This window comes from Streptoalloteichus hindustanus (genome assembly GCF_900129375.1).
GTDB lineage: Bacteria > Actinomycetota > Actinomycetes > Mycobacteriales > Pseudonocardiaceae > Streptoalloteichus > Streptoalloteichus hindustanus.
The window spans coordinates 1-57,293 of sequence record NZ_FQVN01000006.1 but is presented as its reverse complement, the minus strand read 5'-3'; the positions used below and the strand labels follow the sequence as shown (position 1 = coordinate 57,293).

53 protein-coding genes, 1 tRNA gene and 1 pseudogene (1 of these 55 running past the window's edge) are annotated in these 57,293 nt (G+C 71.8%); 18 read left to right on the top strand and 37 right to left on the bottom strand.

Annotation, left to right across the window (positions count from 1 at the left end; all coding sequences use genetic code 11):
- A protein-coding gene (locus tag BUE43_RS19035; RefSeq protein ID WP_073485128.1) for a cysteine hydrolase family protein crosses the window boundary here: on the top strand, positions 1–166 show its end. It extends 401 nt beyond the left edge of the window; only the last 166 of its 567 coding nucleotides appear in the window; its start codon lies off the left edge, out of view; it ends in the stop codon at positions 164–166.
- Between the two features lie 26 nt (positions 167–192).
- The gene (locus tag BUE43_RS19030; protein ID WP_073485126.1) at positions 193–705 is read left to right on the top strand and encodes a DinB family protein; all 513 of its coding nucleotides are present in this window, start codon (positions 193–195) and stop codon (positions 703–705) included.
- 96 nt (positions 706–801) lie between these two features.
- Here BUE43_RS19030 and BUE43_RS19025 read toward each other — a convergent pair whose 3' ends face one another.
- The 3 genes from BUE43_RS19025 to BUE43_RS19015 all read right to left on the bottom strand — a co-directional run bounded on the left by BUE43_RS19025 (position 802) and on the right by BUE43_RS19015 (position 4,601).
- Positions 802–2,823, bottom strand: a complete 2,022-nt coding sequence (locus BUE43_RS19025) for a protein meaA (RefSeq protein WP_073485124.1) — start codon at positions 2,821–2,823, stop codon at positions 802–804.
- 247 nt (positions 2,824–3,070) lie between these two features.
- Positions 3,071–4,351 carry a UDP-N-acetylglucosamine 1-carboxyvinyltransferase gene (murA, locus tag BUE43_RS19020; RefSeq protein ID WP_073485122.1) on the bottom strand — a complete coding sequence of 427 codons (1,281 nt, stop codon included), beginning with the start codon at positions 4,349–4,351 and terminating at the stop codon, positions 3,071–3,073.
- Between the two features lie 43 nt (positions 4,352–4,394).
- On the bottom strand, positions 4,395–4,601 hold the full coding sequence (locus BUE43_RS19015) for a hypothetical protein (RefSeq protein WP_073485120.1): 207 nt from the start codon (positions 4,599–4,601) through the stop codon (positions 4,395–4,397).
- Between the two features lie 83 nt (positions 4,602–4,684).
- On the opposite strand from BUE43_RS19015, the gene BUE43_RS19010 reads away from it, so the two are divergent.
- Complete coding sequence (locus tag BUE43_RS19010) at positions 4,685–5,257, top strand: cob(I)yrinic acid a,c-diamide adenosyltransferase (protein ID WP_073485118.1); 573 nt, start codon at positions 4,685–4,687, stop codon at positions 5,255–5,257.
- A 252-nt stretch (positions 5,258–5,509) separates the two neighbouring features.
- On the opposite strand, the gene BUE43_RS19005 is transcribed toward BUE43_RS19010, so the two are convergent.
- On the bottom strand, positions 5,510–5,941 hold the full coding sequence (locus BUE43_RS19005; protein ID WP_073485116.1) for a DUF2550 domain-containing protein: 432 nt from the start codon (positions 5,939–5,941) through the stop codon (positions 5,510–5,512).
- A 22-nt stretch (positions 5,942–5,963) separates the two neighbouring features.
- Positions 5,964–6,329, bottom strand: coding sequence for a F0F1 ATP synthase subunit epsilon (locus BUE43_RS19000; protein ID WP_073486025.1), 366 nt, complete (start codon positions 6,327–6,329; stop codon positions 5,964–5,966).
- 121 nt (positions 6,330–6,450) lie between these two features.
- Between BUE43_RS19000 and BUE43_RS18995 the strand changes: the two genes are divergently transcribed.
- Together BUE43_RS18995 and BUE43_RS18990 are read left to right on the top strand one after the other, a co-directional pair.
- On the top strand, positions 6,451–6,978 hold the full coding sequence (locus tag BUE43_RS18995; protein ID WP_327083463.1) for a SigE family RNA polymerase sigma factor: 528 nt from the start codon (positions 6,451–6,453) through the stop codon (positions 6,976–6,978).
- Positions 6,979–6,982: 4 nt separating this feature from the next.
- Positions 6,983–8,344: a hypothetical protein gene (locus BUE43_RS18990; RefSeq protein WP_073485114.1), complete on the top strand. Its 1,362-nt coding sequence runs from the start codon at positions 6,983–6,985 to the stop codon at positions 8,342–8,344.
- Positions 8,345–8,434: 90 nt separating this feature from the next.
- On the opposite strand, the gene atpD is transcribed toward BUE43_RS18990, so the two are convergent.
- From atpD to rpmE, 17 genes are all read right to left on the bottom strand, one after another.
- Positions 8,435–9,862: a F0F1 ATP synthase subunit beta gene (gene atpD / locus BUE43_RS18985; protein ID WP_073485112.1), complete on the bottom strand. Its 1,428-nt coding sequence runs from the start codon at positions 9,860–9,862 to the stop codon at positions 8,435–8,437.
- Position 9,863: 1 nt separating this feature from the next.
- Positions 9,864–10,796 carry a F0F1 ATP synthase subunit gamma gene (locus tag BUE43_RS18980; protein WP_073485109.1) on the bottom strand — a complete coding sequence of 311 codons (933 nt, stop codon included), beginning with the start codon at positions 10,794–10,796 and terminating at the stop codon, positions 9,864–9,866.
- 8 nt (positions 10,797–10,804) lie between these two features.
- Positions 10,805–12,451, bottom strand: coding sequence for a F0F1 ATP synthase subunit alpha (gene atpA / locus BUE43_RS18975; RefSeq protein ID WP_073485107.1), 1,647 nt, complete (start codon positions 12,449–12,451; stop codon positions 10,805–10,807).
- A 59-nt stretch (positions 12,452–12,510) separates the two neighbouring features.
- Entirely contained in the window at positions 12,511–13,344 is an 834-nt protein-coding gene (locus BUE43_RS18970; protein WP_073485105.1) for a F0F1 ATP synthase subunit delta, read from the bottom strand.
- Between the two features lie 22 nt (positions 13,345–13,366).
- A complete protein-coding gene (locus BUE43_RS18965) occupies positions 13,367–13,909 on the bottom strand; it encodes a F0F1 ATP synthase subunit B (RefSeq protein WP_073486020.1) in 543 nt (180 codons plus the stop codon).
- 34 nt (positions 13,910–13,943) lie between these two features.
- A complete protein-coding gene (locus BUE43_RS18960; RefSeq protein ID WP_073485103.1) occupies positions 13,944–14,165 on the bottom strand; it encodes an ATP synthase F0 subunit C in 222 nt (73 codons plus the stop codon).
- An 87-nt stretch (positions 14,166–14,252) separates the two neighbouring features.
- Positions 14,253–15,047 (bottom strand): F0F1 ATP synthase subunit A, encoded by a 795-nt coding sequence (atpB, locus tag BUE43_RS18955; protein WP_234995798.1) that lies wholly within the window; start codon positions 15,045–15,047, stop codon positions 14,253–14,255.
- Positions 15,048–15,093: 46 nt separating this feature from the next.
- Complete coding sequence (locus BUE43_RS18950) at positions 15,094–15,303, bottom strand: AtpZ/AtpI family protein (protein ID WP_073485101.1); 210 nt, start codon at positions 15,301–15,303, stop codon at positions 15,094–15,096.
- 62 nt (positions 15,304–15,365) lie between these two features.
- Positions 15,366–15,821 (bottom strand): Cg1360 family ATP-synthase-associated protein, encoded by a 456-nt coding sequence (locus BUE43_RS18945; RefSeq protein ID WP_073485099.1) that lies wholly within the window; start codon positions 15,819–15,821, stop codon positions 15,366–15,368.
- 56 nt (positions 15,822–15,877) lie between these two features.
- Positions 15,878–17,044 carry a glycosyltransferase family 4 protein gene (locus BUE43_RS18940; protein ID WP_143174256.1) on the bottom strand — a complete coding sequence of 389 codons (1,167 nt, stop codon included), beginning with the start codon at positions 17,042–17,044 and terminating at the stop codon, positions 15,878–15,880.
- Between the two features lie 17 nt (positions 17,045–17,061).
- A complete protein-coding gene (locus tag BUE43_RS18935; protein ID WP_073485097.1) occupies positions 17,062–18,345 on the bottom strand; it encodes a serine hydroxymethyltransferase in 1,284 nt (427 codons plus the stop codon).
- Positions 18,346–18,478: 133 nt separating this feature from the next.
- Positions 18,479–18,898, bottom strand: coding sequence for a Uma2 family endonuclease (locus BUE43_RS18930; RefSeq protein WP_143174255.1), 420 nt, complete (start codon positions 18,896–18,898; stop codon positions 18,479–18,481).
- Between the two features lie 155 nt (positions 18,899–19,053).
- Entirely contained in the window at positions 19,054–19,653 is a 600-nt protein-coding gene (locus BUE43_RS18925; protein WP_073485095.1) for a Uma2 family endonuclease, read from the bottom strand.
- Positions 19,654–19,730: 77 nt separating this feature from the next.
- Positions 19,731–20,381 carry an L-threonylcarbamoyladenylate synthase gene (locus BUE43_RS18920; RefSeq protein WP_073485093.1) on the bottom strand — a complete coding sequence of 217 codons (651 nt, stop codon included), beginning with the start codon at positions 20,379–20,381 and terminating at the stop codon, positions 19,731–19,733.
- Positions 20,382–20,485: 104 nt separating this feature from the next.
- Complete coding sequence (gene prmC / locus BUE43_RS18915; RefSeq protein ID WP_073485091.1) at positions 20,486–21,349, bottom strand: peptide chain release factor N(5)-glutamine methyltransferase; 864 nt, start codon at positions 21,347–21,349, stop codon at positions 20,486–20,488.
- Between the two features lie 9 nt (positions 21,350–21,358).
- The gene (gene prfA / locus BUE43_RS18910) at positions 21,359–22,444 is read right to left on the bottom strand and encodes a peptide chain release factor 1 (RefSeq protein ID WP_073485089.1); all 1,086 of its coding nucleotides are present in this window, start codon (positions 22,442–22,444) and stop codon (positions 21,359–21,361) included.
- Positions 22,445–22,623: 179 nt separating this feature from the next.
- Complete coding sequence (gene rpmE, locus BUE43_RS18905) at positions 22,624–22,836, bottom strand: 50S ribosomal protein L31 (RefSeq protein ID WP_073485087.1); 213 nt, start codon at positions 22,834–22,836, stop codon at positions 22,624–22,626.
- 155 nt (positions 22,837–22,991) lie between these two features.
- Here rpmE and BUE43_RS33545 point away from each other — a divergent pair, with 155 nt between their 5' ends.
- Together BUE43_RS33545 and BUE43_RS33540 are read left to right on the top strand one after the other, a co-directional pair.
- Positions 22,992–23,414, top strand: a complete 423-nt coding sequence (locus BUE43_RS33545) for a hypothetical protein (protein ID WP_073485085.1) — start codon at positions 22,992–22,994, stop codon at positions 23,412–23,414.
- Positions 23,415–23,551: 137 nt separating this feature from the next.
- Positions 23,552–23,902, top strand: a complete 351-nt coding sequence (locus BUE43_RS33540; protein ID WP_143174253.1) for a hypothetical protein — start codon at positions 23,552–23,554, stop codon at positions 23,900–23,902.
- Between the two features lie 137 nt (positions 23,903–24,039).
- Here the strand turns inward: BUE43_RS33540 and rho are convergent, their stop codons facing one another.
- From rho to argS, 6 genes are all read right to left on the bottom strand, one after another.
- Complete coding sequence (rho, locus tag BUE43_RS18890; RefSeq protein WP_083959832.1) at positions 24,040–26,034, bottom strand: transcription termination factor Rho; 1,995 nt, start codon at positions 26,032–26,034, stop codon at positions 24,040–24,042.
- Positions 26,035–27,118: 1,084 nt separating this feature from the next.
- Positions 27,119–28,045 carry a homoserine kinase gene (gene thrB, locus BUE43_RS18885; protein ID WP_234995797.1) on the bottom strand — a complete coding sequence of 309 codons (927 nt, stop codon included), beginning with the start codon at positions 28,043–28,045 and terminating at the stop codon, positions 27,119–27,121.
- On the bottom strand, positions 28,042–29,076 hold the full coding sequence (gene thrC, locus BUE43_RS18880; protein ID WP_073486010.1) for a threonine synthase: 1,035 nt from the start codon (positions 29,074–29,076) through the stop codon (positions 28,042–28,044). The genes thrB and thrC overlap by 4 nt, the downstream gene beginning before the upstream one ends.
- Positions 29,077–29,162: 86 nt before the next feature.
- Positions 29,163–30,476 (bottom strand): homoserine dehydrogenase, encoded by a 1,314-nt coding sequence (locus BUE43_RS18875; RefSeq protein WP_073485081.1) that lies wholly within the window; start codon positions 30,474–30,476, stop codon positions 29,163–29,165.
- Positions 30,473–31,906: a diaminopimelate decarboxylase gene (lysA, locus tag BUE43_RS18870; protein ID WP_073485078.1), complete on the bottom strand. Its 1,434-nt coding sequence runs from the start codon at positions 31,904–31,906 to the stop codon at positions 30,473–30,475. Before lysA ends, BUE43_RS18875 begins: the two co-directional genes overlap by 4 nt.
- Positions 31,907–31,915: 9 nt before the next feature.
- On the bottom strand, positions 31,916–33,583 hold the full coding sequence (argS, locus tag BUE43_RS18865; protein ID WP_073485076.1) for an arginine--tRNA ligase: 1,668 nt from the start codon (positions 33,581–33,583) through the stop codon (positions 31,916–31,918).
- Between the two features lie 386 nt (positions 33,584–33,969).
- Here argS and BUE43_RS18860 point away from each other — a divergent pair, with 386 nt between their 5' ends.
- From BUE43_RS18860 to BUE43_RS18850, 3 genes are all read left to right on the top strand, one after another.
- Positions 33,970–34,758 carry a DUF3105 domain-containing protein gene (locus BUE43_RS18860; RefSeq protein ID WP_073485073.1) on the top strand — a complete coding sequence of 263 codons (789 nt, stop codon included), beginning with the start codon at positions 33,970–33,972 and terminating at the stop codon, positions 34,756–34,758.
- Positions 34,755–35,546, top strand: a complete 792-nt coding sequence (locus BUE43_RS18855; protein WP_083959830.1) for a DUF305 domain-containing protein — start codon at positions 34,755–34,757, stop codon at positions 35,544–35,546. The genes BUE43_RS18860 and BUE43_RS18855 overlap by 4 nt, the downstream gene beginning before the upstream one ends.
- Before the next feature lie 167 nt (positions 35,547–35,713).
- Positions 35,714–37,690: an acyl-CoA dehydrogenase family protein gene (locus BUE43_RS18850; protein ID WP_073485071.1), complete on the top strand. Its 1,977-nt coding sequence runs from the start codon at positions 35,714–35,716 to the stop codon at positions 37,688–37,690.
- Positions 37,691–38,049: 359 nt separating this feature from the next.
- Here BUE43_RS18850 and BUE43_RS18845 read toward each other — a convergent pair whose 3' ends face one another.
- Positions 38,050–39,207 (bottom strand): ROK family transcriptional regulator, encoded by a 1,158-nt coding sequence (locus tag BUE43_RS18845; RefSeq protein WP_073485069.1) that lies wholly within the window; start codon positions 39,205–39,207, stop codon positions 38,050–38,052.
- 222 nt (positions 39,208–39,429) lie between these two features.
- On the opposite strand from BUE43_RS18845, the gene BUE43_RS18840 reads away from it, so the two are divergent.
- Positions 39,430–40,707, top strand: a complete 1,278-nt coding sequence (locus BUE43_RS18840) for an APC family permease (RefSeq protein ID WP_234995827.1) — start codon at positions 39,430–39,432, stop codon at positions 40,705–40,707.
- Position 40,708: 1 nt separating this feature from the next.
- Here BUE43_RS18840 and BUE43_RS18835 read toward each other — a convergent pair whose 3' ends face one another.
- The gene (locus BUE43_RS18835; RefSeq protein ID WP_073485064.1) at positions 40,709–41,632 is read right to left on the bottom strand and encodes a cation diffusion facilitator family transporter; all 924 of its coding nucleotides are present in this window, start codon (positions 41,630–41,632) and stop codon (positions 40,709–40,711) included.
- A 77-nt stretch (positions 41,633–41,709) separates the two neighbouring features.
- Positions 41,710–43,449, bottom strand: coding sequence for an SDR family oxidoreductase (locus BUE43_RS18830; protein ID WP_073485062.1), 1,740 nt, complete (start codon positions 43,447–43,449; stop codon positions 41,710–41,712).
- 106 nt (positions 43,450–43,555) lie between these two features.
- On the opposite strand from BUE43_RS18830, the gene BUE43_RS18825 reads away from it, so the two are divergent.
- Positions 43,556–43,630 (top strand) — tRNA-Arg (locus BUE43_RS18825).
- 187 nt (positions 43,631–43,817) lie between these two features.
- Here BUE43_RS18825 and BUE43_RS18820 read toward each other — a convergent pair.
- Together BUE43_RS18820 and BUE43_RS18815 are read right to left on the bottom strand one after the other, a co-directional pair.
- Entirely contained in the window at positions 43,818–44,015 is a 198-nt protein-coding gene (locus BUE43_RS18820; RefSeq protein WP_073485060.1) for a site-specific integrase, read from the bottom strand.
- Between the two features lie 1,686 nt (positions 44,016–45,701).
- The gene (locus BUE43_RS18815; protein WP_073485058.1) at positions 45,702–46,502 is read right to left on the bottom strand and encodes a helix-turn-helix domain-containing protein; all 801 of its coding nucleotides are present in this window, start codon (positions 46,500–46,502) and stop codon (positions 45,702–45,704) included.
- A 1,745-nt stretch (positions 46,503–48,247) separates the two neighbouring features.
- Here BUE43_RS18815 and BUE43_RS18810 point away from each other — a divergent pair.
- Positions 48,248–49,087 carry a hypothetical protein gene (locus BUE43_RS18810; protein ID WP_073485055.1) on the top strand — a complete coding sequence of 280 codons (840 nt, stop codon included), beginning with the start codon at positions 48,248–48,250 and terminating at the stop codon, positions 49,085–49,087.
- A gap of 176 nt (positions 49,088–49,263) precedes the next feature.
- On the opposite strand, the gene BUE43_RS35645 is transcribed toward BUE43_RS18810, so the two are convergent.
- Entirely contained in the window at positions 49,264–49,857 is a 594-nt protein-coding gene (locus BUE43_RS35645) for a TetR/AcrR family transcriptional regulator (RefSeq protein ID WP_073485053.1), read from the bottom strand.
- Positions 49,858–49,920: 63 nt separating this feature from the next.
- Between BUE43_RS35645 and BUE43_RS18800 the strand changes: the two genes are divergently transcribed.
- Entirely contained in the window at positions 49,921–50,580 is a 660-nt protein-coding gene (locus BUE43_RS18800) for a molybdopterin-dependent oxidoreductase (RefSeq protein ID WP_073485050.1), read from the top strand.
- Between the two features lie 156 nt (positions 50,581–50,736).
- Here BUE43_RS18800 and BUE43_RS18795 read toward each other — a convergent pair whose 3' ends face one another.
- Positions 50,737–51,417, bottom strand: coding sequence for a TetR/AcrR family transcriptional regulator (locus BUE43_RS18795; RefSeq protein ID WP_200797592.1), 681 nt, complete (start codon positions 51,415–51,417; stop codon positions 50,737–50,739).
- Between the two features lie 118 nt (positions 51,418–51,535).
- Between BUE43_RS18795 and BUE43_RS18790 the strand changes: the two genes are divergently transcribed.
- The 3 genes from BUE43_RS18790 (at position 51,536) to soxR (ending at position 54,075) form a co-directional block, all read left to right on the top strand.
- Positions 51,536–52,504 carry a zinc-binding dehydrogenase gene (locus BUE43_RS18790; RefSeq protein WP_073485047.1) on the top strand — a complete coding sequence of 323 codons (969 nt, stop codon included), beginning with the start codon at positions 51,536–51,538 and terminating at the stop codon, positions 52,502–52,504.
- Between the two features lie 25 nt (positions 52,505–52,529).
- A complete protein-coding gene (locus BUE43_RS18785; RefSeq protein ID WP_200797591.1) occupies positions 52,530–53,441 on the top strand; it encodes an LLM class flavin-dependent oxidoreductase in 912 nt (303 codons plus the stop codon).
- 172 nt (positions 53,442–53,613) lie between these two features.
- On the top strand, positions 53,614–54,075 hold the full coding sequence (soxR, locus tag BUE43_RS18780; RefSeq protein ID WP_073485045.1) for a redox-sensitive transcriptional activator SoxR: 462 nt from the start codon (positions 53,614–53,616) through the stop codon (positions 54,073–54,075).
- 388 nt (positions 54,076–54,463) lie between these two features.
- Here soxR and BUE43_RS18775 read toward each other — a convergent pair whose 3' ends face one another.
- On the bottom strand, positions 54,464–55,369 hold the full coding sequence (locus BUE43_RS18775) for an LLM class flavin-dependent oxidoreductase (RefSeq protein ID WP_200797590.1): 906 nt from the start codon (positions 55,367–55,369) through the stop codon (positions 54,464–54,466).
- Positions 55,370–55,452: 83 nt separating this feature from the next.
- Positions 55,453–56,160, bottom strand: a complete 708-nt coding sequence (locus tag BUE43_RS18770) for a TetR/AcrR family transcriptional regulator (RefSeq protein WP_073485043.1) — start codon at positions 56,158–56,160, stop codon at positions 55,453–55,455.
- A gap of 243 nt (positions 56,161–56,403) precedes the next feature.
- Here BUE43_RS18770 and BUE43_RS18765 point away from each other — a divergent pair.
- Positions 56,404–57,293: pseudogene (locus BUE43_RS18765) on the top strand (Fe-S oxidoreductase); the annotation flags it as partial.

Genomic DNA, 57,293 nt, shown 5'->3' with positions numbered 1-57,293 from the left:
CGTCGCGCTCGACGCCACCCACACCTTCGACGAGCAGGCGCCGGACGGCACGGTCGTGACCGCCGAGGAGTTCACCAGGGCGACCGCGACGAACCTGCACGGCCACTTCGCCGAGGTCACGACCACCGCCGCCGTGCTGGCCGCGCTCCAGGGCGCCGGTTCCTGACAGGGGCGCCGCCGATACTGGCGGCCATGACGGCTGACCGCCCCGCCCCGCCCTTCGAGGCCGACGAACGCGTGATGCTGGAGAGCTGGCTGGACTTCCACCGCGCCACGCTCGCGCTCAAGTGCGCCGGCCTCGACGAGGAACAGTTGCGGACCGCGTCCACTCCGCCCTCCCCGATCTCGCTGCTCGGCCTCGTCCGGCACATGGCGGAGGTGGAGCGGAACTGGTTCCGCCGGGTGCTGGCCGGTGAGCCGGCCGGCCAGATCTACCCGGACGACGGCGTCGACCGGAGCGGCTTCACCGGCGGCGCGGAGGCCGGCGCCGCCGAGGTGTTCGCCACCTGGGAGGCGGAGATCGCCCACGCCAGGGCCGTCGCCGCCGACCGCGACCTGACCGACACCGGGTGGCACGGGGACGGCGAGTCCGCCACCCCGGTCAGCCTGCGGTGGATCTACGTCCACATGATCGAGGAGTACGCCAGGCACAACGGCCACGCCGACCTGGTCCGGGAGCGGATCGACGGGGCCACCGGCGTCTGACCCACCACGCGGACCGCCCGTGGGTCCCCCCCAATGTTCGGCGCTGTTCGGCGCTGCTCGACGCTGTTCGGCGCCGCGCGGGGGACCCACGACGGGTCAGCGCGACAGGCCGTGGGCCTCGCGGACGACGTCGACGATCTCGGCCATGATCTCGGTCAGCGCGTAGTCCTTGGGCGTGAACACCCTGGCCACCCCGCGCTCGCGCAGCCGGACGGCGTCCTCCGGCGGGATGATGCCGCCGACGATCACCGGGACGTCCGCCGCGCCCGCCGCGCGCAGGCCGTCGACCACCGCCGGCACCACCTCCAGGTGCGACCCGGACAGCACCGACAGGCCCACGACGTGCACGCCCTCCTGCACCGCCGCCGCCACGATCTGCGCCGGGGTCAGCCGGATGCCCTGGTACACCACCTCGAACCCGACGTCGCGGGCGCGCACCGCCACCTGCTCGGCCCCGTTGGAGTGACCGTCGAGCCCGGGCTTGCCCACCAGCATCCGCAGCCGCTCGCCCAGCTCGTCGCCGGTCGCCCGCACCTTCTCCCGCACGCGGCCCAGCTCCGCCCCGGCCTCCCCGGCGGCGGCCGCCGCCGACACCCCGGTGGGCGCCCGGTACTCGCCGAACACCTCGCGCAGCGCGCCCGCCCACTCCCCGGTCGTCACCCCGGCCCTGGCGCAGGCCAACGTCGCCTCCATCAGGTTGGCGTCGGTCTTCGCCGCGTCCCGCAGCTCCCGCAGGGCGGCGTCGGCGGCGGCCGCGTCCCGCCCGTCCCGCCACCGCCGGACCGCCTCGACGGCCTGCCGCTCCACCGCCGGGTCCACGGTCTCGACCGCGTTGGCGCCCTCGGCCTGCAACGGGCTCGGCTCGGTGCTGGTGAACTGGTTGACGCCGACGACGACGTCCTCGCCCGCCTCCATCCGCCGGCGCCGCTCGGCCAGCGAGGCGACGAGCCGGGACTTCATGTACCCGCTCTCCACGGCGGCCACCGCGCCGCCCATGGCCTGCACCCGGTCGATCTCGGCCCGCGCCCCGGCCAGGATCTCGTCGACCTTCGCCCGGACCACGGGGGAGCCGTCGAAGAGGTCCTCGTACTCCAGCAGGTCCGTCTCGTAGGCCAGCACCTGCTGCATCCGCAGCGCCCACTGCTGGTCCCACGGCCGGGGCAGGCCGAGCGCCTCGTTCCAGGCCGGGAGCTGGATCGCCCGCGCGCGGGCGTTGCGGGACAACGACACCGCGAGCATCTCCAGCACGATGCGCTGGACGTTGTTCTCCGGCTGGGCCTCGGTCAGCCCCAGCGAGTTGACCTGCACCCCGTAGCGGAAGCGCCGGTGCTTCGGGTTCGCGATCCCGTACCGGTCGCGGGTGATCTCGTCCCAGAGCGCGGCGAAGGCCCGCATCTTGCACATCTCCTCGACGAACCGCACCCCGGCGTTGACGAAGAAGGAGATGCGCGCGACCACCTCGCCGCGCCGGTCCTCCGGCACCTGCCCCGAGCCGAACACCGCGTCCAGCACCGCGATCGCCGTGCACATCGCGTAGGCGACCTCCTGCGTCGGGGTCGCCCCCGCCTCCTGCAGGTGGTACGAGCAGATGTTGATCGGGTTCCACCGCGGGACGTGACGCACCGTCCAGGCGACCATGTCGGTGATCAGCCGCAGGCTCGGCCCCGGCGGGAAGACGTAGGTCCCCCGGGACAGGTACTCCTTGATGATGTCGTTCTGGGTGGTGCCGGCCAGCCCGGCCAGGGCCTCGGCCCGCCCGACCCCGCGCTCCGCGGCCTGCTCCTCCGCGACGGTCACGTAGAGCGCGAGCAGCCACATGGCCGTCGCGTTGATCGTCATCGAGGTGTTGGCCCCGTCCAGCGGGATGCCCTCGAAGAGGCGGCGCACGTCGCCGAGGTGGCCGACCGGCACCCCGACCTTGCCCACTTCGCCGCGGGCCAGCTCGTGGTCGGAGTCGTAGCCGGTCTGCGTCGGCAGGTCGAAGGCCACCGAGAGACCGGTCTGGCCCTTGGCCAGGTTCCGGCGGTACAGGGCGTTCGACGCGGCCGCGGAGGAGTGGCCGGCGTACGTCCGCATCACCCACGGACGGTCGCGCTCGCGGTCGGAGGGGTACGGCATGGCGACCTCCCGCTCACACTCCGGATGTGTGCGGCCAGCGTACTGACGAGTAACCTCACCGGAGCATGCTGTTGCTCACACTCGACAGGGTGCCGCCCAGAGGTGTGAACAGCGGACAGCCGGCCCGCCCACCAGGACGGACCGGCTGGCCCACTTCCCCGCTCCTGACGCGTTCGGCCAGGTCAGACCGGAGCGAACGCGGTACCTGGAACGCGGTGCTCAGAACGCGGTACTGGGAACGCCGTGCTCACCGGGCCGGTGGCGCGGCCACCCGCTGGACGTCAGCGCCCAACCGGTTCAGGTTCTCCACGAAGCACGGGTAGCCCCGGTCGATGTGGAAGACGTCCCACACCTCCGTCACGCCCTCGGCGCACAGCCCGGCCAGCACCAGGCCAGCGCCGGCCCGGATGTCCGAGGCCCACACCGGCGCGCTGGACAGCCGCTCCACCCCGCGGATCACCGCGTGGTGGCCGTCGGTCCGCGCGTCCGCGCCCAGCCGGACCATCTCCTCGATGAACCGGAACCGCGCCTCGAACACGTTCTCGGTGATCATCGAGACGCCGTCGGACACCGCGGCCAGCGCCACCGCGAACGGCTGCAGGTCGGTGGCGAAGCCCGGGTAGGGCAGCGTGACGAAGTCGACCGACCGCGGCCGGCCGCTCATCCGCACCCGGAAGCCCTGCTCGCCGGGCGCGTCCAGCAGGGTGACGTCCGCGCCGGCCAGCCGCAGCTTCTCCAGCACCAGGTCCAGGTGGTGCGGGTCGACGCCGCGCACCGTGATGTCGCCCCTGGTCATCGCCCCGGCCATCGCCCAGGTCGCGCCGACGATCCGGTCGCCGATCACCCGGTGCTGGGTGGGCCGCAGCGACGTGACGCCGTGCACCGTGAGCGTCGACGTGCCGGCGCCCTCGATCTTGGCGCCCATCTGCTGGAGCATCGTGCACAGGTCGACGATCTCCGGCTCGCGCGCGGCGTTGTCGATGACCGTCGTCCCGTCGGCCAGCACCGCGGCCATCAGGATGTTCTCGGTCGCGCCCACGCTGGGGAAGTCCAGCCAGATCTGCGCGCCGTGCAGCCCCTCGGCCTCGGCCACCACGCACCCGTGCTCGATCTCGCTGCGCGCCCCGAGCTGGCGCAGGCCGTTCTGGTGCATGTCCAGCGGGCGGGAGCCGATGGCGTCGCCGCCGGGCAGCGCCACCACCGCCCGCCGCAGCCGACCCACCAGCGGCCCCAGCACGCACACCGAGGCCCGCAGCTTGCTCATGGAGGCGAAGTCCGCGCGGTGGCTGAGCTCCGCGGGAGTGGTGATGGCGACCACGTCGTGCTCGACGGTCACCTCGCAGCCCAGATTCCGCAGGACGTCGGCCATCAGCGGCACGTCCAGGATCTCGGGGCAGTTGGTGAGTGTGGTCGTACCCTCGGCCAACAGCGCGGCGGCCATCAACTTCAGCACGCTGTTCTTCGCGCCGACGACCTCGACCTCACCGACGAGGCGCGCGCCGCCCTGTACCCGGAAGTGCTCGCTCACGACGAGTCATCGTATGCGCGCCGCGGAATCGGTTCCGCACCGGCTAGACCGGCGGCACGAAACCGGTCAGTCGGCCCTCCCCGCCGCACTGGGGGCACTCCAACGACCCGCTCAGGCTCATGCCGACGTCGTCGGTCACGGACAGCTTCGAGACAGTGATCTCGTGGTTGCCCTGACACGTCGGGCAGACGGTGTCCAGGCTGTGCACGGGGGCCGGACGTGCCGCGCCGCTGTCGGGAAGGTCGCTCATCACCCCCCAGCATGACACGGCTCGGCCGGTGCCCCGGTACGCGCGGCGACCACGCTCACACCCGGCGGGGCTACCCTGCGGCCATGGCCGTGCATCTGACCAAGATCTACACCCGCGTCGGCGACAACGGCACCACCGCCCTCGGCGACGGCAGCCGGGTCCGCAAGACCGATCCCCGCCTGGTCGCCTACGCCGACGTCGACGAGGCGAACTCGGCCATCGGCGTCGCGCTCGCGCTGGGCGGGCTGGCCGACGACGTGGCCACCGTGCTCCGGCGGGTGCAGAACGACCTGTTCGACGTGGGCGCCGACCTGTGCACGCCGATCGCGCCGGACCCCAAGTACCCGCCGCTGCGGGTCACCCAGGCCTACGTCGACCGACTGGAGGGCTGGTGCGACGAGTACAACGCCCGCCTGTCGAAGCTGAACTCGTTCATCCTGCCCGGCGGCACCCCCGGCGCCGCGCTGCTGCACCAGGCGCGCACGGTCACCCGCCGCGCGGAGCGCAACACCTGGGCGCTGCTGGAGGCCGACGAGGAGCGGACGAACGTCCTGACGGCGAAGTACCTGAACCGGCTCTCCGACCTGCTGTTCATCCTGGCCAGGGTCGCCAACCCGGACGGCGACGTGCTCTGGAAGCCGGCCGCCAACGCCTGAGAGGCGCCTTCCCCGGAAGACGCCTCCTCTGAAAGACGCCGCCCCCGAGGGACGACGAGCGCCCGCCCACCCGTCGCGCGACGACCGGGTGGGCTGCGACGGTCACGGAGGGCCGGTCCCGGCGTTGCGGCTCCGGAGCGGCGGCCCCGGGGCCGGGAAGGCAGAAGGCCCGGCTGGAAGGCCGGGCCTGAGGTGTTGTCGGAGGGCCGGGTCAGAGGGCCCCAGCGCCGCCCCAGGGGCCGCGGAGGGGCGTCAGGAGGCCCAGGGCACCTGGCGGCCGGGCGGGGCCGACTCCAGCCAGGACAGGAAGCCGGTGAGGGCGTCCGGCCCCATCGCCAGCTCGACCTCGTCGCCCGCGGCGCGACACGTCAGCACCGTGGAGCTGAGCGGCATGGCGTAGGTCTCGGTGCCGGTGGGCTCCCGCCGGGTGGCGATCTCCAGGCCGTCCCGGCGGATGATCCGGTCCGGGCCGGACCGGACGCTCAGGATGCGGTACCAGGCGAACTCGTCGCCGCGGTAGCGGCCGATCCCGAGGTGCCAGCCCCGGCCGGACTCGTCCAGCCGGGACCGCAGGGCCACGTCCACACCGCCCTGGCGGAGCAGGCGCAGCCGTCGCCAGGCGAGCAGGGCGAGCACGACAGCCGCCGCGAAGAGGACCACCCCGACGACTTCGGCGATCCACACGGCCCGGCCCGCCCGTGCCGGATCAGGCGGCGTGTCCGGCGGCCCGCAACCGTGCGATGGCTCGTGCTCGGGCCTCGTCGTCGCCGCGGTGCAGGTCCTCCTTGGCCTGCTCCACGTCGATCTCGTGGGCCAGCTCGGCGGCCTCGGCGAGCACGCTCACGCCCTCGCCGGTCACCGAGAGGAAGCCGCCGTGGACCGCGGCCGTGGTCACGTCGCCGTCGGCGCTGGTGATCCGCACGACGCCACCCTCCACGAGCTGGCCGAGCAGCGGCTCGTGCCCCGGGAGGATGCCGATCTCGCCCTCGGTGGTCTGGGCCACCACGGCCGTCGCCCTGCCGGACCACAGGCGGCGCTCGACGGCGACAAGCTGGACGGACATCTCGGCCACGCGCATCTCCTTCGTCGGTCCTCTCGCGCAGTCTAGACGGTGCCGTGACAACCCTGGCGGCCCTCCCGGTGTCCCGGAGGACGTCAGGTCACCGACCGGTGACGAACAACGAGCGACGGGGGTGGTGGTGGCCGACCGCGACGCCGACTTCAGCGACTTCGGCGACTTCGTCCGACACAGATCCCACGCACTGCTCCGCACCGCGTACCTGCTCTGCGGCGGAGACCGGCACGCGGCGGAGGACATGCTCCAGGAGGTCCTGGAACGCGTCTTCGCGCGCTGGAACCGCATCCGGGGGGACGTGGAGCCCTACGTCCGGGCGGCGCTGGCCAACGCGGCGGCCAACCGGTGGCGCCGCCGCGCCCGCCGGGTGCGCGAGGCCCCGCTGGACCTCGCCCCGGAACCGGCCGACCGCGGGCCGGAGGACTCGGTGGCCGACCGCGACCGCGTGGTCACCGCGCTCGCGCAGCTCCCGCCCCGCATGCGGGCCGTGCTGGTGCTGCGCTTCTTCGACGACCTGTCGGAGGCACAGACCGCCGCCGCGCTCGGCTGCGGCCTCGGAACCGTCAAGAGCCAGACCTCGCGCGGCCTGGCCCGGCTCCGGGAACTGCTCGGAGAACCACAACTCGTCACCCCAGGAAGGCGTTGAACCGTTGGACACCGAGCTGTTGAGCCGATCCCTGCGGGACGCGGCGTCCACTGTGGACGTCCGGCCCGGTTTCCCCGACGCGGTGCTGCGCGGCGCGCGCCGCCGGCGCGCCCGCCGACGCGTGCTGCTCGTCAGCGCCACCGCGGCGGTCACCACGATCGTCAGCGTCGGCGCGACCACGCTGTGGCCCGACGCGCACCCCTGGTCCACCACCACGGCCGCCGCCACCGACCACCGGCTCACCCAGCCCACCCGTGGCGACCTCGCCGACGACCAGGACTTCCTGTCGGCCGCCGTGCGGGCGTGGGAGGAGGGCCTGTCGCGGTCATGGAACCGGGACCGGGGCGTCTTCGACGACCGCAGGGGCGCCCCGCACGTGTACTGGGCGGGCGAGACGCCGGCGGGCCGGACCGCGGTCATCCTCCAGCGGGCGTTCCTCCACCCGCACGACAACCTCGCCCCCTCCGACGCCAACCGGGAGACCACCCTCGTCGGCCTCGTCGGCGTCGACCCGGTGGACGGCCGGCTGAAGCTCCTCGGGGACGACTTCCCGTCCAAGGGCCGCGACACGGCGGGCTTCCAGTTCGGACCCGAGGACCGCACCGTGCTCGTCCTGGACCGCGGCGCCCCGCTGTCCGTCTCGGGCAACCCAAGGTTCGAGACGAACCGGTCGGTGCGGGACTGGCAGCCCATGCGCTCCGAGGGCGGCGTCCAGATCGCGGAGCTCCCGCGCGGCACCAGGGCGGCGACGGTCGCCGTGGACGCCAAACCCGAGGCGAACGGGGAGAGCTTCGACACCCGGGTGCCCCTCCTGCGCTCGGGGAGCTACCTCGGCAGGGAGCCGAGAACGCAAGCCAGGGACAACAGCCTGGGCTGGCAGCGGTCCGGGGCGCTCTGGCTCGGGGACCCGCGGACGGGAAGGTCCACGGCCCAGGTCATGGAGGACTTCGAGAAGGCGTTGCGGCAGGCCCGGGCGTACGACCCGTACCCCAGTCAGCAGTCGGTGCCGCGCTGGCTCATCGTCGCCGGCGTCGACAACCGCACGTTCCTCATCGGCGAGCACCAGGCCGGCGACGAGCCCAGCCAGCTCTACGTCGTCACGCAGGACCTCGACGGCAAGGTCGAGGGCGTCCACCACCTCGGACCGACGGACCGCGGCGCCGACCTGCCGGTGCGGGTCCCGCTCCCCGACGGGCGGGGCTGGATCATCGCCAGGCTGGACGCCAGGCTGAGCTACTCCACGGACGAGCAGCAGTGGGCGCTGCTCGGTCGGGACGCCGGCATCGTGCTCGACCGGAGCCAGCGGATCGTCGTCGAGGTCCAGCCCACCAACGAGACGCCGCGACTGGCCTCCCTGAACCGCTAGCGACCGGCGCCCGCCGGCGGCGGGCACCCGAACGGCGAGGGCCGGGCTCCCTGATGGGAGCCCGGCCCTCGCGCCGTCCGGCCTACCAGCTCACTTGCCGGTGAGCTTCTTGTAGTTGGCCTCCAGGTCGTCGAGGCCACCGCACATGTAGAACGCCTGCTCGGGCATGTGGTCGAACTCGCCCTTGGCCAGCTTGTCGAACGCCTCGATCGTCTCCTTGATCGGGACGTTCGAGCCCGGCTGGCCGGTGAACTGCTCGGCCGCGTACATGTTCTGGGAGAGGAACCGCTCGATCCGGCGGGCCCGCTGCACCAGGACCTTGTCCTCCTCGGACAGCTCGTCCATGCCGAGGATGGCGATGATGTCCTGCAGGTCCTTGTACCGCTGGAGGATCCGCACGACCTCGCGGGCGACGCGGTAGTGCTCGTCGCCGATGATCGCCGGGTCCAGGATCCGGGACGACGAGGCCAGCGGGTCCACCGCCGGGAAGATGCCCTTGGAGAACACCGCGCGGGAGAGCTCGGTGGTGGCGTCCAGGTGGGCGAAGGTCGTCGCCGGGGCCGGGTCGGTGTAGTCGTCCGCCGGCACGTAGATCGCCTGCATCGAGGTGATCGAGCGACCGCGGGTCGAGGTGATCCGCTCCTGCAGCTCGCCCATCTCGTCGGCCAGCGTCGGCTGGTAACCCACGGCCGACGGCATCCGGCCCAGCAGGGTGGACACCTCGGAGCCGGCCTGGGTGAACCGGAAGATGTTGTCGATGAACAGCAGCACGTCCTGGTTCTGGACGTCGCGGAAGTACTCCGCCATGGTCAGCGCCGACAGCGCGACCCGCATCCGGGTGCCCGGCGGCTCGTCCATCTGACCGAACACCAGCGCGGTGTCCTTGAGGACGTTGGCCTCGTCCAGCTCCAGGATGAGGTCGTTGCCCTCACGGGTCCGCTCGCCAACGCCGGCGAACACCGAGGTGCCGCCGAAGTTCTTGGCGATACGGTTGATCATCTCCTGGATGAGCACCGTCTTGCCCACGCCGGCGCCGCCGAACAGGCCGATCTTGCCGCCGCGCACGTACGGCGTCAGCAGGTCGATGACCTTCAGACCGGTCTCCAGGACCTCGGTCCTGGGCTCCAGGTCGGCGAAGGACGGGGCCTTGCGGTGGATGCCCCAGCGCTCGGCGTCCGCGGCGTAGCCCGGCTGGTCCAGGCAGTCGCCCAGGGCGTTGAACACGTGGCCCTTGACGATGTCGCCCACCGGCACCGAGATCGGGTCACCGGTGTCGCGCACCTCGGTGCCGCGCACCAGGCCGTCGGTCGGCTGCATGGAGACCGCGCGGACCAGGTTGTCGCCCAGGTGCTGGGCGACCTCGAGGGTCAGGGTGCGGTCGACACCGGCGACCGACACGTCGACCTTCAGGGCGTTGAACAGCTCCGGCACCGCGTTGCGGGGGAACTCGACGTCCACGACCGGACCGATGACGCGCGCGACGCGCCCCGTGCCGGTCGCAGTGGCAGTTGCAGTCATGTCACTCATCACTTCCTGCGGCGGCCAGCGCGTCGGCGCCACCGACGATCTCGCTGATCTCCTGGGTGATCTGGGCCTGACGGGCCTGGTTGGCCTCGCGGGTGAGCGTGCGGATCAGCTCGTTGGCGTTGTCCGTCGCCGCCTTCATCGCCCGCTGCCGGTTGGCCAGCTCCGAGGCCGCCGACTCCAGCAGCGCGGCGAACAGCCGGGTCTTGACGTACTTCGGCAGCAGCGCGCCGAGCAGCGTGTCCGGGTCCGGCTCGAACTCGTACCCGGGCGGGGGCGTCGCGGGCTTCTCCTCGGAGTACTCGACCTCCAGGGGAGCGACCCGCTTGACCACCGGCGTCTGGGTGAGCATCGAGCGGAACTCGGTGTACACCACGTGCAGCTCGTCCACGCCGAACACGCCGTCGGCGCCGGGACCGGCGCCCTCGTCGTCCGCGCCGGCCAGGAACGCCTCGACCAGCGCGTCGCCGACCACCGAGGCGTCCGTGTAGTGCGGGATCTCGGAGAACCCGGTCCACGAGGCCGCGATCCGCCGCTGGCGGAACCCGTAGTACGCCACGCCCTTGCGGCCGACGACGTACAGCACCGGCTCCTTGCCCTGCTCCCTGAGCAGGGCCTGGAGCTCCTCGGCGGCGCGGATGACGTTGGCGTTGTAGCCACCGCACATGCCCTTGTCACTGGTGATCACCAGCACGCCGGCCCGCTTCGGCCGCTCCCGCTCCACCAGGAACGGGTGGTCCAGCCGGGCCGAACCGGCCAGGGCGGAGAGCACCCGGACGATCTCGTCGGCGTACGGCTTCGACGCCGCCGTCCGGGCCTGCGCCTTCGCCATGCGCGAGGTGGCGATCAGCTCGTAGGCACGAGTGATCTTCTTGGTCGACTGGACGGACCTGATCCGCCCTCGAAGGGCCCGAAGTTCAGCAGCCATGGCTCACGTCACTTCTTGGCCGGAGCCGGCTTGTGCACCTTCACCGACTCCTGGCCCACCTTGCCGGCCGCCATCGCCTCGGCCGCCGGCTCGTTGACCACGGAGGAGCCGTCCGACGCGGTGAACTGCCGCTTGAAGGCGACGATGGCCTCGGCCAGCCGCTCCTCGTTGTCGTCGGAGAGCTCCCTGGTCTCCCGGATCTCCTCCAGGATGCCCTTGTGGTTGCGCCGCAGGAAGTCCAGCAGCTCGCCCTCGAACCGGCGCACGTCCTCCGCCGGCACCGAGTCCAGGTGGCCCTTGGTGCCCGCGTAGATCGAGACGACCTGCTCCTGCACCGGGTACGGGTTGTACTGCGTCTGCTTGAGCAGCTCGACCAGGCGGGCGCCCCGCTCCAGCTGGGCCTTGGACGCGGCGTCCAGGTCGGAGGCGAAGGCGGCGAACGCCTCCAGCTCGCGGAACTGCGACAGGTCCAGCCGCAGCGAGCCCGCGACCTTCCGCATCGCCTTGACCTGCGCCGAGCCGCCGACCCGGGAGACCGAGATACCCACGTTCAGCGCGGGCCGCACACCCTGGTTGAACAGGTCGGACTCCAGGAAGCACTGGCCGTCGGTGATGGAGATGACGTTGGTCGGGATGTAGGCCGACACGTCGTTGGCCTTGGTCTCGATGATCGGCAGACCGGTCATCGAGCCGCCGCCCAGCTCCTTGGACAGCTTCGCGCAGCGCTCCAGCAGGCGGGAGTGCAGGTAGAAGACGTCGCCCGGGTACGCCTCGCGGCCCGGCGGACGACGCAGCAGCAGCGAGATGGCGCGGTAGGCCTCCGCCTGCTTGGTCAGGTCGTCGAAGATGATCAGGACGTGCTTGCCCTGGTACATCCAGTGCTGGCCGATGGCCGAGCCGGTGTAGGGCGCCAGCCACTTGAAGCCGGCCGGGTCGGAGGCCGGAGCCGCCACGATGGTGGTGTACTCCAGCGCGCCGGCGTCCTCCAGCGTCTTGCGCACCGCCGCGATGGTGGAGCCCTTCTGGCCCACCGCCACGTAGATGCAGCGCACCTGCTGGTTCGGGTCGCCGGTGTCCCAGGCGGCCTTCTGGTTCAGGATGGTGTCCACGCAGACCGTGGTCTTGCCGGTCTTGCGGTCACCGATGATCAGCTGCCGCTGGCCCCTGCCGATCGGCGTCATGGCGTCGATCGCCTTGATGCCGGTCTGCAGCGGCTCCTTCACCGGCTGCCGCTCCATCACGGTCGCGGCCTGCAGCTCGAGCACGCGCCGGTCGTCGGCGACGATCTCGCCGAGGCCGTCGATCGGCTGGCCGAGCGGGTTGACCACGCGGCCGAGGAAGCCGTCGCCCACCGGGACGGACAGCACCTGCCCGGTCCGCTTGACCTCCTGGCCCTCCTCGATCGTCTCGTAGTTGCCGAGGATGACCGCGCCGATCTCGCGCACGTCGAGGTTCAGCGCGACGCCGAGGACGCCGCCCGGGAACTCGAGCAGCTCGTTGGTCATCGCCGAGGGCAGGCCCTCGACATAGGCGATGCCGTCACCGGAGTAGGTGACAACGCCGACCTCTTCCCGGCTGACCTCCGGGGAGTAGCTGGAGACGTAGTTCTCGATCGCACTGCGGATCTCGTCCGACGAGATCGTCAGCTCCGCCATGTCGTTCCTGCTCTCGGTTCGTACTTGGGAAAGGGGCTCGGAGTGGGCTGGGCGGGGACCTACCGGGCCAGCTCGCGGCCCAGTGCCCGCAACCTGCCGACGACGCTGCCGTCGACGATCTCGTCGCCGACCCGCACCACCAGGCCGCCGACGAGCGACGGGTCCAGCTCGACGTGCAGGGCGATCGGCCGGTTGTAGATCCGGCGCAGGACGGCGGACAGCCGCTCCTGCTGGGCCTCGCTCAGCGCCACGGCGGTCCGCACGTGGGCCACCGACCGCTCCCTGCGCTTCGCCGCCATGGCGGCCAGCTCGTCGAGCCCGTCGACCACGTCGACCCCGCGCGGCTGGCTCACCAGCTGCTCCACCAGGGTCAGCGTGACCGGCTCGACCCGGTCGGCGAGCAGCCGCCGGACCAGGTCGACCTTGCCGGCCGCCGGCGCGACCGGGTCGGACACCAGTCGGTCCAGCTCCGGTTGCCCCGACACGATCCGGGCGAGCCGGAACAGCTCGTCCTCGACCGCGTCCAGCCGCTCGTCCCGCTCCGCGCGAACCAGCAGCGCGGTGCGGGCGAGGGTCTCCACCCCGGTCACCAGCTCACGGGGGCTGGACCAGCGGGCGGCCACCACCGAGGCGAGCACGTCCAGGGCGGTCCCGCCGACCTTGCCCTCCAACAGGTTCCGGACCAGCCGCTCGCGGCGGCCCGGCTCCGTGGAGGCGTCGGCGACGGCGCGACGCAACGTCGGCTGCCGGGTGAGCAGCCCGGCGACGGCGAACAGCTCGTCGCCGAGCTGACCCAGCGCCGCGCTGTCCAGCCCGGAGTCGGCGCTGACGACCTCCTGCAGCCGCTGCTCAGCGGCGGCGAGGGCGTCCCGGCTCGCGGCGTGCAGTGTCATCGACTGTCATCCCCCACCCGTGTCACTTCGCCGCCGGAGCGGAGACCGCGTCCAGCTCGTCGAGGAACCGGTCCACGGTGCCGCGGCGCCGAGCCTCGTCCTCCAGGGACTCGCCGACCACGCGGCCGGCCAGGTCCACCGCGACCCGGCCCAGGTCGGCCCGCAGCTCGGCGACGATCTGCGCCTTCTGCGCGGCCAGCGCCGCCTGGCCCTGGGCCACGATCCGGTTGGACTCGGCCTGGGCCTGCTCCCGCATCTCGTCGACGATGCGCTGGCCCTCGGCCCGCGCGTCGTCCCGGATGCGGGCCGCCTCGGCCCGCGCCTCCGCGAGCTGGGCCTTGTACTGCTCCAGCGTCCGCTGGGCCTCGGCCTGGGCCGCCTCGGCCTTGGCGATCCCGCCCTCGATCTTCTCGGTGCGCTCGGCCAACACCTTCTGGAAGAGCGGGAGCACCTTCTTCCAGAAGACGAGGCCGATGATCACCAAGCAGACCGTGGACCAGACGATGTCGTAGGTCGCGGGCAGGAGAACGTTGTTCCCCGCCGCGATCACGGTCTGGCTGTTCACGGTGGTCACCGCCTAGTGTCGAGGTCGAGTGAGGTCAGTAGATGTAACCGGCGATGAGGCCGATCAGGGCCAGCGCCTCGGTGAACGCGATACCGAGGAACATGGTGGTGCGGAGCTGGCCGGACAGCTCGGGCTGACGGGCCATCGACTCGGCGGTCTTGCCCACCAGGATGCCGACGCCGATGCCCGGTCCGATGGCGGCGAGGCCGTAACCGATGTTGGTGATGTTGCCGGCCAGCTCAGCGGCGATGTTCATCTGTCGTGTTTCCCTTTCCGGTAGGCCCCGCCCGGTGTGCGCCCGGGCGGGGTCATCCCAAACCTGTGGTGGTCGGCGGACGCCGACTCAGTGCTCGTGCATCGCGAGGTCGATGTACACGGCGGTGAGCATGGTGAAGATGTAGGCCTGCAGGAACTGCACCAGGAGCTCGAACAGGGTGAACACGAAGCCCATGGCGAAGCTGAGCACACCGACCGGCTTGAACAGGGCGGTCGCCTCGAACAGCAGGAAGCTGGTGGCGCTGAAGAACAGCACCAGCATGAGGTGGCCGGCCATCATGTTGGCCAGCAGCCGCACCGTCAGCGTGAACGGCCGGAGGATGAAGGTGGAGACCAGCTCGATCGGCAGGACCAGCGGCAGCATGTAGACCGGCACGCCGGACGGGATGAGCTGGTTCTTCAGGTAGCGCCCGAAGCCCTGGGACTTGATGCCGGCGTAGTTGAAGACCACGTAGGTCACGACCGACAGCACGAGGGGCAGACCCACGACGGCGCTGCCCGCGATGTTGAACAGCGGGATGACACCGGCGAGGTTGCAGGCCCAGACCAGGAAGAAGAACGTGGTCAGCAGCGGCAGGAACCGGCGGCCGTTCTCCCGTCCCATGACCTCCTCGGCGATGTGGACGCGCACGAAGTCCAGCGCGTACTCACCGAGGTTCTGGACGCCCCTGGGCACCAGCTTCGGCCGGCGCATCGCGATCAGGAAGAACGCGGCGACGACCACGGTCATCACCAGCCGGATGAGCATGATCCGGTTGATCTCGAACGGCGTGCCCGCGAAGAGCAGGGCGCCCGGGAAGAACTCATCGATGGACGGCTTGTGGAAGCCGCCCTCGCTCGCGGCCAGCACACTCGAGGCCACCCACTGCGCGTTCAGTGTGGTCTCCCTGCACTCGCGGCCAGGCTGGTCAGCCCCGGCCGTGACGGACGTACACGATGTAGAACCCGAGGACGAAGCCGAACCCCAGCCCGATCGGGAGGAAGATCCGGCTGTCGTTCGCCCAGTCCACGAGGTACCCGATGCCGCCCCACACCACGGGGCCGGCAACGAGGGTGCTGATGAGCCTCCAGACGTCGCCGTCACCCGTTGAGGTGGTTTTGTCCGTCTCGTCACTCATCTCAGCGCGCACCTTACCAACCGGTTGACCGAACCTCGAACGGCAGGGGTGGACTCTTTCACCTAGGGCTGTTCGGGTCGCTCGACTGAGCCACCCTGGGCGCCGCCGCCGCTCGGGTCCACGTACGGGACACGGGCCTTCAGCACGGCGCGGGTCTCCACCGCGAGCACGCCCACCAGGGCGACGGCGGAGACGACGCCGAACACCGCCTTGCTCATGAACTGCTGGTCCCGCAGGGCCATCAGCAGCAGGAGCAGCACCACCATCTTGAGCAGCCACGACCCGAGCACCGCCGCCGCCGTGGTGCTCGGCGGCGCGTGCACGGTGGCCAGCATGACCACCGCCGTGATCAGCAGGAACCCGCCGGCGGTCGCGGCGCCCACCAGCGCGCCCCACAGACCGGGGCCGCCCTGGACCAGCCACCCGACGAGCGCCGCCACCACCGCGCCGACCACGAGGGCCAGCCCCGCCTGCCGGAGCGCGGAGCGCAGCGCGTCGGAAATCGTCGTCGTCGCCATATATCCGATTCTCACCCACGTGGCCCGCATCGCCCGATCCGGGTACACCCACGCGGTCAGGTGCGCCGCGCCTCGCGGAGGCGCGGGATGGCGGAGGCCAGCAGGGCGAGCAGCAGGCCGAGACCCACGCCCCAGCCGACCACGAAGGCGTCGAACAGCGTCAGGGCGACCGCGCCGAAGGCGAGCACCGCGGCCCACAGGTAGATGAGCAGGACGGCCCTGCGCTGCGAGTGGCCGATCTCCACCAGCCGGTGGTGCAGGTGCATCTTGTCCGGCGCGAACGGGCTGCGGCCCGCGCGGGTGCGGCGCACGACCGCCATCAGCAGGTCGAGCAGCGGGACGAACAGCACCGCGGCCACCACCAGCAGGGGCGAGAGCAGCGCGATGGCGTCCTTGGCCCCGACCCCGGCGTTGACGTAGTCCAGCCGGCCGGAGGCCGTGGTGGACGCCGCGGCCAGCATCAGGCCGATCAGCATCGAGCCGGAGTCGCCCATGAAGATCCTGGCCGGCTGGAAGTTGTGCGGCAGGAAGCCCAGGCAGGCGCCGGCCAGCGTGGCCGCGATCAGCGCCGGCGGGTACGTGCCGACGTCGCCGCCCCGGTCGACCAGCAGACCGAGGGAGAAGGCGCAGGTCGCGGCGGCGGCGATCATCCCGATGCCGGCGGCCAGCCCGTCCAGGCCGTCCACGAAGTTCATCGCGTTGACCATCGTGAGCACCAGCAGCACGGTGAGCAGGCCGCCCTGGTTCCCGGACAGCAGCAGCACCGAGCCCAGGCTGTTCTCGCTGCCACCCCACGGCAGCCAGAAGGCGAACCACTGGACGCCGAGGAGCACCAGGACGCCGGCGGAGGTGGTCTGCCCGGCCGCCTTGGTCAGCGAGTCCAGCTCGAACCGGTCGTCCAGCGCGCCGACCAGCACGATCACCGCGCCGGCGATCAGCACCGCCTGGATGTCGAAGGTGTACTCGAAGGCCCGTCGCAGCACGGGGAGCTGGTGCGCCAGCCAGAGGCCGGCGACCACGCCGCCGAACATCGCCACCCCGCCCATCCTGGGCATGGGTTTGACGTGCACGTCGCGCTTCCGCGGGTAGGCCACCGCGCCCACCCGGATGGCGAGCAACCGCACCAGGCCGGTGAGCAGGAACGTCACCGCGGCGGTGACGAGGCAGACGAGGGCGTACTCCCGAATCGGCAGACCGGGGACATTGGTAGGCAACGGGCCCACGGATTCCACCCTAAGCCCTACGACGTACGGGGGTATGCGGGGTGCTCGGCCACGAGCTCGGCCACCTCGGCGGCGACCGCGGCCAGCTCCCGCTCCCCCGCGCCCGTGGTGTGGTCGGCCCGCACGGCCCGCGCGACCAGCCGCGCGACCACCGCCATCTCGGGCTCGGCCATGCCCTGCGTGGTCGCGCACGGCGTGCCCACCCGGATGCCCGAGGCGGTGCCGGGGGTGCGCGGGTCGTACGGGACGAGGTTCTTGTTGAGCGTGATGCGAGCGAGCTCACACCGGGTCTCGGCCTCCGCGCCGGTCACGTCGAGGGCGCGGAGGTCGAGCAGCGCCAGGTGGGTGTCGGTGCCGCCGGAGACCGGGCGCAGCCCGTGCCCGGCCAGCGCGTCGGCCAGGGCCCGCGCGTTCGCGACCACCTGGCGGGCGTAGGCGGCGTACTCCGGACGCGCGGCCTCCCGCAACGCCACCGCCTTGGCGGCCACGGTGTGCATCTGCGGCCCGCCCTGGACGAACGGGAACACCGCCTTGTCGACCGCCCTGGCGTGCTCGGACCGGCAGAGGATCATCCCGCCCCGCGGGCCGCGCAGGACCTTGTGCGTGGTGAACGTGACGACGTCGGCGTGCGGCACGGGCGACGGGATCGCCCCGCCGGCGACCAGGCCGACGAAGTGCGCCGCGTCGACCATCAGGACCGCGCCGACCTCGTCGGCGATCTCCCGGAACGCGGCGAAGTCGACGAGCCGGGGGTAGGCGGTGGCGCCGGCGATGATCATCCGGGGCTCGTAGCCCAGCGCCAGGTCGCGGACCTGGTCGTAGTCGATCAGCTCGGTGTCGTGCCGGACCGTGTAGGAGACCGACTGGAACCACTTGCCGGAGAAGTTGACCCGGGAACCGTGGGTCAGGTGGCCGCCCTGGCGCAGGTCCATCGCCAGCACGCGGTCGCCCGGCTGGAGGAACGCGGCGTACGCCGCGAGGTTGGCCGACGCGCCCGAGTGCGGCTGCGCGTTGGCGTGCTCGGCGCCGAACAGCTCCTTCGCGCGGCTCACCGCCAGTTCCTCCGCACGGTCCACCTGCTCGCACCCGCCGTAGTAGCGGTGGCCGGGGTAGCCCTCGGCGTACTTGTTCGACAGGGTCGACCCGAGCGCGGCCAGCACGGCGGGGCTGGTCAGGTTCTCGCTCGCGATGAGCTGCAACCCGCCCCGCAGCCGGTCCAGCTCGCCCAACACCACCTCGGCGATCTCGGGATCGGTGGCCCGGAGGGCGGCGAAGTCCGGCCCCCAGAACGGCGTGCTCACGACTCGTCGGCTCCCTCTCGGCTGGCGGTGATCTTCACGCTACCGCCTGCGACCGCCACCGGCGCGAGCGACCGGCGCCCTCAGTCGTCCAGCAACTCGACGGTGTCGAACGAGAAGGGGAAGGGCACCTCGGTCACGAACTGGCACACAGGGCAGGCTTGTCGATCCGGTCCCGCCTTCGGCTCGACGGCGACACGCACTCGACGGGCACGACGAACTTGGCCGCCGGAACCCACAGCTCGCCCTTCGCGGGGGCGCTCAGAACACTGACGTCAGGCTGAATCCAGCGATTCGACGAAAACTGGAGGTTCAGCGTCAGGTACGCCCGGTACCCAACCGTCTCGGCCGTGTTGTCCAACAGCTTGTACAGCTTGCCCGCCGCATGAGCATTGGCTGCGGACTCGTACAGGCTCAAAATGAGCCTCCCGCCCAGACAGTCGTACTTGGCAGCCCCGAGACCTTCGTACGGCAGGTGACGCTCGGCGAGATGTGTGTCCCACATGCCAGCGAACTCGACCAACGGATCGAAGCTCGTGTCCGCCGGTGCGGCCATGGCTCCCCCCTCTCAGGTCCGTCATTGTCGTCACGGCGGGGACGAGCATCAACTTCCCGGAACTCCCTCGCGTCCGGTGTGCCAGCTGAACCCCTCGCCTGGAAGGGTGAGCCGGAAACCTCACTCGGATGATCGGTGAGTCCCACGCTCGTCAATCACGACACCAGGAGCTCAGCCAGGTCACATCGGATCGGGAAAGGAACCTCGGTCTCGAACACGCCTCCGCTCGTGGCCAAGGTCAACAAACGGTACCCGCCGTGCCGCAAGCGGAGCTGGGTGACAACAGCCCTACCTCCTGCGTGATCCACCTCCACCCGCAGGAAGTACGGAATTTCCGCAGCAGCGCACAAAGCGGGTTTGTCGATGCGATCACGACCGCGACTGGCCGGCGTCACGCATTCCACCGGCATCGCGAACTTGTCCGCCGGCACCCACACAGCGTCTTCCGCCGATTCACGGAGCACGCTGACATCCGACTCAATCCAGTCGGAAGGCGAAAAGCACAGGTTGAGCGGGCCGCCGTACACCACGTGTCCGGATTCCCGCGCTGGCGAACGCATCAGCACGCCCAGGACGAATCCCGCGTGCACAGCGGCCGCGCCGCAGTACGGCCTCAACACCAACCTCCCGTCGAGGCACTCGTACCTCGCCTCCTCCAGGCCCTCGACCGGGAGGTAGCGCTCGGCGAGACGGGTGTCCCACCTGCCGGCGAACTCGGCGAGCGGGTCGAACGACAGGTCGACGGAGCCGGCCACCTGATCGCCCCCTCGAACGGGCGCCAGTGTGGTCAGGCGGGTCGGAGCCCGGCAACTCCGTGAGCGGGCCTCGCGTTTCAGATCAGCTGGTCGGCGTCGATCTCCAGCGCGTCGGCCACGTCGGCCCGGCTGATCGCCCCCTCGCGGAGGAGTCGGGGCTGGGCGCCGGTGAGGTCGACGATCGTCGAGGCGACCGGCTCGCCGGACGGGCCGCCGTCCAGGTAGACCGGCACGGAGTCGCCGAGCTGGGCGAGCGCCTCGGCGGCGGTGGCGGCCGGCGGCTGGCCGGAGCGGTTGGCGCTGGAGACCGCCATCGGGCCGACCTCGCGCAGCAGCTCCAACGCGACCGGGTGCAGCGGCATCCGCAGCATCACCGTGCCCCGGGTGTCGCCGAGGTCCCAGGCGAGCGAGGGCGCGTGCTGGAGCACGAGCGACAGCCCACCCGGCCAGAACGCCTCGATGAGCCGCCGGGCCTGGGCGGGCACCGACATGACGAGCCCGTCGATGGTCGTCCAGGAGCCGACGAGCACCGGGACCGGCATGTCCCGGCCGCGCCCCTTGGCTGCGAGCAGGGAGTCGACGGCGGCCGAGTCGAAGGCGTCGCAGCCGAGGCCGTAGACGGTGTCGGTCGGCAGCACGACGAGCTGACCGGACCGCACCACACCGGCCGCGGCGGCGAGGCCGGCCTGCCGGGTCTCCGGCTGACTGCAGTCGTAGACGGTGCTCACGGCCCCGATCCTGGCACGGCGCGGCGACCGGCGGGGCAACCGGCCCCCTCGGGAGCCGACCAGCCCGCCCAGCGTCCCCGTCAACGGCCCGGGCCGCGGCCCCGTCAGCGGCGGCGCGCGGTGACGAAGCGGGGGCGTCCGGTCAGGTCCGGGTGGTCGACGACGTCGGTCAGGGCGCGGCGCGCGCTGAGCAGCGCCGGCGCCGACTCGCCGTGCGTGTCGTCGTGCTCGATCGCGAGCGCTCCCCCGCTCCGCAGCAGCCGCACGGCGCAGTCCACGACGTGGCGGATCACGTCCAACCCCGCTCCCGGGGCGAACACGGCGTGGTGCGGGTCGTGGTCGGCCACCTCGGGCGGCACCGGCGTGCCCTCCGGCACGTACGGCGGGTTGCACACGAGCAGGTCGACGGTGCCGTCGAGGTCGGAGAGCAGCTCGGGGTCGGCCACGTCGCCCGCGTGCAGCCGGATCGGGGTGTCCCCGGCCTCGACCTGCGCGTCGGCGTTGCGCCGCGCCCAGGCGAGCGCGGCCGGGTCGCGTTCCACGGCGTGGACGACGGCGTCCGGGCGCTCGTGCGCCAGCGCCAGCGCCAGCGCGCCGGACCCGGTGCACAGGTCGACGACAACCGGCGCGCTCCGGCCGCGGAGCGCCCCGAGCCCCCATTCGAGGAGCAACTCGGTCTCGGGCCGCGGCACGAACACGCCGGGGCCGACGGCCAGCGTGACCCGCCCCAGGACGGCGGTGCCCAGCAGGTGCTGGAGCGGCACGCGACGCACGCGCTGCTCGACCAGCTGGCGAATCGCCTCGACGACGACCGCGTCGACCAGCGGCACGAGGGGCAGCCGGGTCCGCTCCACGCCCAGCACGTGCGCGGCCAGCAGCTCCGCGTCCACCCGCGGGCTGGCGACCCCGGCGGCGGCGAGGGCGCGCTCGGCCTCCAGCACGGCCAACCGCAGCGGCTGTCGGGTCATGGCACCAACCTAGGCGCCGGTGCCCGCGGTCAGCGCCAGCCGCTCCGCGCGGTCCGCCGTGACGAGCGCGTCGAGCACCCCGTCGAGGTCGCCGTCGAGCACCTGGTCGAGGTTGTACGCCTTGTAGTTCACCCGGTGGTCGGAGATCCGGTTCTCCGGGAAGTTGTAGGTGCGGACCCGCTCCGACCGGTCGACGGTGCGGACCTGGCTGCGCCGGTCCTCGGAGGCCCTGCGCTGCGCCTCCTCCTCGGCCGCCGCGAGCAGCCTGGCCCGCAGCACCTCCATGGCGCGGGCCTTGTTCTGGAGCTGGCTGCGCTCGTTCTGGCAGCTCACGACGATGCCGGTCGGCAGGTGCGTGATGCGCACGGCGGAGTCGGTGGTGTTCACGCTCTGGCCGCCGTGGCCGGAGGACCGGAACACGTCGATCCGCAGGTCCTTCTCGTCGATGTCCACCTCGACGTCCTCGGGCTCGGGGTAGACCAGCACCCCGGCCGCCGAGGTGTGGATGCGGCCCTGCGACTCGGTGACGGGCACGCGCTGCACGCGGTGCACCCCGCCCTCGAACTTCAGCCGGGCCCACACGCCGTCCGGGGCGGTGTCGCCGGCCCTGCTCTTCACGGCGACCGTCACGTCCTTGTAGCCGCCCAGGTCGGAGTCGGTGGCGTCGAGGACCTCGGCCCGCCAGCCCCGCCGCTCGGCGTAGCGCAGGTACATCCGGAGCAGCGAGCCGGCGAACAGCGCGGACTCCTCGCCGCCCTCGCCGGACTTGATCTCCACGATGACGTCGGAGCCGTCGTGCGGGTCCCTGGGCAGCAGCAGCTCGGCCAGCCGCTCCTCCAGCCGGGGGATGTCCTCGGCCAGCTGCGCGGCCTCGGCGGCGAACGCGGCGTCCTCGGCGGCCAGCTCGCGCGCGGCCTCCAGGTCGGACCTGGCCTGCTCCAGCTCGCGGACGGTGCGCACGACCGGGGTCAGCTCGGCGTACCGGCGCCCCAGCCGGCGGGCCGTGCCCGCCTCGGCGTGCACGCCGGGATCGGCGAGCCGCCGCTCCAGCTCGGCGTACTCGGCGAGCAGCTCACCCAGCGCCGCCGCGTCCATCGCCACGGAACACGCACCTCCACCCCGTACCGCGGGTCACCCGACCTGGACATGACGACGGCGCCCGCCCGGGATTATTCCCAGGGCGGGCGCCACGGAGCTGTCCGTGGGTGATCATGGTCTTCTTCCACCCGCGGACCGCGACCGGGTGCGGGTGTCCCGCACCAACACCGCCGAAGCTACTTCTTCCGCTTGCCGTAGCGGGCCTCGAAGCGGGCCACCCGGCCGCCGGTGTCCAGGATCTTCTGCTTGCCCGTGTAGAACGGGTGGCAGTTGGAGCAGACCTCGACGTGGATGGAGCCGCTCTTCTTGGCGCTGCGGGTCGTGAAGGTGTTGCCGCAGCCGCAGGTCACCTCGGTGACCACGTACTCGGGGTGGATTCCCGTCTTCACCGTGTCCTGTCCTCTCCTCGTGGCCGCCGGGTCCCCGGGCTACTACACGTAGGGGTGAACCGGTGCCGGACTCGGCTGTCCAGTGTGCCAGATGCCCTGGCCAGAGCTACAACGCGCCCGGTGGCGCCGGTGTTCCCCTGGCTACTCTCCCGGTCATGTCCGACCGGATCGGCGCCCCCGGCGCTCCGCTGATCCCACCGCTGCCGTGGGTGCTGAGCGCGTTGTTCCTGGTGGACCTGCCCCTGTTCCTCAGAGCGCTGTGCACCGAGGCGGCGGGGTGGCGGCCGGCGACGCTCGGCGTCCTGCTCTGGGTCGGCGGGTTCCTGACGCTGGTCGCGCTGCGCGCCCCCGCGCTGCCCCGACGGCTGCACCGGATGCTCGCGCGGTGGGGCCTGCCGGTGGCGCTGTTCGTCGGCGGGTCGGCGCTGTCGGCGGTGTGGCCGGTCCCGGTCCAGGGGGTGGGGGTCGTGGTGGTCAGCGGCATGGCCGCGGTCGGGCTCGGCGGCGCGGTCGTCTCGCTGCGGCGGCGGGCGCCGTGGCGACCGCCCGCGCCGGTCGAGTCCGACTCCTGGGGCTGAGCCGACCGTCGACCGTTCGGCGCAGCGGGCCACCCACTCGTCGCCGGTCCAGGACCGATCGCCGCGACACGGCTTGCCCGTGGCCGGCGACGCCCCATCCTGTCGTCGTGCTGTGCGCTCTCGGCCGGGAGCTTCCCGTGCGGACGTGGCTGGCGTTGCCCGTGTTGTTCGTCGCGGCGGTGCTGGGGCTGGTCTCGGTCCCGATGCTGGTCCTCGACCACGCGGTGGAGCTGTACGGCGCGGTGTTCGGCGCCGCCGTCGCCATCGGCTTCGCCACCAGCGACGAGATCGCCTGGCGCGCCGAGTGGCAGCGGAACTGGCTGCGGTGGCTGTACCTGGCCGGTCTCGGCGCGGTGGGCGTGAGCCTGGACGGCGTCACCCTGCCCGCGCCGGTGGTCGCGGTCGTCGGCCTGCCCTCGGCCGCGGTGCTCACCGTGCTGGTCCGCCGGCTCCAGCGGACCTCCTGCGTCCGCCCCTACCGGCTCTGACCCGGCCGTGGCCGAACGCGGGGCCGACCGCGCCCCGTCGGGCCGCCGCGGGAGGCCGGGAAGACGAACCGGGGGTGGTTCCCGTGCTGGGAACCACCCCCGGACCGCTGTGCGGTGGAACCGGTGCCGACCGACCGTCAGTCGTTGTCGGCGCCCGGCGCCGTCTTGGCCACCTGCATGAGGAACTCGATGTTGGTGCGCGTCTTGCGCAGCCGGTCGAGCAGCAGGTCGATGGCCTGCTGGCTGTCCAGGGCCTGGAGCACCCTGCGCAGCTTGTGCGTGACCGCCAGCTCGTCCGGCGAGAGCAGCAGCTCCTCCTTGCGGGTGCCGGACGGGTTGACGTCCACCGCCGGGAACACCCGGCGGTCGGCGATCTTGCGGTCGAGCTTGAGCTCGGCGTTGCCGGTGCCCTTGAACTCCTCGAAGATCACCGTGTCCATGGTGGAGCCGGTCTCGACCAGCGCGGTCGCGAAGATGGTCAGCGAGCCGCCACCCTCGATGTTGCGCGCCGCGCCCAGGAACCGCTTCGGCGGGTACAGGGCGGTCGAGTCGACACCACCGGACAGGATCCGGCCGGAGGCCGGGGCCGCCAGGTTGTAGGCCCGGCCCAGACGGGTGATCGAGTCGAGCAGCACGACAACGTCGTGGCCCATCTCCACCAGCCGCTTGGCCCGCTCGATCGACAGCTCGGCGACCGTGGTGTGGTCCGACGGCGGGCGGTCGAAGGTCGAGGCGATGACCTCGCCCTTCACCGACCGCTGCATGTCGGTGACCTCCTCCGGCCGCTCGTCGACGAGCACGACCATCAGCCAGACCTCGGGGTTGTTCTTCGTGATCGCGTTGGCGATCGACTGCAGCACCGAGGTCTTGCCCGCCTTCGGCGGGGAGACGATCAACGCGCGCTGGCCCTTGCCGATCGGCATGACCAGGTCGATGACCCGGGTGGTGAGGATGTTCGGCTCGGTCTCCAGGCGCAGCCGCTCGTTCGGGTAGAGCGGGGTCAGCTTGTGGAACTCCGGCCGGTTGCGGGCCTGCTCCGGCTCCAGGCCGTTGATCGAGTCCACGCGCACCAGCGGGTTGAACTTCTGCCGCTGCTGCTCGCCCTCACGCGGCTGGCGCACCGCGCCGGTGATCGCGTCACCGCGGCGCAGCCCGTACTTGCGCACCAGGGACAGCGAGACGTAGACGTCGTTGGGCCCGGACAGGTAGCCCGAGGTGCGGACGAACGCGTAGTTCTCCAGCACGTCCAGGACGCCGGCCACCGGCAGCAGCACGTCGTCCTCGCGGACCTCCGGCTCGTTGCCGCCGCCCTCGCCGCGGCCGCGGCTGCGGCGGCGGTCGCGGAAGCGACGACCCCGACGCCGGCCGCCGGCCTCGTCGTCCTCGTCGTCCCTGGCCGCGTCCCTGGCGCCGCCCCTGGACTGGTCGCCCTGCTTGCCGGCGTCCCGGTCGGCCCGGTCGGCCCGGTCGGCCCGGTCGGCCCGGTCGCCGCGCTCCGCGCGGTCAGCCCGGTCGCCGCGCTCGGCCCGCTCGGCACGGTCACCGCGCTCCGCACGCTCAGCGCGGTCGCCCCGCTCGCGGCGCTCACCGCGCTCGGCCCGCTCCCGGCGCTCCGGGCGCTCGGTCTCGGCCTTCTCCACCCGCTCGGCGGTCCCGGCCGGCTGCTCGGCCCGCTCCGCGGCGGCCGGCTGCTCCGCCGGCTGCTCGCCGGCCTCCGGGCTGCCCACGGGCCGGGTGGCCGCGCGGCGGCGGCGGCCACGACGGGCCGGCTCCTCCTCGGTCGGCCGCTCGGCGGCGGGCTGGGCCTTCTCACCGGCGCCCTCCACGCCGGTCAGCGGCAGTTGCGCGGCGTCACCGCTGGCGCTGGCACGCCCGCCGCGGCTCGGGGCCCCACCGCCCTGCCGCTCCTTGATGGCAGCGATCAGGTCGCCCTTGCGCATGCCCGTGGTGCCGGTGATGCCCAACTCCTTGGCCAGCTCGCGCAGCTCGGCGAGGACCATCCCGGACAGGCCGCGGCGACGCGCCGCGGTGCCGTTCTTGGCCGGGCTCGCCGAGCCCGCCTGGTCGGACCCGCGCTCGGCGCGGGCTGTGGCGCTCGGCGCCTCGCTGCTCAACAGATTGGTGTCGCTCACGAATGTCCTTCCTGACCGGTCCGCGCCTCCTACGCGAACCAGCGGACCTGCCGCCCGGCGGGACGCCGGGGCGGCAAAAGTCGTCCGGTGGGGGCGGACCTGACGCGTAGGGCGAGGAGTGCGCTACGAGGGCAGGACCGCCGGCACGGGACTTCTCGTCGGTCACCACGTCGGCGGATGTCCGCCAACGACAACCCTGCGCAGTGGCGCGGGATTGACTCGCAACAGGGGATGCGACCCGGGACGATTGCCCGGAGACGGCACCGGCGCCCGTGCGCGCGGTGACTGATCGCCCCCGAGGGTAGACGTCGCGCCGCACCCGTGCAACAACCGGGTACCCGGCGCGCCGAACAGCTCAACAACCTTCCCCACCTCGCAATTCCCCCGGAGTCGGGCGTGTCGCCACCGCCACTCCACCGGCCCAGGGAATCGTCCGGGAAGAGCACTCCCGTCCCATCTGTCCCATCCGACGCTGACGTTCCGGGGGACGTGAGGGCTGCTCGTGTGCGGCGAACGACCCGTTCGGCGGTACTGGCCACCACGTCCCGACGCGCGGAGCGCGCATCTCGCGGCCACGCCCGTGGCGCGTCGCGCCCGCGTTCAACGCGCGTTGACGGGTCCCGGCCTCGGCCTGGCCGCGGGGAAATCGAGCGACGTGGACCACCAGAACCCCGAAAGGGTTCCGGCTCACCGGGGCGTTCCCGCCGTTGGAGGTGGTTGTCAGAATCGCCGGCCCGAGTGGCGCCGGCTTCGTGCGCAGGACGTTCCCGGAACGGCATCAGCTCGTGATCATTTGGCCCCGGCCTCCGCGCGGCGCGGGCAGGCCGCCTCGGAGCGCCGACGGCACCTGCCGTCCCCATGTTGGGCCATTCCCCACTGAACCGAACAGCCCTGTTCGCTCCAGGTTCTGGTTCTTGGGGGACCCCCCACTTCGAACATCTCACGGCGGACCGACAGAACCGGGCACACGGGCGTACCCCACTGGTTGGTTCGATCGAGAAACCGCCGAGCGGGTGATCACCCGTCCGAGAGCACCCGACCGCCCGCGCCCAGCCGGCGGCCGCTCCGCGAGAGCCGGAAGGCCTCAGTCGAGGTGTTCGACCCGCACGCCGGCGAGATCGACCGGCAGGGCGAGCGGAGTGAACCCGGTGACGTCGACGCCCTCCGGCAGCACGCCCTTCGCCGGGAACGCCAGCACCGTGGGCCCCGCCCCCGAGACCGCCGCCGGCACCCCGGCCACCCGCAGCGCGCGCACGAGCCGCGCCGTGGCCGGCCACGCCGGCTCCCGGTAGCCCTGGTGCAGCCGGTCCGCCGTCGCCGGCAGGAGCAGGTCGGGTCGGCTGGTCAGGGCGTGCACGGCCAGCGCCGCCCGGCCGGCGGCGAACGCCGCGTCGGCATGCGGCACCTGGTCGGGCAGCAGCCCCCGGGTGGTCGCGGTCGACGACTCCTCCGCAGGGACCAGCGCGACCGGAGCCAGGTCCGGGTGCGGCTCCAGCCGCACCGCGCGGTAGGCCGGGCGGTAGTCCGCGCCCTCGGCCCATGCGACGACCACACCGCCGAAGAGGCTGGCCGCCGCGTTGTCGGCGTGCCCCTCCAGCTCGGCGGCCACCTGCAACGCCCGCTCGGCGTGCACCGCGTCCGCGAGGTCGGCGCCGGCGAGCGCGAATCCCGCTGCGACGCCGGCGACGGCCGCCGCGGCGGACGAGCCGAGGCCGCGCGAGTGCGGGATCGCGTTCTCGCACCGCAGCGCCAGCCCGGTCGGCGGGACGCCCAGCGCCTCCCAGGCGGCGTGCACGGCGCTCACCACGAGGTGGCGCTCGTCCCCGGGCACCCGCCCGGCGCCCTGGCCGGCCACCTCGACGGTCACGCCCCGCCGGGTCGTCTCGACCCGGACGACGTCGTGCATCCCCAGCGCCATGCCGAGGGCGTCGAAACCCGAGCCCAGGTTCGCCGTGGAGGCGGGCACGGTCACCCGCACCCCGCGGCCGACGGGCACGGCCCCGCGGCTCACACCAGCTCCAGCGCGGCGGCGATCGCGCCGGGGTCGACCGGCAGCGGCTCGACCTCGGGCATCCCCAGCAAGGCGGTGTCCGGGTCCTTCAGGCCGTGCCCGGTGACCGTGCAGACCACGAGCGAGCCAGCCGGCAGCCGGCCGTCGGACGCGGTGGCGAGCAGACCGGCCACGCTGGCCGCCGACGCCGGCTCGACGAACACGCCCTCCTTGCGGGCGAGCAGGCGGTACGCGGCCAGGATGTCCTTGTCGGTGACGGCGTGGAACAGCCCGTCGGACTCGTCCCGCGCGGCGACGGCGCCGGCCCAGGAGGCCGGGCTGCCGATGCGGATCGCGGTGGCGACCGTCTCCGGGTCGGCCACCGGCCGGCCGAGCACGAGCGGGGCGGCTCCGGCCGCCTGGAAGCCGAACATGCGCGGGGCGGCGGGCACGACGCCGTCGGCGGCGTACTCCCGGTAGCCCCGCCAGTAGGCGGTGATGTTGCCGGCGTTGCCGACCGGCAGGCAGTGCACGTCCGGCGCGCGGCCGAGCGCGTCGCAGATCTCGAAGGCGGCGGTCTTCTGCCCCTCGATGCGCACCGGGTTCACCGAGTTCACCAGGGTGACCGGGTGCTCGGCGGCCGTCTTGCGGGCCAGTTCGAGGCAGTCGTCGAAGTTGCCGTCGACCTGGAGGATGCGCGCGCCGTGCGCGACGGCCTGGGCGAGCTTGCCCAGGGCGATCTTGCCGCGCGGCACCAGCACCGCGCTGGTCAGCCCGGCCCTCGCCGCGTAGGCGGCGGCCGAGGCCGAGGTGTTGCCGGTGGAGGCGCAGATGACGGCCCTGCTGCCCTCGGCGACCGCGGCGGTGATGGCCGCGGTCATGCCGCGGTCCTTGAACGAGCCGGTCGGGTTCGCGCCCTCGACCTTGAGGAACACCTCGCAGCCGGTCAGCTCGGACAGGTGCCGCGCGGCGACCAGCGGGGTGTTGCCCTCGTGCAGGGTGACCACGGCGGCGTCGGCGGGCAGCGCGATCCGGTCGCGGTAGGCCAGGATGACGCCCGGCCAGCCGGCCCCGGCCCCGGTTCCGACACCGCCGCCGGCGTGGGCGCGCGCCGCGGCCGAGCCCGTCCGGTGGGAGCTCACGATTCCTCTCCTTCGACGCGCATCACGCTGACGACCTCGCGGACCACGGGCAGCCCGGCGATCTTGTCCACAGTGGACTGCAGCGCGGAGTCCTGCGCCGAGTGCGTGACCACGACCAAGCTCGCGTCCTCGCCCCTGCCCTGCTGCCGCACGACGGCGATGCTCACGTCGTGCTCGGCGAACACCGCCGCGACCTGGGCCAGCACGCCGGAGCGGTCGGCGACGTCCAGGCTCACGTGGTAGCGGGTGGGGGTCTGCCCCATCGGCCGCACCGACAGGTCGGCGTAGGCCGACTCTCGGGGCCCCCGGCCCCCGACCACCCGGTTGCGGGCCACCGCGACCAGGTCCCCGAGCACGGCGCTCGCGGTGGGCGCGCCGCCGGCGCCCTGGCCGTAGAACATGAGCTGGCCGGCCGCCTCCGCCTCCACGAACACCGCGTTGAAGGCGCCGTTGACGCCGGCGAGCGGGTGGCTCCGCGGGATCATCGCGGGGTGGACGCGCACGGACACGGCCTCGCCGCCCGTCTCGTCCACCTCGCGCTCGCAGATCGCCAGCAGCTTGACCGCGCGGCCGAGCTCGCGGGCCGCGGCCACGTCGGCGGCGGTCACCGAGGCGATGCCCTCGCGGTGCACGTCGGCGGCGGTGACCCGGGTGTGGAACGCCAGCGAGGCCAGGATCGCGGCCTTGGCCGCGGCGTCGAAGCCGTCGACGTCGGCGGTGGGGTCGGCCTCCGCGTAGCCGAGCTGGGTGGCCTCCTCCAGCGTCTCGGCGTAGCTGGCGCCGGTGCCGTCCATCGCCGAGAGGATGAAGTTGGTGGTGCCGTTGACGATCCCCATGACCCGGGTGATCCGGTCGCCGGCCAGCGACTCGCGCAGCGGGCGCAGCAACGGGATCGCGCCGGCCACCGCGGCCTCGAAGTACAGGTCGGCGCCCGAGGCGTCGGCCGCCTCGAACAGCTCGCCGCCGTGCTCGGCGAGCAGCGCCTTGTTCGCCGTCACCACGGACTTGCCGGCGCGCAGCGCCGCGAGCAGGAGCGTGCGGGCCGGCTCGATGCCGCCGATCACCTCGACCACGACGTCCACGTCGGAGTCGATCAGCCCGGCGGCGTCGGTCGTGAGCAGCTCGGCGGGCACCTCGCGGTGCTTGTTGGGCCGCCGAACCGCCACGCCGACCAGCTCGACCGGTGCTCCGACCCGGGCGGTCAGGTCGTCGGCCTGCTCGTGGAGCAACCGGACGACCTCGGTGCCCACGGTGCCACAGCCGAGCAACGCCACCCGGACCGGCCGGCCGGCCGGTTTCCGCTCACTCACGGTTCGAGCACCTCCAGGCGCAACAGGTCCTCGACGGACTCCCTCCGCAGCAGCAGCCGCGACTTGCCGTTGTCGACGGCGACCACGGCCGGACGGGGGAGCTGGTTGTACCGGCTCGACATCGAGTAGCAGTACGCGCCGGTGGCGGCCACCGCGAGCAGGTCGCCGGGCGCGACGTCGCCGGGCAGCCAGGCGTCGCGGACCACGACGTCGCCGGACTCGCAGTGCTTGCCCACGACCCGGCTCAGCACCGGCTCCACGTCGGCCGCCGAGGCCCTGGAGACGAGGCGGCAGTCGTAGACCGCGTCGTACAGGGCCGTGCGGATGTTGTCGCTCATGCCGCCGTCGACCGAGACGTAGCGCCGACGGGCGCTGCCGCCCAGCGTGATGTCCTTGACGGTGCCGACCTCGTAGAGGGTGACCGTGCCCGGCCCGACGATCGCGCGGCCGGGCTCGACCGCCACCCTCGGCACGGGCAGGCCGGCGTTCTCGCACTCCCTGCGCACGATCGCCCGGAGCTGCTCGGCCAGGGCGGCCGGCGGCGGCGGGTCGTCGTCGGGGGTGTAGGCGATGCCGAGGCCGCCACCGAGGTCCACAGTGGACAGTTGGGCCACGGTGTCCTCGCCGTGCTCGTCCCTGATCGCGGCCAGCAGCCCCACCATGCGGTGCGCCGCGACCTCGAAGCCGTCGGCGTCGAAGATCTGCGAGCCGATGTGGCTGTGCAGGCCGACCAGGTCCAGCCCCGGCGCGCGCAGCACCCGGCGCACGGCCTCGGCCGCGTCGCCGGAGGCCAGCGAGAAGCCGAACTTCTGGTCCTCGTGCGCGGTGGCGATGAACTCGTGCGTGTGCGCCTCCACGCCCACGGTCACCCGGATCAGCACCGCCTGCCGGACGCCGCGCTCCCGCGCGACCTGGTCCAGCCGGGCGATCTCGAAGAACGAGTCGAGCACGACCGTGCCCACACCCGCCTCCACCGCCGCGACCAGCTCCTCGACCGACTTGTTGTTGCCGTGGAAGGTGATCCGCTCGGGCGGGAACTCGGCGCGCAGCGCGATCGCCAGCTCGCCGCCGCTGCACACGTCCAGCGACAGCCCCTCCTCCGCGACCCACCGGGCGATCGCCGTGGACAGGAACGCCTTGGACGCGTAGTGCACGAGCACCGGGTCGCCGAACGCCTCGGCGTACTCGGCGCACCGCGACCGGAAGTCCGCCTCGTCGACGACGAACAGCGGTGTGCCGTAGCGCTCGGCGAGGTCGCGCACGTCCACGCCGGCGACCCGCGTCACGCCGTCGTCGTCACGACGCGCGTTGCGCGGCCACACCCGCTCGTGCAGTCGGTTCAGATCGTCCGAAGTGGACGGACGCTGGCCCGCGGTGTTCACGGGCACCAGCACGTCCGCGTGTCTTGGTCCGGCCGGGTGTGCGCTCATGGGCTTGTCTCACATCCGCTCTGGGGCGCTCACGCCGAGCAGGCCGAGGCCGTTGGCCAACACCTGCCGGGACGCGGCGCACAGCTGGAGTCGGGCAGTGGTCAACGGGGTGGCCGGCTCGTCGCCCTGCGGCAGGACCCGGCACGAGTCGTAGAACTTGTGGTAGGCGGTTGCCAGGTCCTCCTCCAGGTACCGCGCGATGCGGTGCGGCTCGCGCAGTTCCGCGGCGGAGGCCACGACCTTGGGGAAGTCGCCGAGCGTGCGGATGAGGACACCCTCGCGCTCGTGGGTCAGCAGTCCGAAGTCCACGCCGTCCAGGTCCACGTCGACCGGGATGTCGAGGTCCTTGGCCGCGCGCAGCACGCTGGAGATCCTGGCGTGCGCGTACTGCACGTAGAAGACGGGGTTGTCGTTGCTGCGCTTGACCAACAGGTCCAGGTCGATGTCGACGGAGGAGTCTACAGAGGACCGGATCAGCGAGTACCGCGCCGCGTCGACGCCGACCGCCTCGACCAGGTCCTCCAGCGTGACGACGGTGCCGGCGCGCTTGCTCATCCGCACCGGCCTGCCGTCCTTGACCAGGTTCACCATCTGGCCGATCAGCACCTCGACGACGTCGGGGTCGTCGTCGAAAGCCGCCGCGACGGCCTTGAGCCGCGCGACGTACCCGTGGTGGTCCGCGCCGAGCATGTAGATGCACAGGTCGAACCCGCGCTCCCGCTTGTCACGGAGGTAGGCGATGTCGCCCGCGATGTAGGCGGGGGCGCCGTCGCTCTTGATGACGACGCGGTCCTTGTCGTCGCCGAACTCGCTGGAGCGCAGCCACCACGCGCCGTCGGCCTCGTAGAGGTGGCCGTGCTTCTTCAGCTCCTCCACCGACCGCTCCACCGCACCGGACCTGTGCAGCGAGTCCTCGTGGAAGTAGACGTCGAAGTCGGTGCCGAAGTCGTGCAGGCTCTTCTTGATCTGCTCGAACATCAGGCCGACGCCGACCCGGCGGAAGGTCTCGTTCCGCTCGGCCTCCGGCAGGTCCAGCGCGCCCGGCTCGGCGCGCAGCACGTCGGCGGCGATGTCGGCGATGTAGGCGCCGCCGTAGCCGTCCTCCGGGGCCGGCTCGCCCTGCGCGGCGGCGACCAGGGACCGCACGAACCGGTCGATCTGGGCCCCGGCGTCGTTGAAGTAGTACTCGCGGGTCACCTCGGCGCCCTGCGCGGCCAGCACCCGGCCGAGCGCGTCGCCGACGGCGGCCCACCGGGTCCCGCCGAGGTGGATCGGGCCGGTCGGGTTGGCCGAGACGAACTCCAGGTTGACCTTCAGGCCGGCGTGCCGGTCGCCCCGACCGTAGTCGGCGCCGGCGACGCGCACCTCGCGCACGATCTGGCCCTGGGCGTCGGCGGCCAGCCGCAGGTTGAGGAAGCCGGGGCCGGCGACCTCGGCGGAGGCGATCCCCTGCCGGGCGCCCAGCGCCTCGGCCAGCCACCCGGCCAGCTCCCGCGGGTTCACGCCCAGCTTCTTGCCGATCTGCAGCGCCAGGTTCGTCGCGTAGTCGCCGTGCTCGGGATTGCGCGGACGCTCGACCGTGACGGTCTCCGGGAGCGCGGTGGCGTCCAGCCCTCGGGAGGCCAGCACGTCAACGGCGGTGGAGCGAACCAGGTCAGCGAGCGCGGCAGGAGTCACCTGACGCAGTCTAGGGGGGCGTTAGCGCTGGTCCTGACGGGGCCGACAGTCTCCCGAAAACTGGGACGGGGTGGACACGGACGCCCGCCGCACCCCACCTGCCCAGCCTCTTCCGCAGCTCTGGCGCCCCGCCCTCTCCGCGACGGGCGCGACGCGTGTTTCTGGTGTTTCTCCAGGGGGCGGAGTGAACCCTGAGAGAGATCCACAGCCCGCACCTGTGAGGACCGGCACCCCACGAGGGCCTGCCGAGTAGCCCCGGCTGCGCCACTCGGCCCCGCTGACCTGCGGCGGAACGTGACCCACCGTTTCGCGGGTTGACGTGTTCCTTATGTCGGCTCCCTAAACTTGCGGCGGCAATCGGCGCGGGGAGAAGAGGTCGGACGAACATGCCGAAAGGCAAGAACAGCAACAGAGCGGTGACAGCCGCACGGTCGTCGATGGGGTCGACCAAACCCAAGCCGTGGGGCGCGGTGGCCGCCGTCGTGGCCGTCCTGCTCTTCGCCGGTGGCGTCTTCGGCTACGTCTACTCGAAGCACTCCGACAACCAGGAGCGCGAGGCCAAGCTCGCGCAGTGGACGCCGTCGGACTCCAACAAGGACCCGGCCAAGCAGATCCCCGGTGTCGAGACCCACGACTACGCAGCGCAGCGGCACGTCTCGGCCGCGCAGCGGGTCGCCTACGACAGGACCCCGGCCTTCGGCGGTCCGCACGACGGGTTCTGGGCGGCCTGCAACGGCGTGGTCTACGACCGGGCCGTGCGCACCGAGAACCTGGTCCACTCGCTGGAGCACGGCGCGGTGTGGATCGCCTACAACCCGGACCAGGTCAGGGGTGAGGCGCTCGACGCGCTGCGCAAGAAGGTCGAGGGCCAGCAGTTCATGGTGATGTCGCCCTACCCCGGTCTGGACCGGCCGATCTCGCTCCAGTCGTGGGGGCACCAGCTCAAGCTCGACAACGCCGGCGACGAGCGCATCGACCACTTCGTCCGCTCGCTGCGGCGCAACCAGTTCACCTACCCGGAGATCGGCGCCTCCTGCGACGCGCTCGGCCCCGGCCAGTTCGACCCGGACAACCCGCCGGCCTTCGACCCGGCCCCGCCCGGTCCGGACGCGGTGCCGATGAACGGCGGTGTGGACGCCAACCAGCAGCCGGGCGGCATGGGCCAGGCCGGATGAGCACGCCCGGCAGCGGCGACGCCGGCAGCGGCGCCCCGGGCGGGACCGGCGCCGGCGGTGGGGACACCGCCGGCGTCACCCCGGCGGCGCCGAACCCGGTGGCCAGGGTCGTCATGATCAGCGCGGCGGTGCTGGCCGTGCTGCTGCTCGGGGCCGCCGGCGGGATGCTGATCGGCCTGCCCCAGCTCAGGGACCAGTCGGCGCCCTCGGCCGAGTCGGTCGACGTCGGCTTCGCGCAGGACATGAGCGTGCACCACCTCCAGGCGGTGCAGATGGCCGGCTGGGCGCGTGAGCACACCGCTGACCCGGTGGTCCGGCAGATCGCCTACGACATCGAGAGCACCCAGCAGGAGCAGGTCGGCCGGATGAAGGGCTGGCTGGCGCTGTGGAACCAGCCCGAGGTGCCCTACGGCGGCTACATGGCGTGGATGACCGACGCGGGGAGCGGGCACTCCGGGCACGGTGCTCCTTCGACCGGCGCCTCCTCGACCGGCGCCTCCTCGGCCGGCGCCGACCGCCGCTCGCCGACCATGCCCGGCATGGCGTCCCAGCAGGAGCTGACCTCGCTGCGGTCGCTGTCCGGCAAGGATCTGGACGTCTTCTTCCTGCAGCTGATGCTGCGCCACCACAAGGGCGGCGAGTCGATGTTGCGCTACGCGGCGGAGCGCGCCGGACAGCCCGTGGTCCGCAACCTCGCAGCCAGCATGCTCAGCACCCAGAGCAAGGAGACCGAGACCCTCCAGTCCCTGCTGACCGAGCGCGGCGGCCAGCCCCTCCCACCGAACTGACCGGCGTCGCGTCAGTCGTCCCACCGCCCCTCGGGGCGCGCTGACCGGGGTGGGTGAGCGCTGCGGACCGTGAACGCGGAGCGTGAGCGGGGGCGCGCTCCGGCGGGTCGCGTCGGCGTCCGCGCGGTCGTACCGTCGGGGCAGTCCGACGCGGCAGGGGGTCTGCCATGACCGCAGTGGATCCGGCCAGGCGGGGCGCGTCCCGCGGCGCGCCGACGACGGTGGACGAGCGGGAGGCCCGACGGGTCGCCGAGGCGGCTCGGGAGACCCACTGGCGCCGGCCGAGCTTCGGCAGGGAGCTGTTCCTGGGCCGGCTCCGCCTCGACCTCGTGCACCCCTACCCGAGGAGCGACGAGGAGACGCGGCGGCGCGGCGAGGAGTTCCTCGACCGGCTGCGGGAGTTCTGCCGGACGCGGGTCGACGCGCAGCAGATCGAACGCACCGCGCGCGTCCCGGACGACGTCGTGCGGGGTCTGCGGGAGTTGGGCGCGCTGGGGATGCGCATCGACCCGGAGTACGGCGGGCTCGGGTTGTCGCAGGTCTACTACAACCGCGCGTTGATGCTCGCCGGCTCCGCGCACCCCGCCGTCGGCGCGTTGCTGTCCGCGCACCAGTCCATCGGGGTGCCGCAACCGGTCACGCTCTTCGGCACGCCGGAGCAGAAGCGGCGCTTCCTGCCCCGCTGCGCCCGCGGTGAGATCAGCGCCTTCCTGTTGACCGAGCCCGACGTGGGCAGCGACCCGGCCCGGTTGGGTGCCACCGCCGTGCCCACTGTGGATGGCGCTGTCGGTGCGGGTTACGTGCTCGACGGCGTGAAGTTGTGGACCACCAACGGTGTCGTGGCCGACCTGCTGGTTGTCATGGCCCGCGTGCCGACGTCCGAGGGGCATCCCGGTGGGATCACGGCGTTCGTGGTCGAGGCCGACTCGCCGGGCATCACCGTGGAGCACCGCAACGAGTTCATGGGGTTGCGGGGCATCGAGAACGGCGTGACCCGGCTGCACGGGGTGCTCGTGCCGGCGGAGAACCGGATCGGCGCCGAGGGGCAGGGCCTGCGGATCGCGTTGACCACGTTGAACACCGGGCGGCTGGCCCTGCCCGCCCTGTGCGCCGGGGCGGCGAAGTGGTGCCTGCGGATCGCCCGCGAGTGGTCGGCGGCCCGGGTGCAGTGGGGCCGGCCGGTGGGCGAGCACGAGGCGGTCGCCGGGAAGGTGGCGTTCGTCGCGGCCACCGCCTTCGCCCTGGAGTCGGTGCTGGAGCTGGCCGGCGAGCTGGCCGACGCCGGCGGGCACGACATCCGGATCGAGGCGGCGCTGGCCAAGCTGCACGGCTCGGAGCTGGCCTGGCTGGTGGCCGACGAGCTGGTGCAGATCCGGGGCGGCCGCGGGTACGAGACGGCGGCGTCGCAGGCGGCCAGGGGCGAGCGGGGCGTGCCCGCCGAGCAGCTCCTGCGCGACCTGCGGATCAACCGGATCTTCGAGGGCTCCTCGGAGATCATGCGGTTGCTGGTGGCCAGGGAGGCCGTCGACACGCACCTCGCGGTGGCCGGCGACCTGGTCGACCCCGGGGCCGACGCCGCGCGGCGGGTTCGCGCCGCGGCCAGGGCGGGCGGCTTCTACGCGCGCTGGCTGCCCACCCTCGTCGTGGGCCGGGGGCAGGCGCCCGGCGGGTACGGCGAGTTCGGGCCGTTGGCCGGGCACCTGCGGTTCGTGGAGCGGGCGAGCCGCCGTCTGGCCCGGCAGACGTTCTACGCGATGGCGCGATGGCGGGGCGGGTTGGAGCGCCGCCAGCGGTTCCTCGGCCGGGTGGTCGACATCGGGGCGGAGCTGTTCGCGATGAGCGCGAGCTGCGTGCGCGCCGAGGCGCTGCGCCAGGAGCACCCGGACGTCCCGGAGCGGGGCCGGTCGGCCTACGAGCTGGCTGACGCGTTCTGCCGTCAGGCTGAGCGCCGGGTGACGGAGTTGTTCCGCCGGTTGTGGTCGAACACCGATGCCACCGACCGGTCGTTGGCGAGGAGTGTCCTCGCGGGGCAACACACCTGGCTGGAGGAGGGAGTGCTCGACGCGTCGCTCGACGGCCCGTGGATCGCCGACGGCGAACCGGGGGACTCGACCTGCCAGGACGTGCACCGCACTGTCCACTGAAGACTGGCCACTGAGGACTGACCACTGAGGACTGGACTCGCGGCGACGCGGCCCGGGCCGTCCCCGCGGGTCCGACATCCCGGGAGCCGGGCAGGCTGCGGGACGGACTGGTGTGGCTGGCGCGGTGCCGTCCCGCAACTGGTCCCCGTCGTCACGCGGGCCGGAGGAGGCACGTCCCCTGTGCCGCCGTTCCCGTACGTTCCCCCCGCGACGGAAAGGACCCTCCTCCAGGGAGGAGGTCTCGTAACGCTAAGCCCCAACACCGATCCAGCAACCTCACCCTTTCGGGTGAAAATTGACCACTCTTGATCAAGAGAACGCGCCGAATGCTCAGCACGTCGTAGCAATCACTACCCCGTTCAGGTGAACGAGGCCCGGACGGCACGAAGTCGCCGGTCGAACACGGCCTCCCGGGCGACCGCCGTGCCGGTCGTGACCGCCCCGACGAGCACGGCGTCCTCCCCCAGTTCGCCGGGGACGACCCGCGGCGCCAACGGGGTCGTCCGGCGCAGGGACTCCGTCATCGACGGCAGCAACAGGTCCGCGTTCCCGCCGACGCCCCCACCCAGGACCACCAGCTCCGGGTCGACCACGGCGGCGACGGAGGCCACCACGTACGCCAGCCGCGCCGCCTCCTCCCGCACCACCAGCGACGCCCGCGCGTCGCCGTCGCGAGCCGCCGCGAAGACGTCCCTGGCCGAGCGCATCCCGCTCAGGCCGTGCCGCTCCGCCAGCGCGAGGACCGACCGCGCGGCCGCGGCGTCCTCCATCTGGCCGTGCTCCGCCGCCTCCCCGGCCACGCCCGCGAAGGGGAGGTAGCCGATCTCGCCCGCCGCGCCGTGCGCGCCCCGGAACAGCTCGCCACCGACCACCAGGCCGAGTCCCAACCCGGTTCCCACGCTCAGATAAGCGAAATCGTCGACGCCGCGAGCCGCGCCGCGCTCCCGCTCGCCGACCGCGGCGAGGTTGGCGTCGTTCTCCACCAACAGGTCGGGACCCAGCACCGCGGCGAGCTCGTCGAGCAACCCCGTGCGCCCCCAGCCCGGCAGGTTCGGCGCGAGCTGCACGGCCCGGTTCCGCCGGTCCGTCACGCCCGGGCTCCCCACGACCGTCGTGACCACCTGACCCTCAGCCAGCCCCGCCAGCGCGACGACGCGCTCCGCCAACTCGCGCACCGCGCGAACCAGCGCGGCACCCGACCGGCACCGGTTGCGTTCGTCCACTTTGGACACGATATTCCCGCCGAGATCGGCCACGGCCAACCGGAGCCGCTCCCGGCCGATGTCGACGGCGAGCACGTGACCGGCCGTCGGGTCGGCCTCGTAGCGGAGCGCGGCGCGGCCCGGACCCTCCGCCTGCCGCCCGACCGCGCGCACCAGACCCGCCTCCGCCAGACCGAGCAGGGCCTGCCCCACGGTCGGCTTGGACAACCCCGTTCTCCGCGCGATCTGGGGACGGGTCGCGACGCCCTCTCCGCGCAGGAGGTCCAGCACCAGCCGCTGGTTCCACTCCCGCATGCTCGCCGGGTTGCCCGCCCGTGGCGTCCGTGCCTCCACCGCCCCGCCCCCACCGTCCGGCCGTCGCGCGGGGTTCCCACCCCACGAGCGCTGTGTTAAGAAACTTTACTAACCCTGGTTCCGCGCGGGCGGAGGTGCGGCGTGACCGGAACGGCGACCACGGCCCGGGGCTTCGAGCGGCGGATCGGCCCGTGGCAGGCCACCGCCATCAACATGACCCAGATGTGCGGCATCGGGCCGTTCGTGACCATCCCGACGATGGTCGCCGTGATGGGCGGCCCGCAGGCCGTGCTGGGCTGGCTGGTCGGGGCGCTCGTCGCGCTCGCCGACGGCCTCGTCTGGGCCGAGCTGGGCGCCGCGCTGCCGGGCGCCGGCGGCAGCTACGTCTACCTCCGCGAGGCGTTCCAGCACCGCACCGGGCGGCTGATGCCGTTCCTGTTCGCCTGGACGGCGATGCTGTTCGTCCCGCTGATCATGTCGACCGGGGTGATCGGCATGGTCTCCTACCTCGGCTACCTCGTCCCCGGGCTGACCCCGGCGGCGGGGAGGGCGATCGGGGTCGGGGTCGTCGCGCTCGCGGTTCTCCTGCTGTACCGGCGGATCGGCGAGATCACCCGGCTGACCGCGGTGTTGTTCGCGGTCATGCTCGTCTCGGTGCTCTCCGTCGTGGTGGCCGCCTACACCCACTTCGACGCCGACCTCGCCTTCGCCTACCCCGACGGGGCCTTCGCCGCCGGCGGCCCGTTCTGGACCGGTCTGGGCGCCGGCCTGGTGATCGCGATCTACGACTACCTCGGCTACAACACCGCCGCGTACCTGGGTGCCGAGGTGCGGGACCCGGGCCGCACGCTGCCCAGGGCGATCCTGGTGTCCATCACCGGGATCATGGCGTTGTACTTCCTGCTCAACCTGGGCGTGCTCGGCGTCGTGCCCTGGCAGGAGGTGGCCTCGTCGTCGTCGGTCGCTTCGCTGGTCCTGGAGCGGAGCTGGGGGACGACCACCGCGCAGGTGCTCACCGCGTGCATCGTGGTCACCGCCTTCGGCTCCGTGTTCGCCGGACTCCTCGGCGGTTCCCGGATCCCCTTCCACGCCGCGCGGGACGGGCTCTTCCTGCCCTGGTTCGGCCGGTTGCACCCCCGGCTGCGCTTCCCGCACGCGGCGTTGCTGGCCATGGGCGCGGTGACGGCGGTCGGCTCGTTGTTCACCCTCCAGGACGTGATCAACGTGCTGACGGCGGTGTTCGTGATCGTCCAGTCGGTCGCCCAGGTAGTCGCCCTCGTGGTGCTGCGCCGACGCCGCCCCGACCTGCCTCGGCCCTACCGGCAGTGGCTCTACCCGCTCCCCTGCGTCGTGGCCCTGCTCGGCTGGGCGTTCGTCTACTACTCGGCCGGCCCGCGCCCCGTGCTGCTGTCCCTGGCCTGGCTGGCCGCCGGTGGCGTGGCGTTCCTGGTGTGGGCGCGGCGGCAGCGCACGTGGCCCTTCGGCCCGCTGCCCGCCTGACTCACCACGACAGCTCGCGGCACCGGGCGGCGCGCCCGACCGTCTCGACCTGCAACGTGGCGTGCTCGATCCGGTAGCGCTCGGCCAGCAGGCGCTGCGCGGCCTCCAGCACCCGGTCGTGCTCGGCGGCGGACTTCGTGGCCAGGTGCGCCGAGGCCACCTCCATGCCCGAGGTCAGCGTCCACACGTGCAGGTCGTGGACCTCGGTGACGCCCTCCACGGCGGCGAGGTCGGCCCGCAGCGCGGGCACGTCGACGCCCTCCGGGGCGTGCTGGAAGAGGATGCGGACCGCGCGGCGGCCCAGCCGCCAGGTGCGGGGCAGGACGAACAGGCCGATCGCCACACCGATCACCGGGTCGGCGTAGCGCCACCCGAACAGCAGGGTGACGGCGCCGCTGACCAGCACGCCGACCGACCCGATGAGGTCGGCCAGCACCTCCAGGTAGGCCCCGCGGACGTTCAGGCTCTCCTTGGCCCCGCTGCGCAGCAGCGCGAAGGAGACCAGGTTCCCGAGCAGGCCGACCGCCGCCGTGAGCAGCACGGGCAGGCCGGGGACCTCGGGCGGGGCGCTCCACCGCCCAGCGGCCTCGTAGAGGACGTAGCCGGCCACCCCGAACAGCAGTACCGCGTTGGCCAGCGCCGCCAGCACCTCGGCGCGGTAGAGCCCGAAGGTGCGGTCGGCCGCGCCGCGGGCGTTGCGGGCGACGAGGATGGCCGACAGCGCCAGTCCCACCCCGAGGACGTCGGTGAGCATGTGCGCGGCGTCGGAGACCAGCGCCAACGAGCCCGTCGCGAGGCCGACCACGACCTCCAGCACCATGAACGCGGCGCCGATGACCAGCGCGGCGACCAGCCGGCCCACGTACCGGCCGGACGCGCTGCCCGCCTGCCCCGGCGCGACTCCGTGCGAGTGTCCGTGCCCCATGACCCCAACATATAGCGACATGCGCATACATGCAAAGGTGATCACCGGGTGGACCGCGTCGGGGCAGGCGCCCGGAGTCAGGGCATGTAGCGCTGACCGAAGACCCGCATCACCCAGGAGAGCGTCTCCGGCGCGATCCGGGAGAACGCGTACATGACCCGCGACTCGGGGGTCACCAGGACGAGGAAGCGCCGCCGCTCCACCGCCCGCAGCACGGCCCGCGCGACGAGCGCCGGCGGACGTCCCCAGGGCCCCATCCGCTCCTCGACCACCGATCGCGCGCGCTCCCGCTCGGCCTCTGACTCGCCGGTGAACGACATCCCCTGGATGAAACCGGTGTCGATGAACCCCGGGCACACCACCGAGACGTCGATCCCCTGCCCGACGACCTCGTCCCGCAGGCTCCGCCCCAGCGCCAGGAGCGCGGCCTTGGTCGCGGAGTAGGCGGGGAGCCCGGACGACGGCGCGAGCGCCGCCGCCGACGAGGTGATCACCAGGTGGCCGCCCCGACCTCGCGCCAGCAGTTCCGGCACGAACGCGTTCAGGGTCCAGACCGAGCCCAGGAGGTTGACGTTCACCGTGCGCCGCCAGTCGGCCTCGCTCGTCGCCGCGAACGGCCCCGTCATCCCGACGCCCGCGTTCGCCATGACCACGTCGGGCACACCCTGCTCGGCGCAGACCGTCGCCGCCGCCTCGCGCACGGCCTCGGCGTCGCTGACGTCCACCCGCTTCGCCCACGCGCGGACGCCGTGCTCCCGCACCTGCTCAGCCGTGCGCTCCGCCGCCGGGCCGTCGATGTCCCACACGACGACGTCGGCTCCGGCCTCCGCCGCGGCCAGCGCCGTCGCCCGGCCGATGCCGCTCCCCGCGCCAGTGATCAGCATGAGCTGACCCTCGAACCGGCGACGGGGCCCGTCCACCCTGGCCCGGGCCAGCTCCCGGGGCGCCGCCTCACCCGACAGGTGGTCGACGAACTCGGCGATCGCCCGGGCGACCAGACCGGGGTCGGTCCGGGGCGCCCAGTGCCCGGTCGGGATGTCCCGCCGCCAGAGCCGGTCGCACCACCGGTGCGTGTCGTCCACCGACCTCGGGTCCACGTACGGGTCCCGCGTCGGAACCAGGAGTTGCACGGGCACCTTCGTGGTCCGCTGCCGGGGCTCGCCCAGCCGCGCCCTGATGTTCGCCCGGTACAGCTCGACGCCGTTCGCCGCGTCCCGGGGAAGGCTCTCCGCACCCGTCACTCCCCGGCGGCGCAGCGCCTTCGCCCACGCGGGGCCGATCGCGTGGCGCAGCGCGAGCTCCGGCACCACCGGGAGGTGCAGCGCGTAGACGTACCAGGAACGGAGCCCCTGGCGGAGCACGTCGCGCCACGCGCCCGGCCGCCGCAGCCGCTCCCGCAGCCAGTGCCCCAGGTGGTCCAGACACGGCCCGGAGATCGACGTGTACGACGCGAACAGGTGCGCGTACCCCGGCTCGGTGACCGCCTCCCACGACTGGATGGACCCCCAGTCGTGCCCCACCAGGTGGACCGGGTCGTGCGGGCTCACCGCCCGTATGACGGAAACCACATCGGCCGCCAGCTGGTCGAGCCGGTAGCCCTCCCGACCCTTCGGCCGACCCGACCGGCCCGCCCCGCGCACGTCGAAACGGACCACCCGGAACCGCTCACGCAGACGCTCGGCCACCCCGTCCCACATGCGGGAACTGTCCGGGAAGCCGTGCACGAGCAGCACCGTCGGCCCCGTGGGGTCCCCCTCCTCGCGGACCACGAGCCGCACCCCACCCGACTCAACGACACGCTCACGTATCGAATCCATCTCGTCACGTTAGGGACGAGCCGGGCCCCCGAACCAGGGGGGTGTGCGAAGCACCTCCGAACATGCGCTAAGCTTCTCCACGTCGCCGCGAGAGATCGCGAGACGGGCCCCCGTAGCTCAGGGGATAGAGCACCGCCCTCCGGAGGCGGGTGCGCAGGTTCGAATCCTGCCGGGGGCACCACCACAGAAGACCCGCTGACCAGCAGCAATGCCGGCCAGCGGGTCTTCTGCTATCTCCAGCCCTGTCCGGCTGACACCGGCGAAACCCGGCCGTTTTCGGGCGTCTGTGCCGAGGGTGTGCCGACGAAATTCCGCCGAACCCGGCTGAGGCCCCGAACCACGGCCCATCAGCAGTGATCTCGGTCACGTCACTCAGTGTTGATGTCAGGGTGGTTCAACGCCCCCTGGAGCCCCTTCTCGACCAGCGCCCGGGCGGCGTCGTTGGAGCCACTGAGCACATGGGCGTAGATCCTGAACAGCACCTCTAGGGAGTGCCCAGCCCACTCGGCGACCTGCTTCGGCGGCACGCCGGAGCTGAGCCACAGCGAGATGCCAGCGTGCCTCATGTCGTATGGCGACGCAGCCCAGGTCTGTGGCTGCGACCTCTGGAGCGAAGGCCATCTGCCGCGCCTTGCGCCAAGCCCGGAGAGTCGTGAGCTTGGGAAGCTCCCTGGTGTTGAGTTACCACCGGGACGGCACCCGTTCGGACGTGGGCGCTTCAGGAGGTCGGTCAGCGGGGGTGGGCTCGGCGTGGCGCGCGTTTCGCCCAGGCCTCGCTGCCTGAGCGCCCCCTCGTCCCTGTCTTCCCGTTGTCAGTCCAGCCCCTCCCGACCTAGGGCTCCGCGCCGGCCAGGTGCAGCCAACCCCACCCTGTCGGGGAAGGTTCTGGCCACAGTGCTCTGAAGTACTAGGCACCAAAGTAGATAACCCGCTCACCAGCCACCAGTCTTCTCCAATCACGTACAACAACGTTCGTAGCTCCGGATTCACCACCAGACGATGGCCCACTACCGCCACCATCTCAGGGACAGCCTTGGATTCTTTCCCAGCGGGCTGGAACTCCGCCGCGTTCCGCCACAGCACAGTCCGATTCCCTTTTTGGTCAGTCAAGACAGCTTCGCTTCGTCCCTGCCGAAGGCCCAGCGGCTCAAAGCCGAACGAAACAGGCCGTCCCGCAGCTTTCCCATGTCCGTCACGAGAAGCGCCATCGTGACCGGCGATGGCGTCTCGGGCTCTGTTCATCGGTAGTACGACCGCCGCATGTCCTTCTACCTGCGTCGTGGTCGTCATCGCCGCACCAGACACGAGGCCACACACCTCGTCCTTGCCACGGGCACCAACGGTTTCAGACCCCAAACCTCTCCGCCAGTGCTTGATCCTGAACGGCTCGTGCCGCTCGCCCACCATGTAGACCTGGTCTTCTAGATACAAACGTCGCAGGTGGTAATCAGCACACGCAGTGGGGGTAGTCGTCCCAGCCCGGACCAGTGTTCGGAAAGCGTGGTTCGGACAGGACGCGGTGGAGAGGTTCGAGGCGTCGCTGAGATCGTTGCGTGGGTAGTTCTTGACCTGGCGGCCGGTCACCGACGGAGATGTTGCTGCTTACCCTCGTACTGGTGCAACATCTAACTGAACGCCACGCCGTGACGCCCCATCGCCAATACTCGTTCCAGGGGACGTCGTCGATCACCTTGAGCCGGTCCAACAGCTGAGTGCGCGGGTGATCCTCCGAAGTGGACGCGGCAGCCGGCGAACAGTCGGTCACGAATCGATCCCGCGTCGAGTCTCGCTTGCCTCCGCGGCGAGACCAGCGCCGCGGACCTCGTCGATCAGTAGATCCCGCAGTCTCCTCCACCGGCATCTCCGGCTCGAACGTCTCCAGCACGGCGAGGTTGGGGGGCCGAGCCACTCACATTTGCCGTGCGAGCTGCTCCAACGCTGGTCAGCCACGGTGCCCTGGGAATGCCGCCTCGTGACCGCGGCGACCACCCCGAGTTCGCCCCGGGGCGGGTCCGTTGGATGAGTCACGGGCTGCGATGGCCCGTCATCCTGCCCAGCCCCGAACGCCACCAACACCGTCGTGCTGTGGATCACCGCTCCCGCGGTCCACCAGTGGCAGCAGGGCCATGGTGAGGGGGCTGCAAGAGGTATCGGCATGGGGCTGACGAAAGATGGGAAGAGGAACCGCCCCGGCCTTAGGGCCGAGGCGGTTTCGGGGGGGCACGCTTGCGGTGTTCCCAAAAGCCTCCCCCTCAAAGTTCCTCGGTATACTCCTGCCCACGAAAACCGCGGAGGCGTACGCAGGTGTCCCACCACTGACGTGCGAGAGCGGCGGAGCCACCACACGCGCGAACAAACGTCGCGACGTAGGCGGAACGCCGCGGAGCCTGACCGGCCGTACACAGTTTGTGTGCCAACCCGTGGGACAACGTCGTCCCACCGAGGAGCTGGCTTCGATCTGCGATCGCCTTGTAGGACAAGCCCATGTGCTGCTTAATCTGCAGTAACGCCCGGGACAGGTCCTCCCAGCTGGCAATCTGACCGGGGTTCGGCCAGAGTGCGATATCGCCGGGACTGAGCTCTACGGGAACCGACGCCGGGGAGCAGCGGTGCGCTGTGACCTTGTCGCAGTACCAGCACTCAGCGACGCTAATGGTCCCCGGGGACCAGAACCCCGCGGTGCGCTTGATCAGGAGGACGACGGGCGAGTACTGCGCTTGGCAGCAGGTGTAGACAGTGTGTTTCTTTCGCGCCTGCCGCTGCCGCACGGCGTTCCGCTTCTGCCGCTGCTGTGCACGAGCCTTCTCCCACAGCATCTGGTACTCGCCGTGCCGATGGTCCGGCACGTGGGCCTCGCGGAGATAGCACTCCACGATGTCCCAGCGCGGCACGTGCAGGCCGCTCTCGATGTGGGAAATGCTCCTGAGCTTGTAATCGACCAGCGTCGCCATCCGCTCCGGCGTCAGGTGGGCGCGGCGCCGGAGGTCATGCAGCTCCTGTCCGAACCGCCTTGCCAGGTCCACCCTGGGCTCGGGGGAGTTGGGCGTCAGCACGAGCCACCCGCTCCCCTCGACGGCGGGGTCAATCCGGGCGGGAGCCGCCGGGCGATCTCGGCCGCGAGTAATCCCGTGCCTCCCACGATGGCCAGCGCGGGGGTGGGCGCGTTGATGCGGCGGACCTGCAGGACCTCCGTGACGACCAGGACACGTCCCCGGGGCCGCCCGTAATTGGTCGGAACAGGTGGAAGAAATTGACACATACGGATGAAACTCCTAGCCGGCCTACATATGAGGAGCCGGCCGCGGGGGCATTTGTCGCTGCACCTCGCGGCAGGACGTCAGCATCATGCCGCATCTGAGGGAGCTGAGGCAACACCAACACACATGCCTACGCGCGACCGACAGTCGCGTACAGCATCTTTTCTCGAGGCTGCAGGATGATTGTCGTCGCAGGTCAAAGCCATGACGGCGGCGCAAGAGAGGATGACATGAGTATCCACGCCATCAGACAGCCTTGATTTGTGGATGATCGTCTCTCAAGCCGGAAGGGCTCGCACCGCAGCGAGCGAAGCGCGATTAATTGAGCCCGGATGCAATTCTTCGTTGCTGGAAGGTTCTGCAGCAACGACAGCCAAGAAGTTGGGACGGTCGGGACGAGTGCGCCGCTCTCAGCTGCGACTTCGCCCCCAGTGCCCCACTCCTCAACGGCGACCAGCGGGGCCAACCAGGCCGATACCCCAGGGGAAGGCCGTAGCCGTAGGTCCGTCCGGACCCGAGCTACTCCGGGCGGTGGGCACGGCGGACCAGCGAGCGTGGCGTTCCCATCGCCTGGTGATCGCTGCCGCCAGGCCACGGTCGATCAGCAGTCGGCATTCCTGCTCCACCTGACGTTCGTAGTCGCCCGCCCCAGCGGTGCCCCGCGGCTCCCGCACTGTGCCCGCGCGCTGCGTCGCCGATCTCCCGAGACGAGATCTACAGCGCCGGCCTACGGCTGTACACCCACGATCTGTCGTTCAGGTTCAAGGATACCGGCTCTGACCCCAAGCACCTGCGACGACCCGTTCACCGTGATTCGGTAGGTGCTCATCCCGAGGCGCACAACGGCGATGATCACGTGATCTCTTTAGAGTGACGAGCCCTTCGGAGTTCGACCACCTGCCTCCAACCCCGGCTGCCGCGGGGTGCCGAAGGACCAAAAGGTTCTCACAGCGATCGTAGGGGGCGAGCGCCTTCCCCCCTTTCTACGACGACACCGTGGACGTCCTGGTCTCAACAACGTAGGAGATCCAGCCCAGTCAGTCACCGTATCTAGAGCACGTCCGGGCGTGCAGGACGCCAGTGGGACGTTGGCCAGTCGGCGAGCTCCGATGCCACGAGCTACGCGTAGCCGACCTCCAAGCGGCTTAGCGACGTACTTGAACAGCACTCTCGACGGCTCCGCGTCCATCCTGTCGCGAGCCCAGGAGATCCAGCCGTGGTCGGCAACCGCGGCCCGGCCACTGCCAGGTCAACACGCACGTCACCAGCATGAAGGAGCCCATCACCCGCGGCAGCGTCAATCGTTCACACTGCCCCATCTACCCGCCCTCGGCGATCACCCGGCGGAGCTGAGCCACCTCCTCCAGGTTGCTCAGGCGAAAGATCCCTAGGCCAGGAGCAGCAGCCGAAGCGAACGCTGACCATTTGCTTGACACCACATCAAAAGCAACTGGTGACCCTTTTGACAACCGTCTCCACCCTCTGGTGGGATGTGCTTCCTCAGCCACTCAGGTTTGCCGCACTGCGATGGAGGTACCACCGTGTATAGCACGATCGAGTTAATCACTCCCGAGCTGGCTAGCCAGTGGCTCCTCCTCAACGTCCACAACAGGCCGTTGAGCAAGACCTTTGTTCAGCAGCTGGCCCAACAGATCACGCGCGGCGAATGGCAGCTCACCCACCAAGGTATCGCCTTCGACGAGGACGGGCATCTAAGCGACGGCCAGCACCGCCTGGAGGCGATCGTCAAAGCAGGCATTCCGGTCCGGTCTGTCGTGACACGAAATGTTCCGCGCTCCGCGTTTGTGGTTATGGATACCGGACGCAAGCGCGGTGCCCGCGATGCTCTCGCCCTCGTAGGCGAAGAGCACCCCACGTTTTTGGCACCTGCATTGCGCGGTCTGCACCTATACTTGGCAAGTCCAGAAACCGCATGGAGCGGACAGAGTTCGGTGGTAAGCAACGAACTCCTTCTATCACTCCTGCGCGAGCATCCCGGAATACGGGAAGCCGTACGTCAAGGCATCCCGATGAACAAGGCGTTCCGCATCACTGTTACCGCCGCAGCCGTCGGCTGGTATATATCGTCTCGTGAACGTCCGGAAATTGACCAGCAGCCGTGGTTTGACGGACTAGTTACCGGCGCTGGTCTCCGTATCGGGGATCCACGTTTGACCTTACGTAACACCCTTTTGAACATGGCAGCCGGAAAGGCACACCGGAGGCGTGAGGACTCCCGGGAGCACCTGCTCTACTACTTGAAATCCTGGAACGCCTGGGTAGAGGGGCGCGAAATGAAGCTGCTAAGGCGTTCTCCGGGAGAAAAAATGCCGCGCATTTCCCGGCGTACAGCTCCACCCAAGCTCCAAGAAGACGGCTGAAGCTCAACCGCATTCTGTTCTTCAGATCGGCACAGTGCAGGGGAAGTGGGCTGCCCACTCCCCGCAACATTGCTTACGCAGCGAACTCCAGAGCCCACTTTACTGGGCGGCGTCGCCATCCTGGATAGATGAGAACTGCGCTAGTTGTGACATATCGCGAGCGCAACGAGCACAGCTCAACGAGACCGGAGGAGGGTGCGGGTGGTGGTGGTGACGAGGGTTTGGTGGGCGGGGGTCAGGTTGTCGGCCAGGAGGTGGCGGCGGATGACGGCGTAGGGGAGGTCGACGACGGCGAGGGTGACCAGCTCCAGGTGGTCGGGGGACGAGGAGCCGTAGATCTCGGTGGCGAGTTGGGAGATGAGGGCGGTCACCGGCGTGTTGAGGGTGGCGAGGGTGGCCTTGGTGCCGGGCGGGACCTCGTCGGAGCCGAGGAGGTCGTCGCGGCGCGCGAGGAGGAGTAGGCGGGCGTCGGCGGGGCGGGTGAGGGCAAAGTCGACCGATGAGGCGGCAGCGGCGACGGCGCGGGGGATGCCGGGAGGGGCGGCGGCGGTGGCCGAGAGCAGGTCCTCCTGGAAGCGCTGGACGGTTCGGGTCCAGAGGCGGGCGAGGAGGGCCGTGCGGGAGCCGAAATGGTGGTAGATCGAGCCGACCGGGGCACCACTGCGCTCGCTGATGGCGCCGGTGGTGGCCGCCGCGGCGCCGTGGGCGACCAGGAGGTCACGGGCCGCGTCGAGGATCTGGTCGTCGCTGTGCACGCGTCGTCGGGCCACGCTGATGATGCTAGTCTGCGCGTTCTAGAACGGTCCCTCTAATACAGACGGGAGGCGGACGGCGTGGATCAGTTGCCGCCAGGCCAGGCCATCGCTCCGCTCCGCAGGTTCGGGCTGACGCAGTTCGCCGGCGTTCTGCCGACCGTGCCCGCACACCCCGTGGTCACGGTGACGGGAGCGGTGCGCCGGCCGACACAGTTCGACGTCGCCACGATCAGCGGGCTGCCCGGGCGGCGGGAACAGCTCAGCGACCTGCACTGCGTCACCACGTGGAGCGCCACGGAGCTGAAGTGGGGCGGCGTCCCCTTCCGGGAAGCGCACGAGTGGCTGACCGGGAAAGTGAAGCCACATCCCCGTTGCGCGTGGGTGGTGTTCGTCGGGCTGGACGGATACCGCAGTTGCCTGCGGCTTGACGACGCTCTCGCCGAGGACGTCCTCTTGGTCGACAGCCTCGATGGAAGGCCGCTCACGGTGGAGCTGGGCGCACCGCTTCGTCTTGTGGCGCCGGCGCATTACGGCTACAAGAGCGTCCGGCACGTGTGCGCGGTGGAGTATCGACTCAAGTACGACGCGGGTCCCGGCGGCTGGAAGGGACATCCTCGCGGTCGTGTCGCGCACGAGGAGCGGAGCCGGTTGCTGCCCGGATGGCTGTGGCGGTCAGTCTGGCGACGCGCCCTGCCTCTGGCACGACGTCGTTACGAGGCCATTGACGGTCGGTCGTGACTGGAATGGACGCGGCTACAACGGCTTCCTGGTGACACACTCGCGACCAGGTCGGCAGGAACCGGGGCGAGCGAGCGTCTTTTCCGTTGCGCAGAACGAAAAGCCAGGCGAATGCCGATCCGCTGAGTCCCGCTGGCCGGGGTCACGGCGCGGGGGTCACGAGAGGTACCAGCGGTTCTCGTAGTCTTCGAGGCTGGGCTTGGGGCCGGGGAGGGGGTCGCCGTCGGTGACGCGGAGGCCGGCCAGGGCGAGGGCGAGAAGTCGGAGCTGGACCTGCTCGTCGGCGGTGTTCCGGCAGCGTGAGCCGAACGAGCGGCCGAACAGCTCGATGAGCCGCGAGATGTCCACTGTGTTCACGTCGGGCCGCAGGCCGCCCTCGGCCTGCGTTCGCTGGACGAGCTCCTGGAGCAGCTCCCGACTGCGACGGTAGGTCCGGTCCATCGCCTCCGAGACCGGGATCGTGCCGGCGACCGGCGAGAGCGCGCCGTAGCGCGCCCGCACGCACCGGTGCACGAACTCGACGAAGGCCGCCCAAGGGTCCTCTGTGGACGCCAGGGCCTCCTCCGCGGCCAGGACCGCCTGCTCCATGGAGAGCTGGCACAGGTGCTGGATCAACTCCACCTTGCTGCCGTAGCGGCGGTAGAGGCTCCCCATGCCCACGCCCGCGCGCTTGGCGACCGCCGAGACCGGCGCGTCGGCGCCCTCGCACGCGAACACGTCGCGCGCGGCCTCCAGCACCCGCTGGTCGTTCAGCTCGGCCTCGGCCTGCCGCCCCCGGCGCCGGCCCCCCTCCCTCGGCGCGCCGGCGCAGCAGTCGGCGGTGGCGTCGTCAGTCACACTCCGCATCCTACGTCGACCGGAGCGGATCACTCCGCTACGTTTAAACGGAGCGATTCGCTCCGGAAGGTGGGCACACCGGGGACAGGCCGGAGCGGTCATGCGGGAAGGAGCTCCCATGCGGGTTGTGCGGTTGAACGAGTTCGGGGCGCCCGACGTCCTGGTGCCCGGCGAGGCGCCGGACCCGACGCCCGGCGCCGGCCAGGTCGTGATCCGGGTGGCCGTCGTCAACATCACCTTCGTCGAGACCCAGATCCGGGCCGGCCGCGCGCCGTTCCCGACGCCCGAACCGCCGTTCGTCCCCGGCAACGGCGTGGGCGGCGTCGTGGTCGCGGTGGGCGACGGCGTCGACCCGGCGCTGGTCGGCACGAAGGTGGTCAGCACCACCGGAGGGTCCGGCGGCTACGCCGAGCTGGTGGCGGTGAACGCCGGCGACGTCGTGCCCGTCCCCGACCAGCTCGACATCCAGGTGGCGACGGCGGTGCTGGCGGACGGGCGCACGGCGATCGGCCTGGCCAGACTCGCCGCCGTCGCCGAGGGCGAGTGGGTGCTCGTCGAGGCCGCGGGCGGCGGCGTCGGCAGCCTCCTGGTTCAGCTCGCGGTCGACGCCGGCGCGAACGTGATCGCCGCCGCCGGCAGCGAGCGGAAGCTCGCCGTGGCACGGGATCTGGGCGCGCGGGTCGCGGTGAACTACTCGGATCCGAAGTGGACGGACGAGGTCCTCCGGGCGACCGGGGGCGCCGGGGTGGACGTCGTGTTCGACGGCGTCGGCGGTGAGGTGGGCAACGCCGCCCTCCGCCTGGTGGCCAGGAACGGCCGGTTCGTGCGGTCGGGCCTCGCGAGTGGACAGTGGACCGACACCTCCGCCCCCGACGTCGAGGAGCGCGGAATCCGGTTGCTGGGCCTGGCACAGGTGGCGCCCAGCCCCGCCGAGTTCCGCCAGCTGATCGTCGACGCGCTCGACGCGGCGGCGTCCGGCCGGCTGCGGCCGGTGATCGGCCAGACCTTCCCCCTGGAGCGGGCCGCCGACGCGCACGCCACGATCGAGGCGCGCGCCGCCGTGGGCAAGACCCTGCTCCTCCCCTGACCCGGCCGGCGTGAAGGAGATTTCCGTGGCCACGATCGAGATCGGCGTCCACCTGCCCACGTTCGGCAAGCAGCCGGGCGCCCCCTACGGGTACATCCGCGAGGCGGCGCGACGCGCCGAGGACGTCGGCCTGGACGCGGTGTGGAGCGGCGACCAGCTCGTCACCGGGTTCCAGGGTCCCGTGCTGCACAGCGGCATGGTCCTGGCCACCGCCGCCGCCGTGACCGAACGCGTCCGGATCGGCTTCGGGGTGCTGATCCTGCCGCTGCGCCCGGTCGCCTGGGTCGCCAAGCAGGCCGCCTCGCTCCAGTACCTGTCCGGCGACCGGCTGGTGCTCGGCGTCGGCTCGGGCGGGACGCCGCACGGCCTCGCGCCCTGGCAGGCGGTCGGCGTTCCCCCCGAGGAGCGCGGCCGCAGGACCGACGCGGCGCTCTCGGTGCTGCCCCAGCTCATCGCCGGCGAGCCGACCCGGCTCCCACAGGAGCCGGACCAGCCCGTGATCACGCTCTCGCCCGGGGTGGCCGTCCCGCCGATCCTGGTCGGCGGCAACTCCGGGGTCGCGAAGCGCCGCGTCCTGGAGTACGCCGACGGGTGGTTCCCCTCCTCGCTGCCGCCCGAGACCCTCGCCGTGGAGGTGGCGCGGCTGCGGGAGCTCGCCGCGGAGCGGGGACGGCCCGCGCCCCGCGTGACGATGGGGGTGATGGCCGCTCTCGGCGACGCGGACGCCGACGCCGCGATCTCGTCGCTCGTGAACGCCTACCACATTCCGCGGGAGCACGCCGAGTCCATCCTGTTGACCGGTGGCCCACGCCAGGCCGCGGAGCGCTTCGCCGCGTACGCCGAGGCCGGCGCTGACCACATCGCCGTCAGCCTGAACGTCGGACCCTGGGAGCCCCAGTACGACGTCCTGGGCGAGGCGCGTTCCCTCCTCCAGTGACCGCCCGCCCGCCCGCGCCCTCGTCGGGGCGCGGGCGGGCGCGGTCCCGGCACGAACACCGTTGCTATCCACAGTGGACGGTCAAGGGGAGTCACGGCCACCCGAACGGCCGGAAGCCGCCGGCCGGGCACGGCGCACTCGCGCGCGACCCGAAAGTTTATTGATTCCAGTTATGATCCAAGACGTGGACCAGGGCCGGAAAGAACTCAGCGTGGGGCAACTGGCGGCCCGCAGCGGGGTCGCCGTGTCGGCGCTGCACTTCTACGAGGCCCAGGGGCTGATCCATTCCCGGCGCACGTCGGGAAACCAACGACGATTTCGCCAGGACACGCTGCGCAGGGTGGCGTTCATCCGCGCGGCGCAGCGGGTGGGGATCTCCCTGGCCGCCGTGCGGGAGGCCCTGGCGGAACTGCCGGCCGACCGCACACCGACCCCGGACGACTGGGCCCGACTGTCCACCGAGTGGCGGGTCGAGCTGGACGAGCGCATCGAGCAACTCGTTCGCCTGCGGGACAACCTGACCAGCTGCATCGGCTGCGGGTGCCTGTCCCTGCACGACTGCGCACTGGCCAACCCCCAGGACGTCCTCGGCGCGCACGGCCCCGGCGCCCGGCGTCTGCTCACCAATCCCTGAACCGCGCGGGAAGAGCCCGCCCAGCCTTTTCTTCCCCCGCCAGGTCAGCGGACCTCCGCGCAGTTTCGACCCCTCCTCCGCGGGCTCGCTCCGCCGCCAATTCCCTGTCATTGCTGGGAACTGTTTCCACAACGACCTCGACAACGTTCGTCCGCCCGCCCGGCAGACATACGGTGCCGGGTATTCGCGCCGGCTCCGACGTCAATGCGTCTGTTGATCGACATCGCGCCGAACCGGCCCCCACCGTTCCCGCCGCCCCATGGTTCACGGCACACCGCGGCCTGACGTCGCGAGAGCGGACTCGGCGGCAGAGCACCCCGTTCCACCGAAGCTCCCGTCCATCCACAAAGGACAGTGCTTGCCCGGGCGAGGGCGGGAGCGGAGAGAGTCAGCCCGCGAGGATCCGCCGGGCCTCGGCCAGCAACTCGCACTGGAGCTGCCAGTTGCCCCCGAACGCGCACACCACCACCTGCTCGGCGCCGACCTCGGCGAAGGTGGCCAGCCGCTCGGCGACCTCGCTCGGCGGGCCGCTGACGACCAGCGCGTCCGTGTGCTCGTAGGGCAGGCCGAACTGCTCGGAGAGTTGCCGCGCGAGCTGCTCGTGCGGCAGTCCGCCGAGGTGCGCGTCCAACGTCGCGAAGAGCTGGACGCCCACCTCGGGGGCGGGCCGGCCAGCCGCCTCCGCCAGCTCGCGCAGCTCGTCCTCGCCCTGCCTGATCTCGCCGGGGGTGGCCAGCGCCGGCAGCCACCCGTCGCCGAACCGGGCGGTGCGCCGCAGCGCCACCGGGGAGTTGCCGCCCACCCACACCGGCGCCGGGGGCACTCCGGGAAGCAGGGAGATCGAGGCGTCCTCGGCGTAAGGCACCTTGGTCCGCTCCCCCGCCAACAACCCGGGAAGCGCCCGCAGGGCGGCGTCGGTGCGCCTGCCCCGCTCGCCGCGGGGGACGCCGGCCGCGGCCCACTCGTCCGCCCACTCCCCGCCCACGCCGACGCCGAGCAGCACCCGGTTGTCCGACAGGGTCTGCAGGGTCTGGATCTGCTTGGCCACCCAGGCCACGGGACGCAGCGCGAGCTGGAGGACGGCGAAGCCGAGCCTGATCCGCTCGGTCACCGCCGCCGCGGCGGCCAGGGTCAGGGTGCTCTCCAGGAACGGCGCGTTGGTGGCGAGGTGGTCTCCGACCCACAGCGAGTCCAGGCCCAGGTCCTCGACGTGCCTGGCGACCGCCACGGGAGGGGCGACCGCGCCGTCCGCTCCGGTCAGGGACGAGTGGTTGATGCCGAGTTCAGGCAGCACGGAGGAACTCCTACGGGGAGGGAGGAACGGCTTGGTGTCGTCGCCGGGACTGCCGGGCGGACCTCACGCCCGGGTTCTCGACGTCAGTCGGGTCTTTCCGGGAGCCGACGACTCCGCCCGGGTTCGAGGACGAAGTGCTCGTCGAGCTGCGTGGCGCTGAGGGCGGGACCGGGCAGGGCCGGGGCGTCGGTGGCCGCCATGCCGTCGAGGACGAGCTGGAGGTGGCGCTGGGTCAGCTCACGGCGCAGTTCGGACGGCTCGCTGGGCAGCGGCCGGGTGAGCAGCGTCAGCAGCAGCCGGATGTCTCCCACCGTGACGTCGGGCCGCAGCGCGCCCTCGGCCCGCGCCGCGGTGACCATGCGGTCGAGGAGCTCGGACATCTGACCGACGATCTCCAGCACCTCCGGGTCCCTGGGGACGTGTCCGCCCACCGCGGGCGGCAGGGCGCCGGGGCCCACCGAGTAGCCGCGCAGCACGAAGCGGCGCAGCGCGGCCCAGGCCGTGGGCTCCTCGACCCAGGCCCGCTGGGCCTCGGCCAGCACCAGCCGGCCGTGCTCGGCCACCACCTGGCGGATCAGGCCGGACCGGTCGCCGAAGTGCCGGTAGAGCGTGCCGATCCCGACGCCGGCACGGCGCGCGACCTCCTCCAACGGGACGTCGGGTCCGCGTTCGATGATCGCCGCGCGGGCGGCGTCGAGCAACCGCGACCGGTTGCGCCGGGCGTCCGCACGGGGGACGGCAGCGCCCTCCACGCGGTCCGGCCGGTCCGAGTCGGCGGCAAACGGAGGCATAGCCGCCACTTTAGAGTCGATTCCGGAGGGTTGTCCACCGCTTAGTCGGTGACCCGGGCGCCGACAGGCGGCTGCCGACCGGGAGGAGGTGGGCCGCCCGACGTGTCGGGAGCCGGACCTGGGGCGACGACTTCGGCCAAGATCGGCCGTGGCGCCTGCGACGCGAACCACACCGGATGGTTACTGGTGAGTAATATGTCGTAGTCTCCCTCGGCAACACTTTCCGCACAGGAGGCCGCGAGCATGGGTGCTCTGCAGATCGCGTTGGGGCTGATCTGCGTCGCCGTGACTGTCGTCGCAGTGGCGATGCTGGCGCGGACCGTGATCCAGATGGTGCGCACGGTCCGCCTCGGCCAACCGGACTCGACCCGCAACGGCCCGATCGGCGTCCGCGTGGTCACCACCGTCAGGGAGGTGCTCGGACACACCCGGATGCTCAAGTGGACCAAGGTGGGCATCGCCCACTGGTTCGTGATGATGGGCTTCCTCGGCATGCTCCTGGTCGTCGCCGAGGCGTACGGCGAGGTGTTCCAGCCGAGCTTCGAGCTGCCTCTCATCGGCGAGTGGGCCCCGTGGCACCTGTGGGTGGAGGTCCTGGGCTGGGCCACCGTCGTCGGCATCCTGACGCTGATCGTCATCCGGCAGTTCCACCACCCGCGCCGGTCGGACCGGCAGTCCCGGTTCGCCGGGTCGCACATGGGCCGGGCCTACTTCATCGAGGGCATCGTGCTCGTCGAGGGCCTCGGCGTGGTGTGCATCCGGGCGGTCAAGCACGCCGCCGGCCTGATCCACCCGCCGGTCTGGGCCGCGCCGCTCACCCACGCGCTGGGCGCGGTCGCGCCGAGCGGCACCACGCTGATCTCGGTCCTCGCCGCGATCAAGATCCTCAGCGGCATGGCCTTCATCGTCGCGATCTCGCTCAACATGACGATGGGCGTGGCGTGGCACCGGTTCACCGCGTTCTTCAACATCTACTTCAAGCGGAACGCCGACGGCGCCGTAGCACTCGGCCCGGCGAAGCCGATGATGAGTGGGGGTAAACCCCTCAACTTCGAGGAAGCCGACCCCGACACCGACACCTTCGGCGCCGGCAAAATCGAGGACTTCACCTGGAAAGGCTGGCTCGACTTCAC

What these genes read in the sequence shown, in the direction of transcription:
- BUE43_RS19030 (WP_073485126.1), top strand. Translation starts at nt 193, where the DNA reads ATGACGGCTGACCGCCCCGCCCCGCCCTTCGAGGCCGACGAACGCGTG.
- BUE43_RS19025 (WP_073485124.1), bottom strand. Translation starts at nt 2,823, where the DNA reads ATGCCGTACCCCTCCGACCGCGAGCGCGACCGTCCGTGGGTGATGCGG.
- BUE43_RS19015 (WP_073485120.1), bottom strand. Translation starts at nt 4,601, where the DNA reads ATGAGCGACCTTCCCGACAGCGGCGCGGCACGTCCGGCCCCCGTGCAC.
- BUE43_RS19010 (WP_073485118.1), top strand. Translation starts at nt 4,685, where the DNA reads ATGGCCGTGCATCTGACCAAGATCTACACCCGCGTCGGCGACAACGGC.
- atpD (WP_073485112.1), bottom strand. Translation starts at nt 9,862, where the DNA reads ATGACTGCAACTGCCACTGCGACCGGCACGGGGCGCGTCGCGCGCGTC.
- BUE43_RS18980 (WP_073485109.1), bottom strand. Translation starts at nt 10,796, where the DNA reads ATGGCTGCTGAACTTCGGGCCCTTCGAGGGCGGATCAGGTCCGTCCAG.
- atpA (WP_073485107.1), bottom strand. Translation starts at nt 12,451, where the DNA reads ATGGCGGAGCTGACGATCTCGTCGGACGAGATCCGCAGTGCGATCGAG.
- BUE43_RS18970 (WP_073485105.1), bottom strand. Translation starts at nt 13,344, where the DNA reads ATGACACTGCACGCCGCGAGCCGGGACGCCCTCGCCGCCGCTGAGCAG.
- BUE43_RS18960 (WP_073485103.1), bottom strand. Translation starts at nt 14,165, where the DNA reads ATGAACATCGCCGCTGAGCTGGCCGGCAACATCACCAACATCGGTTAC.
- BUE43_RS18950 (WP_073485101.1), bottom strand. Translation starts at nt 15,303, where the DNA reads ATGAGTGACGAGACGGACAAAACCACCTCAACGGGTGACGGCGACGTC.
- BUE43_RS18945 (WP_073485099.1), bottom strand. Translation starts at nt 15,821, where the DNA reads ATGGCGACGACGACGATTTCCGACGCGCTGCGCTCCGCGCTCCGGCAG.
- BUE43_RS18930 (WP_143174255.1), bottom strand. Translation starts at nt 18,898, where the DNA reads ATGGCCGCACCGGCGGACACGAGCTTCGATCCGTTGGTCGAGTTCGCT.
- prmC (WP_073485091.1), bottom strand. Translation starts at nt 21,349, where the DNA reads ATGACCCGACAGCCGCTGCGGTTGGCCGTGCTGGAGGCCGAGCGCGCC.
- prfA (WP_073485089.1), bottom strand. Translation starts at nt 22,444, where the DNA reads ATGGACGCGGCGGCGCTGGGTGAGCTGCTCGCCGAGTACGCCGAGCTG.
- BUE43_RS33545 (WP_073485085.1), top strand. Translation starts at nt 22,992, where the DNA reads ATGTCCGACCGGATCGGCGCCCCCGGCGCTCCGCTGATCCCACCGCTG.
- lysA (WP_073485078.1), bottom strand. Translation starts at nt 31,906, where the DNA reads ATGAGCGCACACCCGGCCGGACCAAGACACGCGGACGTGCTGGTGCCC.
- BUE43_RS18860 (WP_073485073.1), top strand. Translation starts at nt 33,970, where the DNA reads ATGCCGAAAGGCAAGAACAGCAACAGAGCGGTGACAGCCGCACGGTCG.
- BUE43_RS18855 (WP_083959830.1), top strand. Translation starts at nt 34,755, where the DNA reads ATGAGCACGCCCGGCAGCGGCGACGCCGGCAGCGGCGCCCCGGGCGGG.
- BUE43_RS18850 (WP_073485071.1), top strand. Translation starts at nt 35,714, where the DNA reads ATGACCGCAGTGGATCCGGCCAGGCGGGGCGCGTCCCGCGGCGCGCCG.
- BUE43_RS18845 (WP_073485069.1), bottom strand. Translation starts at nt 39,207, where the DNA reads ATGCGGGAGTGGAACCAGCGGCTGGTGCTGGACCTCCTGCGCGGAGAG.
- BUE43_RS18840 (WP_234995827.1), top strand. Translation starts at nt 39,430, where the DNA reads ATGTGCGGCATCGGGCCGTTCGTGACCATCCCGACGATGGTCGCCGTG.
- BUE43_RS18835 (WP_073485064.1), bottom strand. Translation starts at nt 41,632, where the DNA reads ATGGGGCACGGACACTCGCACGGAGTCGCGCCGGGGCAGGCGGGCAGC.
- BUE43_RS18830 (WP_073485062.1), bottom strand. Translation starts at nt 43,449, where the DNA reads ATGGATTCGATACGTGAGCGTGTCGTTGAGTCGGGTGGGGTGCGGCTC.
- BUE43_RS18820 (WP_073485060.1), bottom strand. Translation starts at nt 44,015, where the DNA reads ATGAGGCACGCTGGCATCTCGCTGTGGCTCAGCTCCGGCGTGCCGCCG.
- BUE43_RS18790 (WP_073485047.1), top strand. Translation starts at nt 51,536, where the DNA reads ATGCGGGTTGTGCGGTTGAACGAGTTCGGGGCGCCCGACGTCCTGGTG.
- soxR (WP_073485045.1), top strand. Translation starts at nt 53,614, where the DNA reads ATGATCCAAGACGTGGACCAGGGCCGGAAAGAACTCAGCGTGGGGCAA.
- BUE43_RS18770 (WP_073485043.1), bottom strand. Translation starts at nt 56,160, where the DNA reads ATGCCTCCGTTTGCCGCCGACTCGGACCGGCCGGACCGCGTGGAGGGC.